At 72.0% G+C, this 57024-nt stretch carries 52 protein-coding genes and 1 pseudogene (2 of these 53 only partly in view); 33 read left to right on the top strand and 20 right to left on the bottom strand.

Annotated features, from left to right (window positions below; genetic code table 11):
- Positions 1-2057, bottom strand: partial view of a right-handed parallel beta-helix repeat-containing protein gene (locus IEX22_RS00545; RefSeq protein ID WP_188664723.1) — the 5' portion only. The gene continues 460 nt to the left of window position 1, outside the view; 2057 of the gene's 2517 nt are visible here — the first part of the coding sequence; the start codon lies at positions 2055-2057; the stop codon falls past the left edge of the window.
- Positions 2058-2286: 229 nt separating this feature from the next.
- Here IEX22_RS00545 and IEX22_RS00540 point away from each other — a divergent pair, with 229 nt between their 5' ends.
- The 3 genes from IEX22_RS00540 (at position 2287) to IEX22_RS00530 (ending at position 4474) form a co-directional block, all read left to right on the top strand.
- Positions 2287-2559 (top strand): hypothetical protein, encoded by a 273-nt coding sequence (locus IEX22_RS00540; protein WP_188666028.1) that lies wholly within the window; start codon positions 2287-2289, stop codon positions 2557-2559.
- A gap of 76 nt (positions 2560-2635) precedes the next feature.
- The gene (locus IEX22_RS00535; protein ID WP_188664720.1) at positions 2636-3916 is read left to right on the top strand and encodes an APC family permease; all 1281 of its coding nucleotides are present in this window, start codon (positions 2636-2638) and stop codon (positions 3914-3916) included.
- Between the two features lie 72 nt (positions 3917-3988).
- On the top strand, positions 3989-4474 hold the full coding sequence (locus IEX22_RS00530) for a DUF2231 domain-containing protein (RefSeq protein WP_188664719.1): 486 nt from the start codon (positions 3989-3991) through the stop codon (positions 4472-4474).
- A gap of 21 nt (positions 4475-4495) precedes the next feature.
- On the opposite strand, the gene IEX22_RS00525 is transcribed toward IEX22_RS00530, so the two are convergent.
- The 3 genes and pseudogenes from IEX22_RS00525 to IEX22_RS16090 all read right to left on the bottom strand — a co-directional run.
- Positions 4496-4816 (bottom strand): putative quinol monooxygenase, encoded by a 321-nt coding sequence (locus IEX22_RS00525; RefSeq protein WP_188664716.1) that lies wholly within the window; start codon positions 4814-4816, stop codon positions 4496-4498.
- A 163-nt stretch (positions 4817-4979) separates the two neighbouring features.
- On the bottom strand, positions 4980-5195 hold the full coding sequence (locus tag IEX22_RS15695) for an IS3 family transposase (RefSeq protein ID WP_438816571.1): 216 nt from the start codon (positions 5193-5195) through the stop codon (positions 4980-4982).
- Between the two features lie 1504 nt (positions 5196-6699).
- Positions 6700-7289 (bottom strand): annotated as a pseudogene (locus IEX22_RS16090) (8-oxoguanine DNA glycosylase OGG fold protein); the annotation flags it as partial.
- 175 nt (positions 7290-7464) lie between these two features.
- Here IEX22_RS16090 and IEX22_RS15980 point away from each other — a divergent pair.
- Both IEX22_RS15980 and fmdA read left to right on the top strand, forming a co-directional pair.
- Complete coding sequence (locus tag IEX22_RS15980; protein WP_306464413.1) at positions 7465-7893, top strand: FmdB family zinc ribbon protein; 429 nt, start codon at positions 7465-7467, stop codon at positions 7891-7893.
- A gap of 44 nt (positions 7894-7937) precedes the next feature.
- A complete protein-coding gene (gene fmdA, locus IEX22_RS00500; protein WP_188664710.1) occupies positions 7938-9188 on the top strand; it encodes a formamidase in 1251 nt (416 codons plus the stop codon).
- 21 nt (positions 9189-9209) lie between these two features.
- On the opposite strand, the gene IEX22_RS00495 is transcribed toward fmdA, so the two are convergent.
- Positions 9210-10052, bottom strand: coding sequence for a phosphotransferase enzyme family protein (locus IEX22_RS00495; protein ID WP_188664706.1), 843 nt, complete (start codon positions 10050-10052; stop codon positions 9210-9212).
- An 84-nt stretch (positions 10053-10136) separates the two neighbouring features.
- Between IEX22_RS00495 and IEX22_RS00490 the strand changes: the two genes are divergently transcribed.
- Positions 10137-10397 (top strand): toxin HicA, encoded by a 261-nt coding sequence (locus IEX22_RS00490; RefSeq protein WP_188664690.1) that lies wholly within the window; start codon positions 10137-10139, stop codon positions 10395-10397.
- 10 nt (positions 10398-10407) lie between these two features.
- The gene (locus tag IEX22_RS00485; RefSeq protein ID WP_229659657.1) at positions 10408-10725 is read left to right on the top strand and encodes a type II toxin-antitoxin system HicB family antitoxin; all 318 of its coding nucleotides are present in this window, start codon (positions 10408-10410) and stop codon (positions 10723-10725) included.
- A gap of 116 nt (positions 10726-10841) precedes the next feature.
- Here IEX22_RS00485 and IEX22_RS00480 read toward each other — a convergent pair whose 3' ends face one another.
- The 3 genes from IEX22_RS00480 to IEX22_RS00470 all read right to left on the bottom strand — a co-directional run bounded on the left by IEX22_RS00480 (position 10842) and on the right by IEX22_RS00470 (position 11848).
- Positions 10842-11057: a hypothetical protein gene (locus tag IEX22_RS00480; protein WP_188664686.1), complete on the bottom strand. Its 216-nt coding sequence runs from the start codon at positions 11055-11057 to the stop codon at positions 10842-10844.
- A gap of 35 nt (positions 11058-11092) precedes the next feature.
- Positions 11093-11311 (bottom strand): hypothetical protein, encoded by a 219-nt coding sequence (locus IEX22_RS00475; RefSeq protein WP_188664684.1) that lies wholly within the window; start codon positions 11309-11311, stop codon positions 11093-11095.
- Between the two features lie 105 nt (positions 11312-11416).
- Positions 11417-11848: an OsmC family peroxiredoxin gene (locus IEX22_RS00470; RefSeq protein WP_188664682.1), complete on the bottom strand. Its 432-nt coding sequence runs from the start codon at positions 11846-11848 to the stop codon at positions 11417-11419.
- A 144-nt stretch (positions 11849-11992) separates the two neighbouring features.
- Here IEX22_RS00470 and IEX22_RS00465 point away from each other — a divergent pair, with 144 nt between their 5' ends.
- The 10 genes from IEX22_RS00465 (at position 11993) to IEX22_RS00420 (ending at position 22821) form a co-directional block, all read left to right on the top strand.
- Complete coding sequence (locus tag IEX22_RS00465; RefSeq protein ID WP_188664680.1) at positions 11993-12673, top strand: HD domain-containing protein; 681 nt, start codon at positions 11993-11995, stop codon at positions 12671-12673.
- 70 nt (positions 12674-12743) lie between these two features.
- On the top strand, positions 12744-13556 hold the full coding sequence (locus IEX22_RS00460) for an IclR family transcriptional regulator (RefSeq protein WP_188664678.1): 813 nt from the start codon (positions 12744-12746) through the stop codon (positions 13554-13556).
- A 136-nt stretch (positions 13557-13692) separates the two neighbouring features.
- On the top strand, positions 13693-14976 hold the full coding sequence (locus tag IEX22_RS00455; RefSeq protein WP_188664676.1) for a cytochrome P450: 1284 nt from the start codon (positions 13693-13695) through the stop codon (positions 14974-14976).
- Between the two features lie 5 nt (positions 14977-14981).
- Positions 14982-16076, top strand: coding sequence for a PEP/pyruvate-binding domain-containing protein (locus IEX22_RS00450; protein ID WP_188664673.1), 1095 nt, complete (start codon positions 14982-14984; stop codon positions 16074-16076).
- A 92-nt stretch (positions 16077-16168) separates the two neighbouring features.
- Positions 16169-18064, top strand: a complete 1896-nt coding sequence (locus IEX22_RS00445; protein ID WP_188664670.1) for a PEP-utilizing enzyme — start codon at positions 16169-16171, stop codon at positions 18062-18064.
- A complete protein-coding gene (locus tag IEX22_RS00440; protein ID WP_188664668.1) occupies positions 18057-18878 on the top strand; it encodes an SDR family NAD(P)-dependent oxidoreductase in 822 nt (273 codons plus the stop codon). The genes IEX22_RS00445 and IEX22_RS00440 overlap by 8 nt, the downstream gene beginning before the upstream one ends.
- 41 nt (positions 18879-18919) lie before the next feature.
- Entirely contained in the window at positions 18920-19240 is a 321-nt protein-coding gene (locus IEX22_RS00435) for a 2Fe-2S iron-sulfur cluster-binding protein (protein WP_188664665.1), read from the top strand.
- A gap of 1 nt (position 19241) precedes the next feature.
- Positions 19242-20579 (top strand): NAD(P)/FAD-dependent oxidoreductase, encoded by a 1338-nt coding sequence (locus tag IEX22_RS00430; protein ID WP_188664663.1) that lies wholly within the window; start codon positions 19242-19244, stop codon positions 20577-20579.
- Positions 20576-21319: an HD domain-containing protein gene (locus tag IEX22_RS00425; RefSeq protein WP_188664661.1), complete on the top strand. Its 744-nt coding sequence runs from the start codon at positions 20576-20578 to the stop codon at positions 21317-21319. The genes IEX22_RS00430 and IEX22_RS00425 overlap by 4 nt, the downstream gene beginning before the upstream one ends.
- Positions 21316-22821, top strand: coding sequence for an aldehyde dehydrogenase family protein (locus IEX22_RS00420; protein ID WP_188664659.1), 1506 nt, complete (start codon positions 21316-21318; stop codon positions 22819-22821). Before IEX22_RS00425 ends, IEX22_RS00420 begins: the two co-directional genes overlap by 4 nt.
- Positions 22822-22843: 22 nt before the next feature.
- Here IEX22_RS00420 and IEX22_RS00415 read toward each other — a convergent pair whose 3' ends face one another.
- A complete protein-coding gene (locus tag IEX22_RS00415; protein ID WP_188664657.1) occupies positions 22844-23584 on the bottom strand; it encodes an MgtC/SapB family protein in 741 nt (246 codons plus the stop codon).
- Positions 23584-24330 carry a VOC family protein gene (locus IEX22_RS00410; RefSeq protein ID WP_188664655.1) on the bottom strand — a complete coding sequence of 249 codons (747 nt, stop codon included), beginning with the start codon at positions 24328-24330 and terminating at the stop codon, positions 23584-23586. Before IEX22_RS00410 ends, IEX22_RS00415 begins: the two co-directional genes overlap by 1 nt.
- Before the next feature lie 118 nt (positions 24331-24448).
- On the opposite strand from IEX22_RS00410, the gene IEX22_RS00405 reads away from it, so the two are divergent.
- The 5 genes from IEX22_RS00405 (at position 24449) to IEX22_RS00385 (ending at position 30628) form a co-directional block, all read left to right on the top strand.
- On the top strand, positions 24449-25585 hold the full coding sequence (locus tag IEX22_RS00405) for an excalibur calcium-binding domain-containing protein (protein ID WP_188664653.1): 1137 nt from the start codon (positions 24449-24451) through the stop codon (positions 25583-25585).
- A 307-nt stretch (positions 25586-25892) separates the two neighbouring features.
- Positions 25893-27338: a uridine transporter UriT gene (gene uriT / locus IEX22_RS00400; RefSeq protein WP_188664650.1), complete on the top strand. Its 1446-nt coding sequence runs from the start codon at positions 25893-25895 to the stop codon at positions 27336-27338.
- A 31-nt stretch (positions 27339-27369) separates the two neighbouring features.
- Complete coding sequence (gene uriH, locus IEX22_RS00395) at positions 27370-28344, top strand: uridine-preferring nucleoside hydrolase UriH (protein ID WP_188664646.1); 975 nt, start codon at positions 27370-27372, stop codon at positions 28342-28344.
- The gene (locus tag IEX22_RS00390; RefSeq protein WP_188664643.1) at positions 28341-29324 is read left to right on the top strand and encodes a ribokinase; all 984 of its coding nucleotides are present in this window, start codon (positions 28341-28343) and stop codon (positions 29322-29324) included. The genes uriH and IEX22_RS00390 overlap by 4 nt, the downstream gene beginning before the upstream one ends.
- A 56-nt stretch (positions 29325-29380) precedes the next feature.
- Positions 29381-30628: a M20 metallopeptidase family protein gene (locus IEX22_RS00385; RefSeq protein ID WP_188664640.1), complete on the top strand. Its 1248-nt coding sequence runs from the start codon at positions 29381-29383 to the stop codon at positions 30626-30628.
- Between the two features lie 82 nt (positions 30629-30710).
- Here the strand turns inward: IEX22_RS00385 and IEX22_RS00380 are convergent, their stop codons facing one another.
- Both IEX22_RS00380 and IEX22_RS00375 read right to left on the bottom strand, forming a co-directional pair.
- A complete protein-coding gene (locus IEX22_RS00380) occupies positions 30711-31196 on the bottom strand; it encodes a hypothetical protein (RefSeq protein ID WP_188664637.1) in 486 nt (161 codons plus the stop codon).
- Positions 31193-33139 carry a primary-amine oxidase gene (locus tag IEX22_RS00375; RefSeq protein WP_188664634.1) on the bottom strand — a complete coding sequence of 649 codons (1947 nt, stop codon included), beginning with the start codon at positions 33137-33139 and terminating at the stop codon, positions 31193-31195. The genes IEX22_RS00380 and IEX22_RS00375 overlap by 4 nt, the downstream gene beginning before the upstream one ends.
- Positions 33140-33285: 146 nt before the next feature.
- Between IEX22_RS00375 and IEX22_RS00370 the strand changes: the two genes are divergently transcribed.
- The 7 genes from IEX22_RS00370 (at position 33286) to IEX22_RS00340 (ending at position 41533) form a co-directional block, all read left to right on the top strand.
- Complete coding sequence (locus IEX22_RS00370; RefSeq protein ID WP_188664632.1) at positions 33286-33879, top strand: TetR/AcrR family transcriptional regulator; 594 nt, start codon at positions 33286-33288, stop codon at positions 33877-33879.
- Between the two features lie 40 nt (positions 33880-33919).
- Positions 33920-34531 carry an MBL fold metallo-hydrolase gene (locus IEX22_RS00365; protein WP_188664629.1) on the top strand — a complete coding sequence of 204 codons (612 nt, stop codon included), beginning with the start codon at positions 33920-33922 and terminating at the stop codon, positions 34529-34531.
- A 107-nt stretch (positions 34532-34638) separates the two neighbouring features.
- On the top strand, positions 34639-35646 hold the full coding sequence (locus tag IEX22_RS00360; protein WP_188666023.1) for an AraC-like ligand-binding domain-containing protein: 1008 nt from the start codon (positions 34639-34641) through the stop codon (positions 35644-35646).
- 135 nt (positions 35647-35781) lie between these two features.
- On the top strand, positions 35782-37299 hold the full coding sequence (locus tag IEX22_RS00355; protein ID WP_188664625.1) for an APC family permease: 1518 nt from the start codon (positions 35782-35784) through the stop codon (positions 37297-37299).
- 99 nt (positions 37300-37398) lie between these two features.
- Positions 37399-39006 carry a GMC family oxidoreductase gene (locus IEX22_RS00350; protein ID WP_188664622.1) on the top strand — a complete coding sequence of 536 codons (1608 nt, stop codon included), beginning with the start codon at positions 37399-37401 and terminating at the stop codon, positions 39004-39006.
- A 33-nt stretch (positions 39007-39039) separates the two neighbouring features.
- Positions 39040-40464 carry an aldehyde dehydrogenase family protein gene (locus IEX22_RS00345; protein ID WP_188664620.1) on the top strand — a complete coding sequence of 475 codons (1425 nt, stop codon included), beginning with the start codon at positions 39040-39042 and terminating at the stop codon, positions 40462-40464.
- A gap of 193 nt (positions 40465-40657) precedes the next feature.
- Positions 40658-41533, top strand: a complete 876-nt coding sequence (locus tag IEX22_RS00340; protein WP_188664617.1) for an SDR family oxidoreductase — start codon at positions 40658-40660, stop codon at positions 41531-41533.
- Positions 41534-41540: 7 nt separating this feature from the next.
- Here the strand turns inward: IEX22_RS00340 and IEX22_RS00335 are convergent, their stop codons facing one another.
- From IEX22_RS00335 to IEX22_RS00300, 8 genes are all read right to left on the bottom strand, one after another.
- Positions 41541-42998: an amino acid permease gene (locus tag IEX22_RS00335; RefSeq protein WP_188664613.1), complete on the bottom strand. Its 1458-nt coding sequence runs from the start codon at positions 42996-42998 to the stop codon at positions 41541-41543.
- Positions 42999-43056: 58 nt separating this feature from the next.
- Positions 43057-44268 carry an alcohol dehydrogenase catalytic domain-containing protein gene (locus IEX22_RS00330; protein WP_188664610.1) on the bottom strand — a complete coding sequence of 404 codons (1212 nt, stop codon included), beginning with the start codon at positions 44266-44268 and terminating at the stop codon, positions 43057-43059.
- Between the two features lie 85 nt (positions 44269-44353).
- Positions 44354-45697 carry a glycosyltransferase 87 family protein gene (locus tag IEX22_RS00325; protein ID WP_188664607.1) on the bottom strand — a complete coding sequence of 448 codons (1344 nt, stop codon included), beginning with the start codon at positions 45695-45697 and terminating at the stop codon, positions 44354-44356.
- A 55-nt stretch (positions 45698-45752) separates the two neighbouring features.
- Positions 45753-46949, bottom strand: a complete 1197-nt coding sequence (gene rlmN, locus IEX22_RS00320; RefSeq protein ID WP_229659715.1) for a dual-specificity RNA methyltransferase RlmN — start codon at positions 46947-46949, stop codon at positions 45753-45755.
- Between the two features lie 314 nt (positions 46950-47263).
- Positions 47264-47728, bottom strand: coding sequence for a hypothetical protein (locus tag IEX22_RS00315; RefSeq protein WP_188664604.1), 465 nt, complete (start codon positions 47726-47728; stop codon positions 47264-47266).
- Positions 47729-47860: 132 nt separating this feature from the next.
- Positions 47861-48697: a DUF2382 domain-containing protein gene (locus tag IEX22_RS00310; RefSeq protein WP_188664600.1), complete on the bottom strand. Its 837-nt coding sequence runs from the start codon at positions 48695-48697 to the stop codon at positions 47861-47863.
- 152 nt (positions 48698-48849) lie between these two features.
- Positions 48850-50568 (bottom strand): MDR family MFS transporter, encoded by a 1719-nt coding sequence (locus tag IEX22_RS00305; RefSeq protein WP_188664597.1) that lies wholly within the window; start codon positions 50566-50568, stop codon positions 48850-48852.
- Positions 50565-51224 carry a TetR/AcrR family transcriptional regulator gene (locus tag IEX22_RS00300; protein ID WP_188664594.1) on the bottom strand — a complete coding sequence of 220 codons (660 nt, stop codon included), beginning with the start codon at positions 51222-51224 and terminating at the stop codon, positions 50565-50567. Before IEX22_RS00300 ends, IEX22_RS00305 begins: the two co-directional genes overlap by 4 nt.
- A gap of 131 nt (positions 51225-51355) precedes the next feature.
- On the opposite strand from IEX22_RS00300, the gene IEX22_RS00295 reads away from it, so the two are divergent.
- The 4 genes from IEX22_RS00295 to IEX22_RS00280 all read left to right on the top strand — a co-directional run.
- Complete coding sequence (locus IEX22_RS00295; RefSeq protein ID WP_188664591.1) at positions 51356-54154, top strand: ATP-binding protein; 2799 nt, start codon at positions 51356-51358, stop codon at positions 54152-54154.
- The gene (locus tag IEX22_RS00290) at positions 54151-55038 is read left to right on the top strand and encodes a hypothetical protein (protein WP_229659656.1); all 888 of its coding nucleotides are present in this window, start codon (positions 54151-54153) and stop codon (positions 55036-55038) included. Before IEX22_RS00295 ends, IEX22_RS00290 begins: the two co-directional genes overlap by 4 nt.
- Positions 55039-55213: 175 nt before the next feature.
- The gene (locus IEX22_RS00285) at positions 55214-55855 is read left to right on the top strand and encodes an ABC transporter permease (RefSeq protein WP_188666017.1); all 642 of its coding nucleotides are present in this window, start codon (positions 55214-55216) and stop codon (positions 55853-55855) included.
- Positions 55848-57024, top strand: partial view of an ABC transporter ATP-binding protein gene (locus IEX22_RS00280; RefSeq protein WP_229659655.1) — the 5' portion only. The gene runs 170 nt beyond the window's last position; the window shows 1177 of its 1347 coding nt (coding positions 1-1177); its start codon is at positions 55848-55850; the stop codon falls past the right edge of the window. The genes IEX22_RS00285 and IEX22_RS00280 overlap by 8 nt, the downstream gene beginning before the upstream one ends.

Raw genomic sequence — 57024 nt, 5'->3', positions numbered from 1 at the left:
CCGACGTCGGTCATGCCGAACAGGCCCTGCGTGCGGGCGTCGTCGTAGACCCGGATCGGCACGTCCTCGCGGATGTGCAGGAGGGTGTTGTGGTAGACCTTCGTGTTCGCCGACGTCACCTGGATGCCTGCGGAGGCGCCGTCGATCACGTTGCCGGCGATCAGCCCGGTGTCCGACACCTCGTGGAAGATGCCGATGCCACCGATGTCGCGGATCGTGTTGTAGGTGTAGGTGCCGTTGCGGCACAGCGAGTCGCACCACAGCCCGATCGCGTTGCCGCCGCTGTTCTGCACGAGGTTGCCGGTGAGTGTGAACTTCTGCAGGTGGGCCAGCTTGACCGCCGCCTGCCCGCACGAGATCGTGCAGTCGACGCCGAGGTCCTCCCACACGTTCCGGTTGAACACGTTGTTCGCGACGGTGAAGTCCGAGTCTCGCCCGGCGCGGGAGTCGCCGTTCGCCCCCAGGGGGGTGTCCCCGTTCCACGCGAACACCGACCGGCTGACGCGGGTGGTCGGCTGCGGCGTGCTGAAGACCAGGCCGGCCGCGGCGTTGGCGGTGAACACGGAGTTCTCGACGGTGGTGCGGCCGTTGCCCACGTAGACGGCTCCGGCGCTAATGCCGTCGTTGGGGTTGCTCCCGTAGCGGCGGACGCCGATTCCCTTGAGCGCCCAGGAGACGCCGGAGCCCGACGTCGTGCCGAGGATCAGCGCCTTCGGCCGGGCGGTCAGCTCCACGCGTCGACCCGCCGGATCCGTGCCCAGCTGAAGCGTCCGGGCGGACCAGTCGTAGTAGAACGTGCCCGGGCGCAGGCTGCTCGCGTGGGCGACCTGGGTCTGGGGCACGCCGTCGATGAAGGCCTGCTGCGGGTCCGACGGGAGCGTGTCCCCCGCGCCGACGACGGCGAAGTCGCGGTGGGCACACGGCCCGGAGTTGTCGGACTTCTGCGCCAGTGGCTCGCGCTCGTAGTAGCGACCTGCGCAGAACGTCGGCGTCGACCACGGAGTGGCCCAGCCGGCGCCACGCTTGACGAAGCGATCGGCCGAGACCACGTCGGAGCCGTCCAGCCAGGGCTGCTCGTGGGGGTAGGCCTGGAGGGTCAGCGCCTTCGCGGTGATGCGAGCGGCGCCCCCGTCGGTGGCGGCATCGCGGTACGTGCCGCCCCGCAGCACGATCGTGCCCCCGGCCGGCACGAGGTCGATCGCCCGGTTCAGCGTCCGGACGGGTGCCGCCACCGTGGTGCCCCGGTTGCCGTCGTTACCCTGCGGTGACATGAACACCGCGCCCGCGGGAATCGGATACGCGGTGTCCGGGATGCGCGTCCCCTCCGGGTCGAGTCCGGCGGTCGTGGTGGTCGTGGTGACCGGGCCGGCCGCCCCCGGCGCGGGGGCCGGTGCCGGCGCGGGCCCGGGAGCCGGTGCGGGCGCGGGAGCCGGCGCCGACGTCGCGGGCGTCGTGGCCCGCGCGGTCCAGAACGGGGTTCCCACGCGGGACCACCGCTGGGTGACCAGCGAGGCGGCCAGCGCGCTGCCGCGGACGGCGACGCGATGGTTGCGGCCGGTGGCGTCCGCGTACTCGTCGACGGCCACCTGGCAGGTGTCGACCTGACCGGCCGTCGCGTAAAAGTTGACGCCCTGGTCGACGTAGCCCTGTGCCTTCAGCGTCGACCGCACCGCTGCGTCCAGGGACCAGCGGAAGTCGTTGACGCCGGACTTGTAGAGGCGGTGGACCGCCGTCGTGCCCGAGAGAGCCGCGCTGCCCGCCTGGAAGACGCGGCCGCGGTTCTGGGTGTATCCGTACCGCGTGGTCGACTGGAGCGACTCGTTCTCCCACCGGGTCAGCAGGGAACCGCCCGGTGCCGGCTTGTCGGTCTGGAAGATCGGCGTCGTCATCGCGCGACACACGGCGCCCGTACTGGCGACGGCGGCCTGCGCCGGCGCCGCGGCCGTGGGCGCGGTGAGCAGGCCGGCGAGCACGGCCAGGACGGACGCACCGCGCACCAGACGCCGCGCCGGCGGGCGCGGGCGGGGGGACGGGAGGACGGGAAGGGCGGATGTCATGGGGTCACCTCTGATACAGGACGCCGATGTCGCACCGACGCCAGGAACTTTCGACCGCTGAGACCGTTGGGAAAGTCTACCCCTGCATAACGTTCCGGTAACAGAAGTGTCGTCATCGTGACCTGCCGGCGTTCAGCCGCGCCGCGTAGGCTGCCCGAAGAATCCCTTGTGCGACCCGTATCCCACCCCGAAGGAGAGCGACCACGTGAACGTGCTCGTGCCCACCGCCATGACCGCCACCGGACTGTTCGGGGGGTACGCCGTCGCCCGGTTGAGCGGCATTCGCCCGCTCGGGGGCGTCGTCCTCGCCGCTGCCGGTGCCGCCGCGTTCGCCGGCTGGAAGCAGAACGTCGGCACCGGGCGTGCGGCGGCGCTCACGGCCGTCTACCTCGGCGCCTTCGGCGGCTCGCACCCCCTGGCGAAGAAGCTCGGCGCCTGGCCCTCCGTGGCCACAGTGGCGGGAGCGACCGCCCTCGCCTCCCTCACCGCCGGCCGCCGCTGACCTTCCGCGACGGTCGGCGGCCACGCCGGTCGGCAGCGTCGACGCCGCGCAGACGCGGCTGCATGAAGGAGCAGCGATGAGCGGAGACGATCGGCTCGCCCGCCGGCTCGGCCTGCGCGACGCCGTCGTGATCGGCGTCGGGTCGATGATCGGAGCGGGCGTCTTCGCGGCCTTCGGCCCCGCGGCACGCGCTGCCGGCAGCTGGCTGTTGCTCGGCCTGGCCGTCGCCGCGGTCATCGCCTACGCCAACGCGGTGGCCTCCGCGCAGCTCGCCGCCGCCTACCCGACCTCCGGCGGAACGTACGTCTACGGCCGAGAACGGCTCGGACCCTGGTGGGGCTTCACGGCCGGCTGGGGCTTCGTCGTCGGCAAGACGGCGTCGTGCGCCGCCATGGCGCTGACCTTCGCCGCCTACGTGGTGCCGGGACCCGAGATCGCCCAGCGGGGCGTCGCCGTCGTCGCCGTCCTGGCGCTCGCCGCACTGAATCTGCGCGGGGTCACCCGGACGGCCGCGTTGACGCGGATCCTGGTGGCGATCACGCTGCTGTGTCTCGCGGTCCTGGTGATCGGCCTCTGGACGGCGCGCGACGGCGGGATGGCTCGCCTGGCCGGAGCTCCCGATCCCGGGGGCGCTCTCGGCGTCCTGCAGGCGGCCGGCCTGCTGTTCTTCGCCTTCGCCGGGTACGCCCGGATCGCGACGATGGGGGAGGAGGTGGTCCGCCCCCGCACGACGATCCCGCGGGCCATCCCCCTGGCGTTGGGTGTGGCGGTCGTCGTCTACGCGGTGGTGGGCGTCTCGGCGCTCGCCGCCGTGGGGCCGGCGACCCTGGCCGCGTCGACGGCGCCGCTGGTGGACGCGGTCGAGCAGAGCGGGGCCGGGGCGCTGGCCCCCGTGGTGCGGATCGGGGCGGCCGTCGCGAGCCTCGGCGCTCTGCTCGCGCTGATCGCCGGAATCGGGCGGACCGGTCTGGCGATGGCCCGGAACCGGGACCTGCCCGGTTGGCTCGCCGCCGTGCATCCGACCCGGCGGGTGCCGCATCATGCGGAGCTGGCGCTCGCCGTCGTCGTCAGTCTGCTCGTGCTGACCACCGACCTGCGGGGCGTGATCGGATTCTCGTCCTTCGGCGTGCTGCTGTACTACGCGATCGCGAACGCCGCCGCCTTCACGCAGCCGGCCTCGGACCGGCGGTGGCCACGTGCCCTCAACGCGCTCGGGCTGCTCGGCTGCGTGACGCTCGTGGTGACGCTGCCCGGGATCTCCGTGCTGACCGGCATCGCCATGTTCGCGGTCGGCCTGGCCGGTCGGGCACTGGTGCTGTGGCGGCGCTCGGCGACCGGCGGCGGTTCGGACGCCTGACGTCGGGCTGCCGCCGTAGAGTACGCATGCGTCGGCCCCACCAGAGGGGCCCACGTCACGAGGAGCGGTCCTGTGCTCGAGTTCGTCGGCCTGCCCACCCACATCCTGTTGCTGCACGCCGTCGTGGTGCTCTCCCCGCTGGCGGCGGTCGGCGGCATCCTCTACGCCGTCGTGCCGCGGTGGCGACGGGCGACGGAGCTCACGGTGGCGGTCCTCGGTATCGTGTCCGCGGGCTTCGCCGTCCTGACCGCCAGCGCCGGTGAGCGGCTCGAGGAGGCGCTGCCGGCCGAGCCACTGATCCGGGCGCACGCCGAGCAGGGCGACCTGCTCAAGGCCGTGGCTGTCGTCTTCGCAGGCCTGCTGGTCCTGCTGGTCCTCGCCACGGGTCCGTGGCTGACGCGCCGGCTGCCCCGGTTGGACCGGGTCAGGACCCTGCTGTGGCTGCGCGTGGTCCTGCAGGTGCTCACCGTGCTCGCCGGCGTGTTCCTCGTCTACCAGACCGTCGTCACCGGGCACTCGGGCGCCGCGGCCACCTGGTCGGACTGGCGGAAGGACTGACGACGCGCCGGGCGCGCGTCGTCAGCGGACCTGCAGCTCGCCCATCTCGTCCCAGCCGTCGCCGTCGACCCGCCGGGAGACGATCTTCGGCGTCGCGGTGAGGTACTGCGGGAACTCGTCCTTCATGGCCGCGAAGTGCGGGGAGGACACGTGCGCCTCGGCGGCGTCGTCGTCGAACGCCTCGACGAGCACGTACTCGTTCGGGTCGTCGACGCTGCGGGACCAGTCGAACCACTTGTTGCCCGGCTCGGCGCGGGTGGCCTCGGTGAACGCGCGGCTCAGCTCCGGCCACTGGTCGGCGTACTCGGGCTTCACGGGGAACTTGACGCAGATGAAGATCATGGTCGCCAGCCTAGGCCTGCGGCTGGAGCTGGCGCACACCCAGCAGGCCCCGGTGATGAGTTCGTTCGTGAGATTCCCCGGTATGAGCCGATAGGATCAACTCGGCCCGCGGTGGGCCAGTGACCAAATCTGGGGGTTGGCTGAATCGGCCTGACTTTCGTTCCTATCGGGAGCTTTGTCCGGCAAGTGCCGGCTGGGCTGATTCCAGGTCAGCGTAATACGCCTGCTCGACCTCGATCGGGGTGCGCATGTCGAGCTCGCCGTGGAGGCGCTGGTTGTTCCACCACCACACGTACTCGAGGGTCGCGCGTTCCACCTGCTCGACGGTCCGCCAAGGGCCGCGCTGACGGATCAGCTCGGTCTTGTAGAGGCCGTTCACGGCTCTTCAGAGTTGAGGTGGGGGTGGGCGGCGCGCCGGGGTAGGCCGGTTGCGGGGAGAAGTGGGTCGAGGCCTCCAGTATCGGTGGCGACCAAGCACACCGCCCCGGAAGGCCTCGACGTTGTCCGAGCTTACGGCGCCTCCTGCTGCGCGCTGCCATCACGACACTGCTTACTGCGCCAACTGTGATCTCCTCCTCGGTCTGGACCGGCTGCATGTGACCGCCGTCGACCGCGACGAGGCTCCGCTCGATGCCCTGGATAGCGGTGATCTGAGCCGGTCGGAGAGGGCCGGTGTCCAGCGGTGGCAGGTGCCGGACCTTGGCACGCCAGGTCGGTGCGTCGGCGTCGTCGTCGGCCTCCCGAAGAATGCGAGCGAGGCTACCGGGTTGCGGGAAGGCAAAGACGCGGCGCGCGCGCGGATCGGGATCGTAACCGTTGGTGAAGTGCGTCTCCGAGCCGCTGGCCTCGAAGACGAACGGCAGACGTCCGTCGACCGTCCGAGCCGCCAAACGTACGTCGGCGGGCAGGCCGCTGGCGTACATCGCCGACTGCCACTCCACGCCGGAGAGCGGGTGGCCCTGCGGTTTGGCCTCGATGACGCCCACAACTCGCTGGTCGACATACAGCAGGTAGTCCGCACGGCCGTGGCCCGGTTTCATCACGGACTCGCGGCGGGCGACACCCGGGCCGGCGAAGAGGTTGAGGTTCTTCTTGTCCTGTACCGACCAGCCGGCGGCCTCCAGCTGCGCGTCGATGAGGACACGAGCTCGCGCTTCGGCGGCGAGACGGTTCTCGGCGCTGCCGGTCACGAGAGTGCCAGTTCGGTTGCCTGGTAGCGCGTCAAGCGCATTTCTCTTCGGTTTCCGGGTCGGTGTCCCGTGCACGCTCGTACAGCCAGACGGCGTGATCGAGGTGGGTGTCGGTGGCACCGAAGTCTCCGCGAGTGCGAGCCTCGCGCAGCACGGCCTTTGGGTCATCCGTCCGGGCAATGCCGGCTTCGTCCGCGACGCGGTCGATGAAGCGGCGGATCCACGTGTCGACCTTGAAGTCGGGAGTGCCCAGAAGCACGCCGAAGTAGTCGCGGTAACCGGTCCGAGTCCGTGCACCGCTGTGTAGGCGTCGCGGTGCTTAGCATTTGTGGCGTCGTAGTCGCGCGCCTTTATCACGCCGACCGCCTTGCGGTTAAGCGCCGCTTCGAGAACGGCCGACGCCTTGGTCCGCCCATTCGTCTTCCCGTGTCCCAACACCGCAGTGAGCTGGCCTTCTGTGAGAGAAGTCAGCACGGCGAGAGACACGGAGGCGTCCGGGTACTTCTCGTTGAAGTCCCTCAGCCGGGGCAGGAGACCCTTACCGTTCTTCGTCTCGTAGACCATCTGCTTCGAATACACCGCGTCCACTAAGGCGGTACCGATGCGGTCGCCCCAGCCGCCGTCGAACTCAGTGAACTCGATCACGTGGGTCGGCTCCTCCGGGCGCCACAGGGCCTGCAGTTTCTCGCAGAAGTCCAGGTAGTAGAGGTATTCGTCGACGGACCACATCCACCGGCGGTACCCGATCGCCGCGGCCACCCGCTGGTCGAGGATCAGCGGGGCCGGTCCCCAGGAGGCGTCCCACGCGTCGTAGGCGCTGAAGTACAGCCAACGGCTGAAGAACGACGCGCCGAACCCCTGGACGTGGTGGTCGCCGCCGCGCTGCATCTGGGTGAAGGCCTCCGCGGTCCGGCCCGTCCGCACCAGTCGGTGGGCCTCGAGCAGCCGTTCCCCACGCCGGTGGGCTGGAGCGCCCGTACCGCGCGCCACGTCGCGTACTGCCTGGTCTCGCAGCCCCAGCCGGACATGCGCATGTACAACTCGATCGCCTCGGCCGGCGTCGTCAGCCCCACCGATCCCTGGTACAGGTCGGCGCGCCGGATCGACCGCCGGGCATCCGTCGCGGACACCGCCTCCGGCTGGTCGAGCGTGGCCGGCCACCAGCGTCGCCACTGGGCCGGACTGTACGTGAACGCCTCGGCCCGCACGGTCGCGTCACTGGGCGGGGTGTGGCGCCCTAGCCACCCGTCCAGGTCGCGGCCGATCTCCTCCGCCGTCTTCATCGTTGACCCCCCATGGATGCTTCCCCCGAAGCATGTAGATGCATCTGAATACTACTGACGGGTAGCTGTGCAGAACAGAGTGGTCGACGGGAATGGAGTAGTGGTGCAGCCGTGATATGCGTCACCAGCCGGGTGCATCGTTGCCCGGTGATGCGCATGTCGGCGCCCCGGTGGGATGCCCATGGCGGCGGCCCCGGCGCGACGAGATCCGCTGCCGCCCGGAATGGTTGACGCGTGCCGGCCCGGTCGATTGAATGACGGCAGGCGTCGATCGAGCTCGCTCGGTCGACCGGGGCGTCCTCCATCGAACGGGGTGAGTGTGCCGAGCTACGACTTCCGATGTGACGAGCACGGTGTCAGTACCGAGCGCCACTCGATGAGCACGGTGCCGACGACGTCGGTGTGCCCCGTGTGCGCCCTCCCCACGCGGCGCGTCTTCACCGCTCCCGCGCTCGGCCATGGCGGCAGCGCCGCCATGCGCGCCATCGACGCGACGAAGCAGACGGCCGACTCGCCGAGCGTCGTCTCCGCCGTCCCGCGGGACCGGAAGCCTCCGCGCCCGGTGTCCCGCGATCCCCGTCATTCCCGGTTGCCCCGCCCGTAGTTCGTCAGGAGTACCCAGTCCGTCCGGATCAGAAGGAGTGCACCATGCCCGACGTCATCTTCCCCCTCGACTCCACGAAGCCGTTCACCGAGCAGGAGATCCTCGGCCACAACCGGTGGCATCCCGACATCCCGGCCGCCGTGTCGGTCAAGCCCGGCCAGAGCGCCCGCATCGAGTGCCGCGAGTGGTTCGACGGCGCCATCAAGAACGACGACTCGGCCGACGACATCCGCGATGCTCCGCTGAACACGGTGCACCGTCTCTCGGGTCCCGTGCGGGTCGAGGGGGCGAAGCCCGGGGATCTGCTCGTCGTCGACATCCTCGACGTCGGCCCGATCCCGCAGGAGGAGGGTCCCCTCGCCGGGCAGGGCTGGGGCTACACGGGCATCTTCGCCAGGCGCAACGGCGGCAGTTTCCTGGTCGACCAGTTCCCCGACGCGTACAAGGCGATCTGGGACTTCGCCGGCGGGAAGGCCACGAGTCGCCACGTGCCGGGTGTCGAGTTCACCGGGCTGATCCATCCCGGCCTGATGGGGACGGCGCCCTCGCGGGAGCTCCTGAGCACCTGGAACACCCGTGAGGCGACGCTCATCGCCACCGATCCCGACCGCGTCCCGCCGCTCGCGCTTCCGCCGGAGCCCGACGGCGCCATCCTCGGCTCGCTCACCGGGGCTGACTTCGAGCGGGTGGCGTCCGAGGGGGCCCGCACCGCGCCGCCGCGCGAGAACGGCGGCAATCAGGACATCAAGAACCTCTCGAAAGGCACCCGCGTCTTCTACCCGGTGTTCGTCGACGGCGCCAACTTCTCCGTGGGGGACCTGCACTTCTCGCAGGGCGACGGCGAGATCACCTTCTGCGGGGGCATCGAGATGGGGGGCTACCTCGACCTGCGCTTCGACATCATCTCCGGCGGCATGGACACGTACGGGGTGGCCGAGAACGCCATCTTCCTGCCGGGCAACAGCGACCCGCAGTATTCCGAGTGGATCTCGTTCTCCGGCACCTCGGTCACCCTGGACGGGGAGCAGCGCTACCTCGACTCGCAGCTCGCCTATCAGCGTGCCTGCCTGCACGCGATCGACTACCTGACCAGGTTCGGGTACTCGCCCGAACAGGCGTACCTGCTGCTCGGCGCCGCACCGGTCGAGGGCCGCTTCTCCGGCGTCGTCGACATCCCGAACTCGTGCGCGACGATCTACGTCCCGACGGCGATCTTCGACGTCGACGTCCGGCCCAGCGCGAGTGGGCCGGCTCGCATCGACGCGGGTGTGGGGGCGCCGCACTCGGCGTTCTGAGAGTCGCTCGGCCGGTGGAGCTCAGGAGCCCCACCGGTCGAGGACACGGGCCACCATCGCCCGGCCCTCGGCCTCGAACACGGGATCGCCGACGTCGTGCGCCCACACCACGGTGCCGACCGACTGCAGCAGGTTGTCCAGCAACCAGGCGCCCGGCTCGTCCGCCGGGTCCCGCCCGTAGCCCGCGAGCAGCGCCTCCCACAGCACCGTGCTGCCGGTGAGCTGATGGGCCAGCCGGATGAGGTCGGAGACCCACGGCCGGTAGCCGGCGCGTCCCCAGTCGATGACGGAGACGACGCCGTCATGAATCAGCCAGTTCCGCGGCTGGTAGTCGCCGTGTGTCGCCGTGACCGGGCGCGGCTCGAGGCGGTGTCGTGCGGCGCGGGACCGGATTGCGGCGAGCTGGTCGGCGTCGACGAGGCCCTCCGCCCGCCGGATCAGGTCGCCGATCTTGTCCAGGGCAGCGCCGTCATACCCGGCGTTGACGTGGTCCGAGCCTGCGCCGTGCAGCCGAGCCAGCAACTGGCCGGCCTGCCGGTAGGTCTCCGGATCGCGCTCGGCGTCCGTGCCCTGTACGAGCTCGCCCGGCAGATATCGGGTGACGAGGATGCGGTGCTCCCTGTCGGCGTGCAGCAGGCGCGGGGTCCGGCCGGCGAGCGAACCCACCATGCGCCGGTGGGCGCGGATCTCGCGGGCGATGTGATGGGTCGTCGGACTGGCCTTGATGACGACGTCGTCGGTGGCCGTGCAACCGTGCAGCACGGTGATGTCCTGCAGCGGCCAGGACAGGTCGGCCACCTGCTCCCAGTCGCCGAGCCAGGACGAGAGCAGGCGGCGCTGCTCGGCGGTCAGGGCGTCGGACATGACGCGAATGTACGTGCTCGACGTCCTCCTGTCTCTTGCAACCGGGAATGATCCGTGTTGTCCTATGGTTCCAATAGTGGTTCCATGGGAGTGCTGGATCGAATCGAAGCGGCGGTTCGAGAATCACCGTCGTCCGTTCGCTTCAGCGACCTGGAGGCGCTGTGCCGTCACTACTTCGGTGCGCCACGACAGCGCGGGGGAAGTCACCTCGTATTCGCCACCCCTTGGGCTGGCGACCCGAGGGTCAATATCCAGAACAAGGGTGGCATGGCCAAGGTCTATCAGGTCAAACAGGTCGTCCTCGCCATCGATCGTCTCAAGGAGCAGAACAGTGAACCCGTGTGAGCCGTCCATCGTGGCCCACTACCGCTATGCGGTGACGTGGTCCCCGGAGGACGAGGGGTTCGTCGCTACCGTTGCGGAATTCCCATCGTTGTCCTGGCTGGACGCCGACAGGTTTGCCGCCCTCGAAGGGCTGGACCGACTCCTGCGTGATGTTGTCGCCGACATGTGCGCTCGGAACGAAGTAGTGCCGTTGCCCTTCGCTGAGCGTCAGTACAGCGGCAACCTCAAGGTTCGAGTGCCACCGGAGCGACACCGGCAGCTTGTCATCGAGGCGCAGGAAGCCGGGGTCTCGCTCAATCGCTATGTCAATGACCTGATCGCCCACTGAGCCGCCGGCTGGTGGCCGTGACGGTGAACCGATCACAGCAGAAGGGGCGGTGCCGACCGGCACCGCCCGTTCTGCTGGTATGGAGGTCGCCTCGACGGTCACTCCGTCGAGCGACCTCAGTCCTTCGACGACGCCCGCGGCTGCTCGGACTGCTCACCGAGCACGTCGTCGAGCGCCTCGCGAACCGCCTGACGGGTGGCCAGGCGAACGCTCGCGGCGCTCTGCTCCTCGGCCGTCCCGCCACCGGCGATCCGGTCGAGTTCTTCCTGTTCCTGCGTCAGGGCGTGGTCGCGGGCGCGGCGGATGCCTTCCCGCAGGTCGTCCTCAGCCATGTCGCTCTTCTCCGTTCCCGGGCTCGCCGCCGTGCTCAGTCGTCGATCTCCTCGAGCTTGAGCGCGACGCCGAGGGCGAAGAAGCTCGGCGCCCAGTGGCCGACGAAGATGCCCCAGCGGTCCGACTGGTCCTTCGAGTCACCCGGCTTCGCACGGCTGATGCCCCACGCGACGAACGACAGGGCGATGGAGGCGAAGCCTCCCGCGTAGGCCCACTCGCTGCGAACCCCGGCCTCGTGCAGTTTCTCGATCATGCTGGCCTCCGTCTCGACATCCGGACGGAATCACGCAGGCGCGTGGTCCGGTGTCACCAATCTACCTCGCAGATCGAGATATCAGTAGGGTGACAAACCGCCCGATCAGCCCAGCGTCGCCGTGATGCTGATGTCGACCGCCTTCAGCGCCTGGGACACCGGGCAGTGCTGTTTCGCCGAGTCCGCCACCCGGGAGAAGTCCTCGGCGGAGATGCCCGGCACCTCGCCGTCGACCGTCAGCACGATGCCCGTGATGCCCTTGCCCACTTCGAAGGTCACCTCGGCGCTGGTCCGCAGCGTCGTCGGCGGGGTGCCGTTCTCCTTCAGCTCGTTGGAGAACTGCATGGTGAAGCAGGTGGCGTGCGCGGCACCGATCAGCTCCTCCGGCGTCGTCGCCGAGCCGGACTCCTCCGCGCGGGCCTTCCAGTTGACGGCGAGGTTCGCCGCCCCGGAGGTGTCCAGGTTGACGGTGCCGGAACCGGTGAACAGGTCGCCGTTCCAGGTGGTGGTCGCCTTGTTCACGATTGGCTTGGGCATGACGGATCCTCTCGATCGATGGCGATGGTCCCGGAGCCGGGACGTCCACCGTCATCGTAGACAGCGGGCGCCGATCCGTCAGGGGCTTCCGGTCAGCAGAAGCCGGCCATCTCGACCCTCCCGGTGGCGCGGTTGACTGGGGTCATGACGAAGCTGCGCGCCGAGACGAACCACTTCGGGCACGACGTGTCCGCCGCCGTGCCGGACGCCGTCGACGGGGTGCTGGACCTCGCTGAGCCGCTGCAGCGGATCTGGGAGCGGGCGGCCGTGCACCTCGCCGTGCGCAGCAACGACGCCCACACCCTCTACGCGGTGGGCCTGGCGCAGGCGTTCCTCGCCGCCTACCCCGAGGCCGACGCCGACGTCGTGCTGCCGGCCATCATGCTGCACGACGTCGGCTGGTCCGCCGTGCCGCCGGACGAGGTGCTGGCGGCGATCGCCCCCGGTGGCGGCCGCCCCGACCTGGTGCTGCTGCACGAGCGGGAGGGGGCACGCCTCGCGGCCGGGATCCTGGCCGACGTCGGCTGGGACGAGGACCGCAGCGATCGGATCCTCGCCATCATCGATGGCCACGACAGCCGCCGCGAGGCCTTGTCCCTCGAGGACGCGATCGTCAAGGACGCCGACAAGACGTGGCGGCTGAGCCCCCACGGTCTGGACACCGTGATGGACTGGTTCGGCCTCGATCGCGCCGCGGCCCTGCGCCTCTGCGCGTCCCGGGTGCACGACCACCTGTTCACCGATGCCGCCCGGCATGTCGCCCGCGCCTTCAGTGCCCTCGAATCCGTCACGATGTGGCCCGAGCGGTCCCGGCTGCAGGCCTGACCTGCCGCGCTGGCTAGACTCCGCTCGAGCGCACCACGACGAGCCGGCGCGCACCCGAGGGAGGGACGCGATGTCCGGAGGCAGCCGAGAACCCGGGCGCACCGTCACCTCCCGCGTCCTGGCGGTGCTCGAGGCCTTCGAGACCGAGCGGCGTTCCCTCACCCTGACCGAGATCGCCGACCACGCCCAGCTGCCGCTGAGCACGGCGCACCGGCTGGTCGGCGAGCTGACGGACTGGGGCATGCTCAGCCGGAACGCCGCCGGCCGGTACCAGGTGGGGATCCGCCTGTGGGAACTCGCGCAGAACGCAGGCCGTGCCCTGCGGGAGACGGCGCGTCCCTTCCTGCAGGACCTCTACTCCCTGACGGGGGAGACCGCCCACCTGGCGGTGCGCCAGGGTGGTGAGGCGCTCTACATCGACCGCGTCTACGGCACCAAACGGGTCCCCCGCGCCGCTCGCGTGGGCGGCCGACTGCCCCTGCACGCCACCGCCGTCGGCAAGGTGCTGCTCGCCTTCGAGGAGGACTGGGTGCGCGAGGCCTACCTCGCCGGCGACCTCGAGCAGCGGACGGCCCACACGCACGTGCACCCCGGCCGGCTCGCCGACGAACTGGTGCGGATTCGCGCCCAGGGCTACGCGACCACCGCCGGCGAGGTCCGGGAGGGATCGTGCTCCATCGCCGTGCCGGTCTTCCACACCGGCCGGCTCGGCGCCGCGATCGGCGTGGTGATGCCCTCCAACCAGGCGGACACCATGCACCGCTACCTGCCGACACTGCGTGGTGTCTCCGGCCGGCTCGAGCGGGCCACCGCGCACATCCCCCTCGAGACCCTCCTCACGGCCGTGACGCCGGGTGCCGATCGGCCCCGCCGGAGCCGGTGACGAGGCACAGGTGACCTTCCGCTGAGCAGAAGGACGCATGACGGCGGGCGGGGTGATCCGGAGCACACTGGTGGCAGATCCCCGGTCGGCGACGACGCCGCACCCGTTCGCAACACCGCCGCGAAGGAGCAGCACCATGTCAGTGCCCACCCCGAACGCCACCGGGTGCCCGGTGGCCCACGGCGCCGTCGGCCCCGCGCCCGGCGACCACCACGGCTACCAGCCCTTCGCCATGACCGACCCGTTCCCCTCCTATGCCCGGCTGCGCGAGGAGGAGCCGGTGATGTTCGACGAGCGCGTCGGCTACTGGGTGGTCTCCCGCTACGACGACATCAAGGCCGTCTTCGACGACTGGCAGACGTTCTCCAGCGAGAACGCCCAGGCGCCCGTCCGCGAACGCGGCCCCGAGGCGAGCCGGATCATGAAGGAGGGCGGCTTCACCGCCTACTCCGGACTCTCCGCCCGCGTGCCACCGGATCACACCCGCATCCGCGCCATCGTCCAGAAGGCCTTCACCCCGCGGCGCTACAAGGCCCTCGAACCGGCCATCCGTGCCAACGTCGACCGGCTGATCGACCGGATGCTCGCCGATCCGGACCGCCGTGGCGACGTGTTCCGGGACATCGCCTACGAGGTGCCGACCATCACGATCCTCACGTTGATCGGCGAGGACACCGACCGGATCGACGACTACAAGCGCTGGTCCGACTCCCGTGGCGCGATGACCTGGGGCGACCTCACCGACGAGGAGCAGGTGCCGCACGCCCGCAACCTCGTCGAGTACTGGCAGGCCTGCCTCGCCCTGGTGGAGAAGGCGCATCGGGAGGGCGGCGACAACCTCGTCGCCGACCTCGTGCGGGACCAGGACGCCGGGGCCGAGATCACCGACCACGAGATCGCCTCGGTCTGCTACAGCCTGCTGTTCGCGGGCCACGAGACCACCACCACGCTGATCTCCAACACCCTCCGGCTGCTGCTGGCCGACCGGGAGCAGTGGCAGCGCCTGGTGGAGGAGCCCAAGCGGATCCCCGCGGCGATCGACGAGGTGCTCCGGTTCTCCGGCTCGATCGTCGCCTGGCGCCGCAAGGCCCTCGCGGACGCCACCGTGGGCGGCGTCGCGATCCCGGAGGGCGCCGAGCTGCTGCTGCTGATGGGGTCCGCCAACCGCGACGAGTCCCGCTTCGAGGAGCCCGAGCGATTCGACATCGCCCGGCCCAACGCGCGCGAACACCTGTCCTTCGGCTTCGGGATCCACTACTGCCTGGGGAACATGCTCGCCAAACTGCAGGCGAGGATCGTCGTCGAGGAGGTCGCGGCCCACGCGCCGACCCTGACCACCGTCGACGCCGACGCCATCCGTTTCGGGGACAACCTGTCCTTCCGAGCCCCGACGGCCGTGCCCGTCACCTGGGAGAAGTGACCACCATGCGCAGCACCGACTACGTCCAGTTCTTCGACGGCGGCATCGAGCCCCAGTTGTCCCTGCTCGGCGGCAAGGGCGCCTCGCTCGTCACCATGACCGCCGCCGGCATGCCCGTCCCGCCCGGCTTCGTCGTCACCACCGCCCAGTACGACGCGTTCCTCACCGCGGCCGGCATCGCGGCGGAGATCGAGTCGCTCCTGGCCGGGCTCGACGCCGACGACATCGCCCAGGTGGACGCCGTGTCCGCCCGGATCCGGGACCACATCACGTCTCGCCCCGTCCCCGAGCACATCCGCGACCAGACCCGGGACGCCTACACGGATCTGATGGCCCGGTTCGACGCGCCGGTCCCCGTCGCCGTCCGGTCCTCCGCCACCGCCGAGGACCTGCCCGACGCCTCCTTCGCCGGCCAGCAGGACACCTACCTGTGGCTGTCGGGCTTCGACGCCGTCGCGGAGCACATCCGCGCCTGCTGGTCGTCGCTGTACACGAGCCGGGCCATCCTCTACCGGCTCAAGAACGGCATCCCGGACGAGGGACTGTCGATGGCCGTCGTCGTCCAGAAGATGGTCAACTCCCGCGTCTCCGGCGTCGCCATCACCATGGACCCCGCCAACGGCGACCGGTCCAAGATCACCATCGACGCCTCCTGGGGGGTCGGCGAGATGGTGGTGTCCGGGCAGGTCACCCCCGACAACGTCGTCGTCGACAAGGTCACCCTCGCCCTGGTGCGCGAGCACCTCGGCGACAAGCACGCCGAGCTGGTGCCCGACGCCGACGCCGGCGCCCTGGTGGAACGCGACGTGGAGCCGGAGCGGCGCGAGCGCCGCTGCCTGACCGACGCCGAACTCGCCGCCGTCGCGACCCTCGCCAAGCGGGCCGAGAAGCACTACCGCTGCCCGCAGGACGTCGAGTGGGCGCTGGACGCCGACCTGCCCGCGGGGGAGGATCTGCTGCTGCTGCAGGCCCGCCCGGAGACGGTGCACTCGTCGCGCCCCAGGGAGGCGGCGCCCGCGACCGCGAAGCCGGCCACCGGGGGCTTCGACCTCGGGTCCATCACCGCCTCGCTGACCACGGTGCCGCGGCCCCCGGCCTGAGCCCACCGCACTACCCGTTCCCGCTCGTCCCGTTCACCCGTCAGAACCCGCGCGCTCCGGCCGTTCCGGAACGCCGGCAGAGAGGACCCCCGATGGCCATGAAGTCCTTCCCCAAGCCGTCCGAGCTCCCGGTGCCCGCCGGGGCCGAGGGCTGGGAGCGCATCTACCCCTACTATTTGACGTTCCAGCCTCAGCTGCAGGAGGTGGAGGACGCCAAGTTCTGGTTCTGCGACAGCCAGCACTGGCCCACCGTGTTCAAGCCGTTCGAGACGATCGGCGGCGAGTTCGCCGTGAAGTGCCTCGGTCAGTACAACGCCCGGCACCTGATGATCCCCAACGCCAACGGCATCGAGTTCCGCATCCACCTCGGCTACCTCTACATGTCGCCGATCCCGGTGCCCGAGGAGCAGATCGCCGGCCGGGTGCCGCTGTTCACCGAGCGGATCGGCCACTACTTCGCCAACTGGGACTCCCTGCTGACCCAGTGGAAGACGAAGGTCCGCGGCACCATCGACGAGATGGAGGCGCTGACGTTCGAGCCGCTGCCCGACGTCGTGCCGATGGACGACATCGTCTCCGGCAAGGCGATGGACGGCTCCGAGGTGCTGCTGGAGAACTACGACCGGCTGATCCAGCTGGCCTACCAGAACTGGCAGTACCACTTCGAGTTCCTCAACCTCGGGTACATCGCCTACCTGGACTTCTTCAACTTCTGCAAGGAGGTGTTCCCCGACATCCCCGACCAGTCGATCGCCACCATGGTGCAGGGCGTCGACATGGAGCTGTTCAAGCCCGACGACGAGCTCAAGCACCTGGCCACCCTGGCCGTCGAGCTCGGCCTGCAGGACCGGTTCGGCGCGACCGACGACGTCGACGGCACGCTCGCGGGCATCGAGGCGGCGCCGCGTGGCGCGGAGTGGATCGAGCGCTACCGGCAGGCGCAGGACCCGTGGTTCAACTTCACCGTCGGCAACGGCTTCTACGGGCACGACAAGTACTGGAAGGACCACCAGGAGATCCCGCTCGGCTACATCGCCGACTACATCCGCCGTCTCGACGAGGGACAGACGATCGTGCGGCCCACGGAGGAGCTGATCGCCGAGAAGGAGCGGATCGTCGAGGAGTACCGGGAGCTGCTCGACGACGACGTCCGGGACATGTTCGACGCCAAGCGCGGCCTCGCCGCCACCGCCTACCCGTACGTCGAGAACCACAACTTCTACATCGAGCACTGGACGATGGGCGTGTTCTGGCGCAAGGTGCGGGAGCTGTCCCGGATGCTGCAGGCGCAGGGGTTCTGGGACCAGCCGGACGACCTGCTCTACCTGAACCGCAACGAGGTCCGCGACGCGCTGTTCGACCTGGCCACCGGGTGGGGCGTCGGCGCCCCGGGCGGCCCGGTCGGTGGCCTGCACTGGCGGCCGGTCATCGAGGAGCGTCGCTGCATCGTCGACGCCCTCAAGACCGCCCGCCCGGCACCGGCACTGAACACGCCGCCCGCCTCCATCACCGAGCCGTTCACCCGCATGCTGTGGGGCATCACCACGGAGCAGGTGCAGCAGTGGCTCGGCGACGGCGACGACACCGAGGGCGGGCTGCGCGGCATGGCCGCCTCGCCGGGCGTCGTCGAGGGCGTGGCCCGCGTCATCACGGACGCGGACCAGCTCGCCGACGTGCAGCAGGACGAGATCCTCGTCGCCACGGTCACCGCCCCCTCGTGGGGGCCGATCTTCGGGAAGATCAAGGCCACCGTCACCGACATCGGCGGCATGATGAGCCACGCCGCGATCGTCTGCCGCGAGTACGGCCTGCCCGCCGTCACCGGCACCGGCAGCGCCTCGACCACCATCCGCACCGGCCAGCGGCTGCGGGTGGACGGCACCAAGGGCGTCGTCACCGTGCTCGACGCCCCGGAGGTCACCGGCCCCGGCGCGCACTCCCACCATCACGACGCCGCTCCCGACGCCGGAGCGCCGGCCCATGCCTGAGCCGACGACGCCGGCCGGCGACGCCGAGAACGCCGCCACCCCGGCGGCGACCGTCACCGGCGGCACCGAGGGGCGGGGCCGCACGGTCCTGATCACCGGCGCCGCCGGGGGCCTCGGCCGCGCCTTCGCCGCCGGATTCGCCGCTCGCGGGTACCGGGTGGCGGTGGCCGACGTCGACGGCGTCGGCGCCGAACGCACCGCGCAGGCGCTGCGGGAGGGTGGGGCCGACGCCGCCGCGCTGACCGTGGACGTCACCGACGTCGCCTCGACCGAGGCGATGGCCGCCGCGGCCGCGGAATTCGGCGGCGGGACGATCGACGTCCTCGTCAACAACGCGGCGATCTACGCGGCGGTGACCCGCAGCCCCTTCGAGGACGTCGACCCGGCCGAGTGGGACCGAGTCATGGCGGTCAACCTCAAGGGCCCGTGGCTGGTCACCCGCGCCGCCAGCCCGCACCTGCCCGCCGGGGGCCGTGTGGTCAACCTCGCCAGCGCCACCGTCTACAGCGGGTCCGAGCAGTGGGCCCACTACGTGGCCTCCAAGGGCGGCGTCATCTCCCTCACTCGGGTCCTCGCCAAGGAGCTGGGCCGGCGGGAGATCACCGTCAACACCATCGCCCCCGGCTTCACCCTCACCGAGGCCAGCCAGGGCCTGATGGCGGACGCGCAGACCTACGGGGTGGACCGCGGGGCCCTGCGCCGCGCCAGCCAGCCGGAGGACATCGTCGGTGCCGCCCTCTTCCTCGCCGGCCCCGACAGCGCGTTCATCAGCGGGCAGACGCTCGTCGTCGACGGCGGCCGCCAGTTCATCTGACCGATCCTCCGCACCCGATCCTCACGCAAGGAGCAGATCTCATGCCCACCGTTCACTACACCGATGCCGACGGCGCCGTGCGCGACGTGGAAGGCAACGTCGGGGACTCCGTGATGGAGACCGCGGTCCGCAACGGCGTCCCCGGGATCGTCGCCGAGTGCGGCGGCTCCCTCTCCTGCGCCACCTGCCACGTGTTCGTCCGGGAGGACCAGCTCGACGAGCTGCCCGAGATGAGCGACATGGAGGACGAGATGCTCTACGGCACCGCCGTGGACCGCGAGGACAACTCGCGGCTCTCCTGCCAGCTCAAGCTCACCGACGACATGGACCTGTCCGTGACCACACCCGAGACGCAGATCTGACATGGCTGCCGACCCCACCTCCGGGCCCCGTCCCGAGACCGGGATGCTGATCATCGGCGCCAGTCAGGCCGGCGTCCAGCTGGCCGTCTCCCTGCGCGGTGTCGGCTTCGCCGAGCCGATCACCCTGCTCGGCGAGGAGGACCACCGCCCCTACCAGCGGCCCGCCCTGTCCAAGGAGTGGTTGCAGGGCAAGATCGAGAACGAGTCGCTGATCTTCCGGTCCAACGACTACTGGGCCGAGCACGACATCACCCTCGTCAAGGGGGAGCGCATCGACCACGTGGAGCGGGAGGCGGGATCCGGAACCGGCGGCGACGGCGCCGGCGTCGCGGTCGCCGCCTCCGGCGCACGATTCCCGTTCCGCCGGGTCGCCCTGACCGTCGGGGCGAGGGCCCGCCGCCTGGACCTGCCCGGCCACGACCTGTCCGGGGTGCTGTACCTGCGCAATGCCGACGACGCCCTCGCGCTGAAGGCCGCCGCCGGTGACGCGCGCGACGTCGTCGTGATCGGCGGCGGGTTCATCGGCCTGGAGGCCGCGTCCAGCCTGCAGACCATGGGCAAGAACGTCGTCGTGCTCGAGCACGGGCCGCGGCTGGTGGGACGGGCCGTCGGCGAGGAGACCGCCCAGTACTTCCTCGACGCGCACCGGGCGCGGGGCCTCGACATCCGCCTGAACGCCCGCATCACCCGATTCCTCCCGGCGGAGGGCGGCGCGGTTGACGACGCCGGCGCTCCCGTCGGCGGCGTCGAACTGGAGGACGGAACCGTCCTGCCGGCCGACATCGTGCTCCTGGGCGTCGGCGTCGTCCCCAACACCGAGCTCGCCGAGCGGATGGGCCTGGCCGTGGACAACGGCATCGTCGTCGACCGCTTCGCGCGCGCCTCGGACGGGACGACCCTGGCCGTGGGGGACTGCGCGAACCTGCCCAACCCGGTGCCGGGCGCCGAACCCGGGTCCCGGATCCGGCTGGAGAGCGTGAACAACGCGATCGAGCACGCCAAGGTCGCCGCGTACGCGGTGGTCGGCCGCCGGGAGGACTACGCCGGCGTGCCGTGGTTCTGGTCCAACCAGGCCGACCTCAAGCTGCAGATCGCCGGCCTGTCCGTCGGACACGACGCCACCGTGATCCGCCGGGACGACGACAAGGGCCGCTTCACCGTCCTCTACTACCGGGGCGAACAGATCATCGCCGCGGACTGTGTCAACGCGCCCCTGGACTTCATGGCGGTCAAGAACGCGCTCGGCAGGGGCCAGAACATCCCGGCCGGACCCGCCGCCGACCCCGCGGTGCCGCTGAAGACGCTCGCGGTGGACGCCGTGACCGAAGGAGCATCATGACCGACCCGACCACGGCCACCGCCACCACCACGGCGGACGCCTCCACGGCCCCCGACGCCCGCGCCGCGGCCTTCGACCGGGATCACCCGGTCCGGCCCATCCCGGCCGCGGGGCCCGTTGACACGTCGCCGATCACACTCACCCCCGCCGCCGGCGAGGACCTCGACCCCCTGTGGGCCGCCGTCGAACCCCTCACCCGGTCCCGCAGCAACGACGTCCACCTGCCGATCTCGCTGGCCTTCGCCGAGCGGCTGTGCGACGCCTACCCGGCCGCGGACCGCGAGCTCGTGCGCGTCACGATCCTCCTGCACGACGTCGGGTGGGCCCGCGTCGACGAGTCCCGCATCCTCAGCGAGGGGTTCACCGGGGACTGGCGGCGCGCGGGGATCCGCTACGAGCACGAGCGGCAGGGCTGCGAGGTGGCCCGCGAGGTGCTGCCGGGCCTCGGCCACGACGCCGCCTTCGTCGAACGGGTGACCGCCATCATCGACGGGCACGACACGCGGCCCGTCGCCTACTCGCTGGAGGACGCCCTGGTGCGGGACGCGGATCGGCTGTGGCGCTTCGACCACGCCGGCATCGCGCTGGCGTCCGGGTGGTTCTCCCTCGACCCGGCCCGGTACACGGACCGGCTCGCCGAGGAGATCATGCCCGAGCTCATCACCGACGCCGCCCGCCGGATGGCCGAGGCCGACCTGGAGCGCTCCCGGGCGCTGCTGAAGACCGGAGTGCTGCGATGACCGCCACCGTCCCGAGCCGTGCGGGACTCGCCCTGCCCTGGACCCACGTTGACGACGTCTTCGTCGACGGCCGGTTCGTGCCCGCCCACGGCACCCGCCGCAACCCGGTGACGGACCCGGCCACCGGCGAGGAATGGGGCTCGGTGCCCGAGAGTGACGACGTCGACCTGGAGTCGGCGATCACCGCGGCCCGGCGCGCCTTCACGTTCGGGCCGTGGCCCCGGCTCACCGCCGCCGAGCGGGCCCAACACCTGCTGCGCGTCGCGGACGAGATCGAGGCGCGTGCGGAGCTGTTGGCGGCGACCAACACCCGGGAGAACGGGTCGCCGATCACCGAGACCCGAGGGGCGGCCGCCAACGCCGCCGGAATCTTCCGGTACACCGCGTCGCTGGCCCCGTACCTGGACGAACCGGACGTGCGGCCGTTCCCGTACGCACCGGAACGCGAGTCGGTCGTCGACCGGGACCCGGTGGGCGTGTGCGCCCTGATCGCCCCCTGGAACTTCCCGATCAACCTGATGGTGATCAAGCTGGCGCCCGCGCTGCTGGCCGGCTGCACCATGGTGATCAAGCCGGCGTCGCCCACGCCGCTCTCGATCCGATTCGTCGTCGAGGCGATCGCCGCGGCCGGGGTGCCGGCCGGCGTCGTGAACCTGCTGACGGGCTCGGGCCGGTTCGGGGACGCCCTGGTCCGCCACCCCGGCGTGGACAAGGTGGCCTTCACGGGCTCCACGCCGGTGGGCCGGACGATCGCCGGGGCGTGCGGGGAGCTGCTGCGCCCGGTCACCCTCGAGCTGGGCGGCAAGTCCAGCGCGATCGTCCTGGAGGACGCCGACCTCGACGTCTTCGCGGCGGGACTGATCCGCTCCTGCCTGCGCAACACCGGGCAGACCTGCTACATCTCCACCCGCATCCTCGCGCCCGTCTCCCGGTACGAGGAGGTCGTCGAGAGGGCGGCGGCCACGGTCGGCGCCGCCGTCCAGGGCGACCCCCTGGACGAGCGCACCGTCTTCGGGCCGATGGCCACCGCGAGCCAGTACGAGACGGTGCTGGGGTTCGTCCGCGACGGCCTGGCGGAGGGCGCCCGGGCCGTCACCGGCGGGCGCACCGCCGCCGGCCTGCCGGCACCCCTGGACGGCGGCCTGTTCGTCGAGCCGACGATCTTCGCCGACGTCACCCCCGACATGCGGATCGCCCGCGAGGAGATCTTCGGCCCGGTGCTCTCGGTGTTGTCGTACCGGGACGTGGACGAGGCGGTCGCCCTGGCCAACAACACGACGTTCGGGCTCGGCGGGATCGTCTTCGGGCAGGACGAGGACGCCGCCCTCGCCGTGGCGCGACGGATGGACACCGGGTCCGTCGGCGTCAACTTCTTCGCCTCCAACCACGCCGCGCCCTTCGGCGGCCGGCACGACTCGGGCCTCGGCACCGAGTACGGGATCGAGGGACTGAACGCCTACCTGACCTACAAGTCGATCCACCGGCGCCGGGCCACGGGCTGACCGACGTCCCGGCGGGGCGGGTTCAGGCGTCGCCGTCGTCCTCGTCCTCGTCCGTCTCCTCGCTCGTGGTGCCCTTCACGCGGACGCGTTCGACGCCGGCCAGCTCCAGCAGCGGGGGGACGAGGACGGGTACCGGGGCCCGCCCGATGAAGCGGATGTCCATGGAGATCAGCGACCGGTCGCCGGCGTTGCTGCGGGCGCTGCGCTGGATCGAGGAGGCGAAGCCCAGGTCGGTGGCCAGTCCGAGGATGCCGCGCAGCACGCCCTGACCGTCCACGTAGGTGATGCTCAGGACCCGCCGCCGGTCCTCGGTCGGCAGGAGCCGGACCAGCGGCGCGACGACGAACAGCGTGGCCAGGTGCAGCAGGGTGAGCAGGGCCGCGAGCGAGAGCATCCCGGCGCCGCAGGCCATGCCGACGGCCGCCGCGACCCAGATCGACGCCGCCGTCGTCAGACCGCGCACCACGTTGCGGCCCTTGAAGATGACGCCCGCCCCGAGGAAGCCGATGCCGCTGACGATCTGGGCGGCGATGCGCGAGGGGTCCAGGTTGACGTCGCTGCCCAGGACGGCGGTGAACCCCCAGCCGGAGACGAGCGTGAAGGCGCAGGACCCGAGCCCGACGAGCACGTGCGTGCGGTAGCCGGCGGCCTTCTGGTGCACCTGGCGCTCGATCCCGATGAGCGAGGTCAGCACGAAGGTGGCGAGCATCAGCTCCACCTCCAGCAGGCTGGTGCCGGTGATCAGACCGATGGGGCCCTGCATCAGACCGGCTCCTCGTCGGGGTCGTTACCGGTCGTGCAGAACGCCAGCCCCGCCGGGTCGCGCAGGGTCACCCACCCGTCGTCGTCCCGCACGCGCACCGCCCCGAGCCGCTCCAGCCGGGACGCGTCGCGTTCGACGTCGGTGGTGCCGACGTCCAGGTGCGCGCGCACCGGGCCGGTCTCCTCGCCCAGCCGCTGGAACAGCAGCTTGAGTGTCGAGCCGACACCGGGGTGCAGCTTGCCGATCAGGCCCTCGCCGGTCGACGCGGCCCAGCGGCCGGGGATCGCGGCCCGCCAGAACGCGACCTCCGCGTCCGCCGCGTCACGGGGCGCGTCGATGCACAGCTGCACGAGGCGGTCCCGCACGCCGTCGCCGACATCGACGCCGTCGGGCCGGCGACGGGCGTCCGTCCCCGGCACCACGCAGAAGGGCAGGCCGCCGGGGGAGGCCATCACCTGCCAGTCGCCGGCGGGATCCGTGCGGCCGCGGGTGGCCCCGAGGTCGACGAGCCGAGCCACGTCCGCGGACACCTCGGGCGACTCGATGTCCAGGTGCACGCGCGGGCCGCCCTCGTCGATCCGCTGCACGTGCACGTAGGCGTCGCCGGCCGCCGGGACGAGGCTGCGGAACTCGGGATGCCCCGGCCACGGCTCACCCAGGGGCCAGCCGAGCGCGGCCGCCCAGAAGGCGCCTGCGGCGTCGAGCCGGTCCGCGGGGACGTCGAGGAAACAATGCAGCCAGACCATGGCGGCAGCGTACCGCCGGGATCATCGGCCCGCGGCCGAACCGGCGCGGCCCGTCCGGCCACCGCCCACGTCAGCCGTAGGATCGGCACGTCTCTTTCCACCGCTGGGGGTCCTCGTCATGCACGTCCCGTCCGGGCTCGGCCGCGCCCGCCGTGGCGTCGGCTCAGCGACCGTGGCGCTGTCGCCGTCGTCGGGGCCGCCGCGACCCCGCCCGGTCAGGATCCGTCCCTTCGGCGTCGTCGTCACGCTCCTGCTGGCGGGTGCCGTCGCCGGGTGCGCCGATGGCGCGTCGCCGGGACTCGCCCCGCTCGACACCACGTCCACGTCGGCGTCGTCCGCCGCCCGGTCGTCCAGTGCCCCGGCCGGTCACGGCACGGCGACGCTCGGCGGCACCGCGACGCCGGTGACGCCCCGCCCGTCCACGGCGCCCGTGGTCCCCCCACCCGCGACGCCCGCCCCATCCGCCGCCCCGACGACGGCGAAGCCCGCGGCCGGTTCCGCCCGCGCGCTGCTCGCCACCCTGCCGGTCAAGGGCCGCGCTCCGAAGACGGGATACCGCCGGGACCGGTTCGGTCCGGCCTGGTCCGATACCGACCGCAACGGCTGTGACACCCGCAACGACATCCTCGCCGCGCAGCTGACCGGCGTGGCCTACGCGAATGCGGGCCGATGCCGCGTGTCCTCCGGCACGCTCGCCGACCCCTACACCGGTGCCACCGTCGGCTTCGTCCGCGGGCAGGGCACGAGCGAGCTCGTCCAGATCGACCACGTCGTGGCGCTCTCAGACGCCTGGCAGAAGGGTGGGCAGCAGCTCACCGACGCACGGCGGCTCGAGTTCGCCAACGACCCGCTCAACCTGCAGGCCACCACCCGCGCCGCCAACACGCAGAAGGGCGACGGCGACGCGGCGACCTGGCTGCCGGCCGCCAGGGGCTACCGGTGCGCCTACGTGGCCCGGCAGATCACGGTCAAGTCCGTCTATCGGCTCTGGATCACGGCCGCCGAACGAGACGCCGTGGCCCGCGTGCTCGCGGCGTGCCCCGACCAGCCGACGGCGGCGCGGGCGACGGCGGCGCCGTCCGCCCCGGCCCCGGCACCGGCAACTGCACCTCCACCCGCACCGGCGGACCCGGGCTCGGTGTACTACCCCAACTGCTCGGCCGCCCGCGCCGCCGGGGTCGCGCCGCTGCACCGGGGCGAGCCGGGCTACCGGTCCGCCATGGACGGCGACGACGACGGCATCGCCTGCGAGTGAGGCGCTGCCGGTCACTCGGCGTGGTGGGGTCGTCGAGTGGGCGGGTGATGTGGTGGTGCGGGTGGGTGATGTGGTGGTGCGGGTCGGGTGGTGACGTCGTCCGTCCACTCGGCGTGGTGGGGTCGTCGAGTGGGCGGGTGATGTGGTGGTGCGGGTCGGATGGTGACGTCGTCCGTCCACTCGGCGTGATCCGGGCCCGCGACGTGCTCGCCGGCCGGCGACTCGAGGGCGCCGCCCGACCCATCCGTCGCCGTTGTCGGTGCCCGGACGTAGGCTGGTTCCGCGGGACGACCCCGGGAGGTGCAGTATGTCCGACCCGTCGACCACCGCCGTCGAGCGCACCAACGTCACCGGGCTCGTCGTCGCCCTCCTCGTCGCCGTCTTCGCCTTCCAGCTCAACGCGTCGATGCTCTCACCCGCCCTCGCGACCATGGAACGGGAGCTCGACGCCACCACGGCGCAGATCGGGCTGAGCCAGACGGCGTTCTTCACCGCCGCGGCCCTCTTCTCCCTCTTCCTGCCCCGCTGGGGCGACCTGATCGGCCGCCGCCGGGTGCTGTCCCTCATGCTGCTGGTCACAGGCATCGGCTGCGTGGTCTCCGCCCTGGCGCCCAGCGTCGGCGTCCTCTTCGTCGGCCGCATCATCCAGGGCGTGGCGGGGCCGGTGGTGCCGATCTGCCTCATCATGCTGCGCGTGCAGGTACCGGATCAGAAGCGCTACGCCACCCTGCTCGGCGTCCTGACGGCCGTCAACGGCGGCATCGCCGGGGTGGACGCCCTCGCCGGCGGCTGGCTCGCGGGCACCTTCGGGTTCCGGTCGATCTTCTGGGTGATGGCGGTGATCTGCGCGATCGCGGTCGTCGCCGTCCGCGGCGCGACCGTCGAGTCCACCGCCGTCGAGACCCCGCCGATGGACTGGAAGGGCGTGGCGCCGCTCGTCGTCGCGATCGGGTGCGCCCTGGTCGCGTTCAACCAGGCGGGGGACCTCGCGACGGCGAACTGGCTCCTCGTGATCGTGCTGCTCCTCGTCGCGGCCGCCGCGTTCGCCGTGTTCTGGCGCATCGAGGATCGGGCGGAGCACCCCCTGGTCAGCACCCGGTACCTGAAGCAGCGCCGCACGTGGGCCCTGCTCTCGACCACCCTGCTCACGATGACCGGGGTCTTCGCCATCATGAACGGGCTGATCCCCAACCTCGCACAGGATCCCTCGGCCGGCCCCGGCATCCCCGCCGACGTGGTCTCCTGGGTGACCCTGACGCCGTATGCCCTCGCCGGGCTCGTCATCGGGCCGGTCGCCGGCCGCCTGGCCGGCTCCTTCGGCTACAAGCGGGTGCTGCAGATCGGGCTGATCGGCACCGTCGTCGGGGTGGGCGTCGCCGTCGTCACGGCCGCGGCCCCGTCGCCCGGCCTGCTGCTGTTCGTCTCGATCTTCATCGGCATCACCTATGCCGGTGTGTCGAACATCATGCTCAACGGCCTGGGCATCGTCCTCAGCCCGGAGGACAACCCCGGGTACCTGCCCGGTCTGAACGCCGGTGCCTTCAACCTCGGCGCGGGCATCAGCTTCGCCGTCCTGTTCGCCGTCGACACCCTCGTGGCCACCGGTTCGGGGGCCGGGGCCGGCTACACCGCCGGTATCGTGACCGGCGGGATCCTGGTCCTGCTCGCCCTGGCCGTCTCCGTCCTCATCCCCCGCCCGGACCCGTCCGCCGTCGCTGCGCGGATCGAGGGCGCCGGTCCCACTGCCCACTGAGCCGTTCACCCGCGACGAGAGGACACGCCGTATGGCCCGCACGATCATCCTGGACTGCGACCCCGGGCACGACGACGCCGTGGCCATGATCCTCGCGCTCGGTGACCCGCGCATCGACCTGCTCGGCATCACCACCATCGGCGGCAACCAGACCCTCGCGAAGGTCACCCGCAACGCCCAGAGCATGTTGGCCGTCTGCGGACGCGAGGACGTGCCGGTGTACGCCGGTTGCGTGCGCCCCCTGGTCCGGGCGCTCGAGGTCGCCCCGGGCATCCACGGGGAGTCCGGGCTCGACGGCGTCGAGCTGCCCGTGCCGACCGTCGCCGTGCAGGAGCAGCACGCGGTCGACTTCATCATCGAGACCGTGATGTCCCGCGATCCCGGCACGGTCACGCTCGTCCCCACGGGGCCCCTGACCAACATCGCGATGGCGGTGCGGAAGGAGCCCCGCATCGCCGAGCGGGTCCAGGAGGTCGTGCTGATGGGCGGCGGGTACCACACCGGGAACTGGAGCGCCGTCGCCGAGTTCAACATCATCGTCGACCCCGAGGCCGCCCACATCGTGGTCAACGAGCCGTGGCCGCTCACGATGGTCGGCCTCGACCTGACCCACCAGGCGCTCGTCACCGCCGACGTCGAGGAGCGGATCCGCGCGATCGGTTCGGACTGCGCCGACGTGGTGCTCGGCCTGATGGCGTTCTTCCGGCAGGCCTACCGCGACAACCAGGGCTTCGACGACCCGCCCGTGCACGACCCGTGCACCGTCGCCTACCTCATCGACCCCGACGTGATGACGACCCGGAAGGTGCCGCTGGACGTCGAGCTGCGCGGTGAACTCACCGTGGGCATGACCGTGGCCGACTTCCGTGCCCCCGCGCCGGCCGACTGCACCACGCAGGTGGCCGTGGACCTGGACCGGGAGCGGTTCTGGACCCTGGTCGTCGACGCCATCGCGGCCGTCTCCCGGCCGACCCCCACCCCCTCCACCCTGGGAGCAACCCGATGAATGCCACCCCGAGTCCTGCCGGAACGCCCGCCGATGCCGCCGCCGACGATCGCGCCGTGATCGCCGTGGTCGGCTCCATCAACGCCGACCTGTTCGTCCGCGTCGACCGCCACCCGAACCCCGGGGAGACCGTCCTCGGGACCGGCGGATCCGTCTCCTCCGGCGGCAAGGGCGCGAACCAGGCCGTGGCCGCGGCCCGGCTCGGCGCCGCCGTCCGCCTCGTCGGCGCCGTCGGGCGTGACAGCCTCGCGGAGCAGGCGCTCGCCCTGCTCGACGACGCCGGCGTCGACCTGAGCACGGTCGCCGCGGTGGAGGGGCCCACCGGCCTGGCCGTCGTCGAGGTCGACCGCGCCGGGGAGAACAGCATCGTCGTCGTTCCCGGCGCCAACGCGGCGGTCGACGCCGCGATGGTCGACGCCGCCGCCGACGTCGTCCGGTCCGCCGCGATCGTCGTGATTCAGGGCGAGATCCCCCTGGACGGCATCGAACGCGCCGCCCGGCTGTGCACCGGCCGGCTGATCTTCAACACCGCGCCGGTGCCTGAGGACGTCGACCTCGACATCGTGCGCGCGGCCGATCCGCTCGTCGTCAACGAGCACGAGGGTGTGCAGCTGCTGGACCAGCTCGACCCGCCCAGCGGTGCGCCCGGCGACCGCGGCCACCGGGACCTCGAGGCGGCGCAGGTCGTGCAGCGGCTCCGGGACACCGGGGTGCGGTCCGTGGTGATGACGCTCGGCGGCGCCGGCGCCCTGGTGACCCAGGCGGACACCATCGTCCCCGTGCTGGCACCGACGATCGACGCGGTCGACACCACCGGGGCGGGCGACGCGTTCGTCGGCGCCCTGGCCATGGGGCTGGCTCGCGGGGACGACCTGCTCGACGCCGCCCGGGTGGCGGCCCGCGTCGGGGCGTTCGCCTGCCGGGCGGCCGGAGCCCAGCCCTCCTACCCGTGGGCCGCGGACACGCTCCCGGACGTCTGACCCGCGGATCGCAGTAGGGTCGGGACACCGACCGTTCCCGGATCCGAAAGGGCACCATGAACCCCTCCTCCGCCGATCTGACCGCGTCCCTGCTCGACGACGCACGGGCGCTGCATCCCGACATCACCGACCTGCGCCACCGCCTGCACCGGGAACCGGAGGTCGGGCTGGAGCTGCCACGCACGCAGGAGAAGGTGCTCGGCTGGCTGGACGGTCTGGGCTACGAGGTCAGCACCGGCACCGACACCACCTCGGTCACGGCGGTGCTGCGCGGTCAGGGCTCCGCCGACGCCGGCTCGTCGAACCGGCCGGTGGTGCTGTTGCGCGGCGACATGGACGCCCTGCCCGTGCAGGAGGAGACCGGCCAGCCCTTCACCTCCGCGGCCGCAGGCGTGATGCACGCCTGCGGCCACGACCTGCACACCGCGATGCTCGCCGGCGCCGCGACCCTGCTCGCCGCCCGCCGCGACCGCCTCGCCGGCGACGTCGTGCTCATGTTCCAGCCGGGGGAGGAGGGGTTCGACGGGGCCGGCGTGATGCTGCGCGAGGGCGTGCTCGACGCCGCCGGCCGCCGGCCCGATGCCGCGTTCGGGATGCACGTGGCCAGCGCACTCGCCCCGACCGGCGTCGTGTTCTCCCGGCCCGGCACCATGATGAGCGGGTCCGCCGGGCTGGACGTCACCGTGCACGGCGTCGGTGGCCACGGCTCGATGCCGTTCAAGGCGAAGGATCCCGTGACGGCGGCCGCGGAGATCGTCACCGCACTGCAGACCCTGGTGACGCGCCGGTTCGACGTGTTCGACCCCGTGGTGATCACCGTCGGCTCGCTGCACGCCGGCACGAAGCGGAACATCATCCCGGACGACGCGCGGATCGAGGCGACGCTGCGGTCCTTCTCCGACGACGCCCGAGCCCGGCTCGCCGAGATCGTGCCGCGCCTCGTGCGCGGCATCGCCGAGGCGCACGGACTGTCCGCGACCGTCGAGTACCACGACGAGTACCCGGTGACGGTCAACGACCCCGCCGAGGCCGACTTCGCGCGCGGCGTCGTCACGGAACTGCTCGGCGACCGCCGCTATGCCGCCATGCCGCACCCGCTCGCCGGCTCCGAGGACTTCTCTCGTGTCCTCGCCGCGGTCCCCGGGGCGTTCCTGTTCCTCTCGGCGGTGCCCGAGGGCGTCGATCACGAGACGGCCGCGTTCAACCACTCGCCACGGGCCACCTTCGACGACGCCGTGCTCGCCGACGGGGCGGCGCTCTACGCACGGTTGGCCATCGACCGGATCGCCGCCGGCACCCGCTGAGGCCTCAGCGCACGCGTGAGTCAGCGGGTTGTGCCCGAACACGCTGCTCGAAGAGCCCGTCCTTCGGGCGAGACCCGCTGACTCAGCGGGAGACGCGCTGGGCGAGGGCGGCGACCCAGGCAGCGCCGATGTCCAGGGCGGCGACCGCGAGCATCGCGGCGGGGCGGTGGGTGCCGACGCCGTGACCGTGGAGCTCGGCGACGCCGGCCCCCGCACCGGCATGGTGGCCGGCGAGGGGGCCCAGCGCCAGGGCGACGTGGAGGACCGCCATCGCCAGGCTCATTCCGATCACGGCGCCGAGCGCTCGGCGGTCCGGCCTGCGCCACACCTTCACGGCGCACTCGGCACACGCGGCGGTCATCACGGCGAGGACCACGCCGACGCCGACGTCGTGCCCGTGCGTCGCCAGCAGCGCGACGTGGGCGGGGACGCCGAGCGCCACCAGCGCAGCGGCACCACGCCGGACGACGACGGCCCGGAGGACCTCCACACGCCGCGCGGGCGTGACGGACGCCGCCGAGCTCACCGCCAGGACCCGCCGCCGGGCCGGGAAGAGCGAGAGCGTCACCGGTGGCAGTGGCCGTCGGACGACGGCGCCGGCACGTCCAGCACCGGCGACCGGTCGAAGAACCCCTCGGGCCGGAGCGTGAACCCGACGGTGTCCACCGGCATGATCGGCCAGTCCTCGACCCGCGGGAAGTGGGTCAGCCCGAACGTGTGCCAGACGACGACGTCCTGGGTGTCGATGTCCCGGTCGGCCTCGATCCACGTCGGGATGCCGCCCCCGCCGGCGTGCTGGTTGACGAAGTCGCCCGTGGGGTAGTGCTCGTCCTCGTCGTACCGGGTCACCCACAGCGCTTTCGTCGTGAAGGCGGCACGCTTGCTGATGGAGGACCCGTCGTCGGCCAGCAGCGTCGGGTTGCCCTCGGCGTGCAGCTTGTAGCCGACCGGCTCGCCGAGCCGGTTGCGGGACTGCGGGTTGGTGATCACCCAGGACCGGCCGACGCCGGGCGCCGCGTCCCGGCCGGCCTCGGACTCGCGAGCCAGCACGGTGCGCTTCCGGGTGAAGGCGTTGCCGCGCAGGTTGTCCGGCCCGGTGGGCACGCGGACGGCATCCTCCTCGAGCACCTGGCTCGGCCCGTCGTCGAGCGCGAAGTCCAGCCGCGCCCCGAACAGGTGCTGGTGGAACGGCGCGCCCAGGCCCGGCGCCAGCTCGGACGCGTAGGGGTAGCCCTCACCCGGGTAGGCGCTGGTGAAGACGACACCGGTGGCCTTCGCCTCGAACTCGATGGTGCCGTCCAGGTAGAGGTACCAGTAGAAGCCGTAGTCGTAGTTGCCGACCGTGGTGAAGAAGGAGATGACGAGCCGCCGGTTGCGCCGCGTGTAGGCGATGCCGCTCCACAGGTCGGTGTGCTTGGCGAGGATCGAGGCGTCCTCCTCGTGCAGGCAGATGCCGTTGCGGATCTCGCGGGGCTGCCCGTCGGCGCCGGCGACCACCGGGGAGAGGTAGTGGATCTCGCCGAGGCAGTCGCAGCCGAGCTCGAGCGAGTTGGCGAACTGTCCGACGAGGTACTCGCCGGTGTCGAAGTAGTTCTGCCACGAGCGGGTGGGCGCCGGGTCGCCGTAGGGGACCACCATCTCGGCGATGGACGCCCGCCGCAGGATCGACCGGACCCGGTCCCCGTCCTGGAAGCCGATGTTGTGCAGGACGATGCCCTCGCGCACGTCGAACCCGATGTCCAGGCTCCACTTCTCCCACTCGACGTGGTTGCCGTCGGTGACCGTGAAGCTCGGCCCCTCGGGCTGGGTGATCTCGATGGGCTTCTGCGTGGTGCGCACGGGACCGGTCAGCTCCGGGTCGGTGTAGTTGCCGTGCTCGGCGGGGATCGGCACGGCGCCGAAGTCGAGCACCGCGTCGACGGTCTTCGCGGCGACGTCGACGTAGGCGACGAGGCCGTCGACCGGGTGCGCCCAGGCGGAGTCCTGCTCGTGCTCCTGGACGAACGCGAGGCCGCGCAGGATGCGCCGGCCCTTCTCCTCCGGGTACTCGAAGACGCCGGCCGAGAGGGGCGCGACCCGGACCTGCGCGACGTCGAGGTCCCGCTTCGCCAGGGCGGCCAGCCAGTCCGGGTGGGTGGCGAGGATCTGTTCGACCACCTCGAACTCCTCCTCGAGCACGGGCAGCTCGCCGGTGACGGCGGTGTCCAGCTCGACGACGTCGTCGATGGTCCCGCGGGTGGTCGAGAGGCGCACGTCCTTCGGTCGGGCCCCGGCGGTATCGAGCAGGAACACGCGGAACCGGCGGTCGGGAGTCGTTGCCGCGGTGCCGCGTGCGGGGTCGATGAGGCCGAGGTAGGCGACGCGTGCGGTGTCGGGCAGGTGGCCGGCGTCGGCGAGGATCTCGCGGGCGCGCGCGATCTCCTCGGCGCTGATCAGCCGGTACTGCCCGCCGGTGGCAGGTGCGGTGTCCGGTCGGCGCGGGGCGGTGGCGTGCTGGCGGGTCTCGGTCATGGGAGGGCCTTCGTCGGGAGGGAGCGGTGGGTGTGATCCACGCCGCATCTTTTTTCTATGGTTGTAGAGAATAAGCGGGTGTCCCGGGGTGCGCAAGGGGTCGCGTAGATTCGACGGGACCGGCGAACAGCACGGAGGAGGGGCCGATGCCCAAGGTCGTCGACCACGACGCCCGGCGCACGCACCTGGTCGAGGCGACCTGGCGGATCATCGCCCGGCGCGGCCTCGAGGGCGCCACGCTGCGCGAGGTCGCCACCGCGGCCGGCTTCGCGAACGGCGCTCTCAAGCCGTACTTCCCGACCAAGTCCCACCTCATCGAGGCCACCTATCGGTACGTGTTCGCCCGCACGAATGAGCGGGTGGCTGCCGCCACCGCGGGACTGGACGGGCTCGCGGCCCTGCGCGCGTTCGCCCTCGAGGTCCTGCCGCTGGACGACGAGCGGCTCGACGAGGCGCGCGTCGTCATCCCGTTCTGGCAGAGCGCCGTGCACGATCCGGCGCAGGCCCGGCTCAACGCCGAGGCCATGGAACAGTGGCGGGACTGGATCGCCGCCTGGCTGACCACGGCCCGTGCCGGCAGCCACGACGCCGTGCGCGACGGGGCCACGCAAGCGGAAGCCCTGCTCAACTTCCTCCTCGGCGCCCAGATCAGCGCCGTCCTGGGCAGTGGCCACAATGCGCCGACCGAGCTGAGCGCCCAGCTGGACGCTCTCCTGGACGCGGTGGTCGACGCCGGCTGACCCTCTGGCACCTCGGCATCGCGAGGAGGAGGATGAGCCGGTGACCGCCATCCACGCCGTCATCATGGACCTCCTGCTCCCCTCGGGTGTCCTCGGGCCGGAGCCGATGTCGCTGGACGTGCGCGCCTTCCTGGTGCCGCACGCGACGGGCGTCGTGCTCGTCGACACCGGCATCGACGCCGCGGGCGTGGCGCTCGACGACGCGCTCCGCGCGATCGACGCCGACTGGTCCGACGTCTCGGATGTCGCGATCACCCACGCGCACCCGGACCACGTCGGCGCCCTGGACCACGTGCGCTCGGCCGCTTCCCATGCCACCGTCCGGGCCCACCCGGCCGAGGGTCTCGCGGGCGTCATCCCGTTGACGGACCAGCAGACCGTCGGTCCCCTGCGCGTGGTGGCGACCCCGGGCCACACGTTCGGCCACGTCAGCTATCTGCACGAGGAGGAGAACGCCCTCCTGGTGGGAGACGCACTTGCCGGTGTCGGGGGACGGCTGGGGCGTTCACCGCGTCCCTTCACCACCCACCCGGAGCGCGCGGAGCAGACGCTGCACGAGTTGCGACGCCTCCGGGGGAGCCGGCTGCTCTTCGCGCACGGCCCCGAGCTGAGCGATCCCTGGGCCGAGCTGGACGCCCTGCTCGGCACCTGAAAGCGGGATTCTTCGACGACCGGAGAAAATCCGTGACAGGCGTCACGGCGACGGCGTACCGTGGGCGCAGCGCCGCCACCGGCGCACCGACCGTTCCGGAAGTGACCATGTACGAGATCCAGCACGCCGACTCCTTCGCCGCCTGGCGCTCCCTCATCTCCTCCTCGTTCGTCCCGCTGGAGACCGAACGCGTGCAGCCCGGTCCCTTCTCCGGGCGGCTCGGGGGACGGGTGCTGCGCGACGTCGGGCTCACGCGTGTCGAGGCCGGACCCCACACCGTGCGGCGCACGCCGGCGCTCGCGGCCGCCGCCCCGTCGAGCAGCTACAAGCTCAACCTGCAGCTGAACGGCCACGGCCTGCTGCTGCAGGACGGGCGGGAGACCGTGCTCCGGCCCGGCGACCTGGCCATCTACGACACCCGGCGGCCCTACACGCTCACGTTCGACGGTGACTTCGAGACCCTGGTGCTGATGTTCCCGCACCGGCTGCTCGGTCTCGCCGCCGAGGACGTCCGGCAGGTCACGGCGGTGCGCATGGACGCCGGGCAGCGGCTCGGCCGGGCCGTCGCCCCGTTCCTCAACCAGATCGCCGCGATGCTGCCCGAGCTCGAGGGGCCGGTGGGAGAACGTCTGGCTCTCAACGTCGTCGACCTCGTCGGCACCGTGCTCACCGACGAGTTCTACTCCCGAGCCGGTCAGGGGATGGACGAGAACGCCCGCGCGGTCCGCCGCGTCCAGCAGTACATCGACGTCCACCTGCCCGACCCCGCGCTCGACCCCGGCGCCGTCGCGGCCGCCCACTTCATGTCCATCCGCACGCTGCACAAGCTCTTCGCCACCACCGGCCACACCGTCGCCGGATGGATCCGCGAACGCCGGCTCGAGCACTGCCGTCGCGACCTGGCCGACCCCCTGCACGCCGACGTCCCGGTCGGCGCGATCGGCGCGCGCTGGGGGCTGCCCGACGCCTCCCACTTCAGCCGGCTGTTCCGGGCCGCGTACGGCGTCTCCCCGGCGCAGTACCGCCGCCACGGCGAGGACCCCGCGCACGACGGCGTCGCCGCGGAGGGGGCCACCGCGCGGATCTCCGTTCCGGTCACCGCGCTCGCCGGCTGAGCCGTTCCGGACAGGCGCGGGTCGTCAACACCCGTGCCCGAAACGTCAAGACCCGCACCCGCCCGACGGACGAGAGTGAGACGCATCACGATCTCACCGCGCCCGGCCGTTCCCGGACGCAGAAAGCGGGTCACCATGACGGACGTCCGCATCGCGGCCCCGGTCCACGAAGCCCACCTGGGTACCCGGCGCCTCGGGGTGCCGGCCCTGGTCTTCATGATCATCGCGGCCTCGGCGCCGCTCACCGTCGTCGCCGGCGGCGTCACCAGCAACTTCGCGGTGACCTCGGTGCTCGGCGTGCCCCTGTCCTTCCTCGTGCTCGGCGCGGTCCTCATCGTCTTCTCGGTCGGGTACTCGGCCATGAGCCAGCACATCCACAACGCCGGGGCCTTCTACGCCTACGTGGCCCGGGGACTCGGCAAGCCGGCCGGCGTCGGCTCGGCCTGGGTGGCGCTGGTCTCCTACAACTCGATGCAGGTCGGCATCTACGGACTGTTCGGTTACGCGCTCGCGTCCCTGCTGCAGTCCCTCACCGGTGCCGACCTGCCCTGGTGGGGCTGCGCGCTGGCCGGCTGGGTCGTCGTCGGGCTGCTCGGCATCACCAAGGTCGACCTCTCCGCGCGGGTGCTCGGCATCCTGGTGGCCCTCGAGTTCGTCGTCGTCACCGTCTACGACCTGATCGCCGTCGGTGCCGCCCCCGAGGGCGTGAGCCTGCAGTCGTTCGAGCCGGGTTCCCTCTTCACCACCGGGGTCGGGGCCGTGCTGTCCTTCAGCATCGCCGCCTTCATGGGCTTCGAGTCAGGGGCGATCTACAACGAGGAGGTCAAGGACCCGCGGCACACCGCCCGGCGCGCCACGACCATCGCCATCGTCGTCATCGCCCTCTTCTACGCCGTCTCGGCGTGGGCGATGACGGTCGGGGAGGGTCCGAGCGCGGTGGTCGCCCGCTCCGCCGAGCAGGGGCCGGGCCTCGTGTTCGCCTTCCTCGGCACCTACCTGCCGGTGTGGGCCGTCGACATCGCGAACGTCCTTTTCGTCACCAGCCTGTTCGCCGCGCTGGTCGCGTTCCACAACGTCGTCGCCCGCTACTTCTTCTCGATGGCGCGCGAGGGCGTGCTGCCGGGCCGGCTCGCGCGGACCAACCCGCGCACGCAGGCCCCCGTCGCCGGCTCGGTGGCCCAGTCCGCGCTCGCCCTCGTGGTGCTGGTCGTGTTCGCCGTCGCCGGATCCGGCAGCGAGCTGGGCCCGCTCTACCCGGTGCTGACGCTATTCACCTGGCTGACCAACATGGGCGCGTTCGGGCTGGTGCTGCTGATGGCGGTCACCTCGGTCGCGGTCGTCGGCTACTTCCGCCGGCACCGGACCTGGTACGGGGTGTGGACCCGCACGGTGGCCCCGGTCATCGGTGCCGTGTGCCTGACCATCGTGTTCGCCCTGATCGTCGCCAACTTCACCGTGCTGATCGGCGCGCAGGGGGACACCGTGCTCGGCTGGCTGCTGCCCGCCATCGTCGTGGTGCCCGGCGTCGTCGGCGTGCTGTGGGCGTGGCGGCTGCGTTCCGCCGACCCGGCGGTCTACGCCGGGATCGGCCGCGGCGGCACGCTGGACGACGACACGTCCGCCCTCGGCGTCGTCCCGGCCGAGCGTCACTGATGGCGCTGTGGTACCGGTCACGGCGATCGTGCACGGAGCGTCAAGTCACCGGCACCCAGGTGCTCGGAGACGTCGGCCGCGGTCCGCGACAGTGATGTCATGACCGGAGCGAAGAAGCACTACGTCGTCGTCGGCGCGGGCACGGCCGGCTGCATCGTCGCTCGGCGCCTCGTCGACGCCGGGCACCGGGTGACCCTGCTCGAGGCCGGAGATCACGACACGAACCCGGCGATCCGGCTGATCAGCCGGCTCGGGGAGCTGTGGCACTCGAAGGACGACTGGGACTACTACACGGTTCCCCAGCAACACGCCGACGGGCGAGTGATGCACTGGCCCCGCGGCAAGGTCCTCGGCGGATCGCACGCCCTCAACGCGACCATCTGGGTGCGTGGCAACCCCTCGGACTACGACGGATGGGCCGCCGACGGCTGTCCCGGCTGGTCCTGGGCCGAGGTCGCGCCGGTCTTCGCGCGCATCGAGGCGTACGACGGCGGCCGGGCCCACACCCGCGATGCCGTGCGAGGCACCGACGGCCCGCTGCCCGTGGTCGGTGACTACCCGTTGAACCCCATCTTCACCAGCATCATCGAGGCGGCCGGGCAGGTCGGCGTGGAGTTCAACCCCGACTACAACGGGGAGCGCCAGGACGGGGTCAGCCAGGAACAGATCACCGTCAAGGACGGGGAGCGGTTCAACACCTGGATGGCGTACGTGCGGCCGATCGCCGACCATCCCGACCTGACCGTCCGGGTCGGCGCCGAGGTGGAGCGGCTGACCGTCGTGCCGGGCGAGGGCGGCCCGCGCGTCACCGGCGTCGAGCTGGCCGCGTACCACCCGCGGGACGGGGAGGACTCCGAGGGTGCCGCCGACGCCGACCGGGTCGGTGCCGCGGACGGCGAACGGATCGACGCCGACGAGGTGATCCTGTGCGCCGGCGCCATCGACTCGCCCAAGCTGCTGATGCGCTCGGGCATCGGCCCCGCGGAGCACCTGCGCGACGTCGGCGTCGAGCCGGTCCACGACCTGCCCGGCGTGGGCGCCAACCTGCACGACCACCTGCTCGCGCCCGTCATCGCCGAGACCACGACCCGGGAGATCGAGCACCCGGACACGGACTGGTCGGTCAGCCAGACCCACCTGTTCTGGCGGTCGCGGGAGGACCTGCCGGCGCCGGACACCCAGCCGATCCACTTCAGCGTGCCCATGTACGACGACGGGATGGAGGGGCCGGCCAGCGCGTTCACCCTGCATTCCGGGCTCGTCCGGCCCTGGTCCCGGGGTCGGATCCGGCTCACCGGCCCGTCGTCGGCCGACCCCGCCGAACTGGACCCGAACATCTTCGCCGACCCCCGGGACCGGGAAGCCTTGCTCGCCTCGTTCCGCCAGGCCCGGCAGATGGTCGCGGCCCCGGCGCTTGCCGAGGACTGGGGCGCCCGCGAGGTGTACCCGGGCGAGGACGTGCAGGGCGAGGAGGCCGAGATCGCCTACGTCAACAGGGCGGTCGTCACCTACCACCACCAGGTCGGCACCTGCCGGATGGGCACCGGGGAGGACGCCGTCGTCGACCCCGCCACCCTGGCGGTGCACGGCCTGGCCGGCGTCCGCGTGGTCGACGCGTCGATCATGCCGACGGTCACCACCGGCAACACCAACGCGCCGTCGGCCATGATCGGCGAACGCGGCGCCGCCTTCATCCTCTCCACCTGATCCCGTTCACGACCATCCACCCAGGAGTAACCCATGACCAGCACCACCACCGCCTTCGGCACCGCCGCCGACCTGCTCGCCGCGATCGGCGACGACGCCGGCCGGGCGATCACCGACCCCGCGACCGGGCAGGAGGTCGGCAAGGCGCCCGAGCGCACCGCCGCCGACCTCGACGCCGCCGTCACCGCCGCCCGCGCCGCCCAGCCGGCCTGGGCCGCGCTGTCCCACACCGAGCGCAGCGACTACCTGAACCGGGCGGCCGACGCCATCGAGGCGTCCGCGGAGGCGCTCGCCGAGCTGCTCTCCCGCGAACAGGGCAAGCCGCTCAACGGTCCGAACGCCCGCTTCGAGGTCGGCGCGTGCGCGGCCTGGCTGCGCACCACCGCGTCGCTCGAGCTGGCGCCGGAGGTGCTCGTGCAGGACGGCGAGACCCGGGCCGAGCTGCACTACCGCCCGCTCGGCGTCGTCGGCGCGATCGGCCCGTGGAACTGGCCGATGATGATCACCGTCTGGCAGGTCGCCCCGGCGCTGCGGATGGGCAACACGGTCGTCGTCAAGCCCAGCGAGTACACGCCGCTGAGCGTGCTCGCCCTCGGCGCCGTGATCAACGAGGTGCTGCCGGCCGACGTGCTCACCGTCGTCTCGGGCGGCCGCGAGGTCGGCGAGGCGCTCTCCGGCCACCCCGGCATCGACAAGGTGATGTTCACCGGCTCGACCGCCACCGGCAAGGCCATCATCCGGTCCTCCGCGGACACGGTGAAGCGGCTGACGCTCGAGCTCGGCGGCAACGACGCGGGCATCGTCCTGCCGGACGCGGACCCGAAGGCGATCGCCGAGGGCCTGTTCTGGGGCGCCTTCATCAACACCGGCCAGACCTGCGCGGCACTCAAGCGGCTCTACGTGCACGAGGACATCTACGACGACGTGTGCACCGCGCTCACCGAGGTGGCGCAGCAGATGCCGATGGGCAACGGGCTGGAGGAGCAGAACGTGCTCGGGCCGCTGCAGAACAAGGCGCAGTACGACATCGTCGCCTCCCTCGTGCAGGCCGCGAAGGACGCCGGCGGCCGGGTGCTCGTCGGCGGTGAGCCGGCGGCGGAGCAGGCGGGCTACTTCTACCCGACCACGCTCGTCGCCGACCTGGACAACGACAACCCGCTGGTGACCACCGAGCAGTTCGGCCCGGCGCTGCCGATCGTCAAGTACGCCGACGTGGACGACGCCGTGGCCATGGCCAACGGACTCGACGTCGGGCTCGGCGCCTCGGTGTGGTCCGCCGACGCCGCCGCCGCGCGCGAGGTGGCCGGCCGGATCGAGGCCGGGACGGTGTGGATCAACAAGCACGGCGAGGTCAACCCGCTCGTCCCCTTCGGCGGCGCCAAGCAGTCCGGCTACGGGCTGGAGTTCGGCGTCGAGGGTCTCAAGGCGCTCGGCAACCCGCAGGTGATCAGCGGCTGAGCCCGTCGCCGGGCCGTCGCGGTCGGGGCCTACCTCGTGTGGACGGACTCGCCCTCGGGCAGGTCCGGGCCGGCGAACGGGCATTCAGGAAACGGTCGGTACCGGCCCGTAGGCTGACCCGCAGCGCTGCCCTGACCGGGTGCGCACCGACCTCCGGGCCGCATCGCCCGGCACGCACGACGAGGGAGCGGTCATGAGCGAGTCACCGACGGCCAGCACACCGGGCAGCGGGGCGAGCCCCGGGCCGGACGGCCGGCGGACGGTCGTCATCACCGGGGCCAGCGACGGCATCGGTGCCGCGATGGCTCGCAGTCTGGCTGCCGCCGGGGACCGGGTGGTCGTCGTCGGCCGCTCCCCCGAGAAGACCCGGGCGGTGGCCGCGGAGATCGACGCGCCCTTCCTGCTCGCCGACTTCGCCGACCTCGCGCAGGTGGACCAGCTGGCCACCCGGCTGGCCGACGAGTACCCCCGGATCGACGTGCTGGTCAACAACGCCGGCGCCGTCTTCGGGCGCCGGCAGACCACCGGTGACGGGCACGAGATGACCTTCCAGGTGGATCACCTCGCGCCGTTCCTGCTGACCACGCGGCTGCTCCCCGTGCTGACCGCCGGCCGGGCCCGGGTGATCACGACGTCGTCGGGGGCGAACCTGTGGGGCCACATCGACATCGAGGACCTGGACAAGGAGCGGGGCAGGTACCGGTCCCAGCGCACCTACGGCTCCGCCAAGCTGGCCAACATCCTCTTCACCCGCGAGCTGCACCGCCGCCACCACGGTGACGGCATCGCCGCGACGGCGTTCCATCCGGGCGGGGTGGCCACCAACTTCTCCGTCGAGTCCGGCAGCTGGTTCCGGTTCGTGTACGGCCCGCTGTTCAACCGGGTGCTGCTCACTCCCGCGCAGGGCGCGGACACCGGCGTGTGGTTGGCGACCGAGCCGGAGGGCGACTGGGCGCCGGGCGGCTACTACGCCAGGCGCAAGCCGGCGCGGGTCAACCCGCAGGCCAACGACGTCGTGCTCGCCCAGCAGCTGTGGAACCGCAGCGCGACCCTGGTGGCGCGCGTCTGAGCCCGGCTCAGCGCCGGTGGCCGGTGAGCTCGGGCAGGCCGTGGCGCTGCACGTGCCGGCGCGAGAGTTCGTAACCGACGTTCGTCGCCACCAGGATGACGACGCCGGCGATCAGGCTGTAGTACCAGTGCGGGTTCGCCTGGTCGAACATGACGTAGAGCGCGACGCCGACCAGGAACGCCAGGGCCACCCAGGTCGTGACCGGTGCGCCCGGGAGCCGGAAATGCACGGCGTGTGCGCGCCCGGCGGCCACCGCGCGACGGTAGCCCAGGTGCGAGACGAGGATCGAGATCCACCCGAAGAGGATGAACACCGCGCACGCGCTGAGGATGACCTCGAACGCGGCGGACGCCCCCAGCGCATAGATCAGCACGATGCCGAGCAGGTACACGCCGAGCACACTCAACAGCGCCCCGGCGGGCACGCCGCGCGAGGAGACGCGCACGGTGACCCGCGGCGCCTGCCCGTGCGCGGCCAGGTTCCGCAGCACACGCACGCTCGAGTACAGCGTGGCGTTGACGCCGGAGATGGCCGCCGTGAGCACCACGAAGTTCATGATCCCGGCGATACCCGGGATGTGCAGCGAGGCCAGCGCCGTGACGAACGGCGACTCGTCGCCCGAGTACTGGTCGGTGGGCAGCAGCACCGAGAGGGCGATCAGCGAGCCGATGTAGAACAGCCCGATGCGCAGCACCACCGAGTTGATCGCCCGCGGCATCGAACGCTCCGGGTCGGCGGCCTCGCCGGCGGAGACGCCGACCGTCTCGATCGCCGAGAACGAGAACACGACGCCGCCGAGGACGACGAGCAGCGGCAGCAGGCCGTTCGGCGCGAACCCGCCGTTCGCCCACAGGTGGGAGACGGACGCCGTGGTCGGTGCGTGGAACACGTCGCCGGCCACCACGAGGACGATGCCGGCGGCCAGGAACAGCAGGATGGCGATCACCTTCACGGACGACGCCGTGGTCTCGATGGCCCCGAACCAGCGCACCGAGAGCAGGTTGCAGCCCACGATGGCCAGCGCCGCCACCAGGGACGGGATCCAACCGGGAAGCTCGGGCCACCAGAACTGCACGTACACCGCGAGGGCGGCGATCTCGGCCACGCCGGCGACGGCGGCGAGGGTCACGTGGATCCACCCGGTCATGAACGCCAGCCGGTCCGAGACGAATTCGCGGGCGTAGGAGACCCAGGCGCCGGTGGTCGGCCGGTACACCACCATCTCGCCCAGCGCGCGCATCATCAGGTAGACGACGACGCCGACCACGAGGTAGGCGAGGATCAGCGCCGGGCCGGCGGCGGCCAGGCGCGCCCCGACGCCGAGGAACAGTCCCACCCCGATCGCCCCGCCGATGGCGATCATCTGGATCTGCAGGCTGCCGAGGGACCGGTGGTAGCCGGCGTCGCCGCGGTCCTCGTAGGTGGGCATCGGGCCGGTGGCCGGTGCCTGGGGATCGAAGCGCATGGTCCTCCTCGGTGGTGGCATGCGTTCCATGCCCGGGTGCGGTCGTCGTGCGGGTTGGTCAGCCTACCGTCAGTTCGGTCTTCAGCCAGCCCTCCTCGCGCCGGTCGAACGACTCGTAGGCCTCGACGGCGCTGGTCAGCGGCTCCTGCTGGGTGATCAGCGCGGTCGGGTCGACCAGGCCGGTCGCGACGATGTCCAGCAGCGGCGGGGTCACCGTGTGGTGGTTGCAGTTGCCCAGCTTCACGATGAGGTTCTTGTTCATCGCCTCGCCGATCGGGAACGACGTCATGGCCGGCGGGTAGACGCCGATGACGCCGAGCCGGCCGCCCTTGGCCACCGCGGAGACGGCCCACTGCAGCGCTTGCGACGGCGCGTTCCCGGGGACCCAGTTCTCGCCCTGCACGTTCGTCTGTGGCGCCACCTGGGACCGCTCGGCGTCGAACTGTTCGGCCTGCTCATCGCCCGCCCGCTTCGCCGGTCCGGCCCACGGCCGCTGCGCGTCGACCCCGACGGCGTCGATCACGGCGTCCACCCCGATGCCCTGCGTCGACTCGAGGATGGCCGGCACCGGGTCCTCGGCGTTGAAGTCGATCACCTCGGCATGCTGCCCGAGGGCGATGTCCAGGCGTGAGCGGAGGCCGTCGACCGCGATGACCCGGCCCGCGCCCTGCCGGAACGCCGAGGCGATGGCGAACTGGCCGACGACGCCGGCGCCGAGCACGGCGACCGTGTCGCCGCGGTTCACGCCGGCGAGCTCCGCGCCGAACCAGGCCGTCGGGAAGATGTCCGAGAGCAGGATCGCCGCGTCGTCCGAGACGTTCTCCGGCAGCGGGATCAGCGTGTTGACCGCCCACGGCACGCGCACGTACTCGGCCTGCAGCCCGTCGACGGGGCCGGTGGGCTGCGGGCCGCCGAAGAAGCACGTGCCCGCGAGCGGGCCGTTGGGGTTGGCGACGTCGCACTGGGCGGTCAGCCCGCGACGGCAGTTCCGGCACGCGCCGCAGGACATCGTCGAGCAGATCAGCACCCGGTCGCCGGGAGAGAAGCGGCGCACGGCCGAGCCGACCTCGGTGACGACGCCGACGGCCTCGTGCCCGAGGATCGTGCCCTCGGCCATGCCGCTCATCGTGCCGCGGATGAAGTGCAGGTCGGTGCCGCAGATGGCGCTGCGGGTGATCTGCACGATCGCGTCGGTCGGTTGCTGGATCGTCGGGTCGTCGACCGTGTCCAGTCGGATGTCGCCCTCGCCGTGCCACACGACTGCCTTCATGGTCCGTCCCTCCTGGAGCGTCGCCGCGGATCGACCGATCGCGGTATCGTTCCCACGCTACACAGTCAGCATGCTGATGGTAAGGCTATCGAGAGGACTCCGTGGTGAGGGCAGCGGCCGGTGCGGCGGTGCGTGGCCGAGCGGCGATGGCCCAGCACACCAGGAGCACCACTCCGCTGACGGCGCCCAGGGAGGCGAGGACGGCGGAGAGGCGGCTGGTGCTGACGTCGACGTCGGAACCGGTCCACAGGGCCAGCACCTTGGGGGAGATCAGGAAGAACACGGTGAACACGGTCAGGGCCGCCGCGTGCACGCGCACCCACGAGGCCGACGGCGCGGTCACGGGGGTGGGGACGGCGTCGTCCCCCCGGAGCCGGCGGTGCAGCAGGAGGCCCGCCGCCGCGATCAGCGGCCACCACACCCAGTGATGCGACCAGGAGATGGGGGAGACGAGGAGCATCACCAGGGCGGCCGCGGCGATCCCGAGCCAGGGAGCGGCCAGGCGCTCGCCGGCCCGGATCACGATCCAGCCGGCCACCACCACGGCCACGACCAGGGGGATCCAGACGATCCCGGCGACCGCGGTGCTCAGCCCGAGCTGCTCGAGAGCGCCGCGCACCGCGACGTTGTCCGCGTACTCGAAGCCGCCGATCCGGCCGGTCTCCCGGACGGTCTCGGACCAGAACTGCACGCTGGGGCCGGGGAAGGCGAGGAACGCGACCGCGACCGTGGCCACGAACCCGCCCACGAGCCAGGCCGCCCCGCGCAGGTCGCGGCGGGCGACGAAGTAGAGGCCGAAGGCGAGCGGGGTGAGCTTGATGCCCGCGGCCACGCCGATCAGCACGCCGCGGGCCCGCCCGGTGACCCCCACGAGGTCGAGCAGGCAGAGCAGTGCCAGGGCCGCGTTGATCTGGCCGAAGAACACCGTGTCCCGCCAGGGGCCGGAGACGAGGATGCCGACCGTCAGCCAGGCCACCGGGACCACCGCCCGGGCGGCGGGCCGGGGCGCCCCCGTGCCGGTCTCCCCGTCCCACCAGCGCACGATCACGATCGCCACGACGACGGCGGCGGCCATCGTCACCGCCATCATCAGGTGCAGTCCGGCGTCGAACGAGAGCAGGGCCGCGGGCCCCAGGACCATCGCCGCGAACGGCGGGTAGGTGAACGGCATGCCGCGCGGACCGTGCAGACCCTCCGCGGGCCAGTACAGGTCGCCCCCCATCCCGAGCAGGTGGTAGAGGGTGGCCGCGCCGCTGCGGTAGACCCCGTAGTCCAGACCCTCCGGCGGGCGGACGGCCGTGAACCACCACACGAGCACCGCCACGGCGGCCACGAGGTGCAGGCCGAGGACCAGGGGAGAGCGTCCGGGGGCGCCGAGCCGCCGGGCGGCGTCCGGCGCGGGCCGCCGGCGGGCCGATGAGGTGGTCACGGGTGGTACCTGCCCGATCGGGCCGCTCGGCGTCCGTCGGTCATGCGCGCGTCGATCATTCGCTCGCGGCGAGTTGGCCGCACGCGCCGTCGATCTCCTTGCCGCGGGTGTCCCGCAGCGTGGTGGGGATCCCGGCGGCCTCGAGCCGGTCGACGAAGGTGGCGGTGACGTCCGGGTCGGACGACGTCCAGATCGAGCCCGGCGTCGGGTTGAGCGGGATCGGGTTGACGTGCACCCAGCCCCGGCCGCGGGCGTTCAGCTTCTTGGCCAGCAGGTCCGCGCGCCACGCATGGTCGTTCATGTCCTTGATCAGCGCGTACTCGATGGACACCCGCCGCCCGGTCGTGACGTAGTACCGGTGCGCGGCGTCGATGGCCTCGTCGACCTTCCACCGGGAGTTGACCGGGATGAGGTCGTCGCGCAGCTCGTCGTCGGGGGCGTGCAGGGACAGGGCGAAGGTGACGGGCAGGTCCTCCGCGGCCAGCTTGTCGATGCCCGGCACCAGGCCGACGGTGGAGATCGTGATGCCGCGGGCGCTCATGCCCAGGCCCTCGGGCGCGGGGGCGACCATCCGCCGCACCGCCGTCATCAGCCGCTTGTAGTTGGCCAGCGGCTCACCCATCCCCATGAACACGATGTTGTGGACCCGCTCGTCGGGGTGGCGCTGACCGCCCAGGCCTCCCTCGGCGATCACCCGGTTGGCCTGGACCACCTGGTCGAGGATCTCGGCGGCGGACATGTTGCGGGTCAGCCCCGCCTGCCCGGTGGCGCAGAACGGGCAGTTCATGCCGCAGCCGCACTGGGAGCTCACGCACAGGGTGATCCGGCCGGGGTAGCGCATCAGCACCGACTCGACGAGGGACCCGTCGAAGAGACGCCAGAGGAACTTGATGGTGCGGCCGTCGTCGGTGGTCAGCCGCTTGACCTCGGTCAGCAGGGGCGGCATCAGCGTCTCCGTGAGCTGGGTCCGCAGCGCCGCCGGCAGGTCGCTCATCTGCTCCGGGTCGGTGGTGTAGTGCGTGAAGTAGTGGGTGGAGAGCTGTTTGGCGCGGAACGCGGGCTGGCCGAGCGCGACGAGCTTCTCCTGCCGCTCGGCCAGGCTCAGATCGGCCAGGTGGACGGGCGGCTGCGAGACGCGTGGAGAGCGGAACTGCAGCAGCGGCCGCCCCTCCGCCGTGGTCTGCTGCTCCCAGCCCTCGGTGGCGGGCCGGACCTGCCGACGCTCGGCCTCCTCCCGGTCCGCGCGGAGCACCCGCTCGCGCTCCGCCGGGGTGGTGGCCGTCAGCGGAACACCCGGTCGGGTGCCGGCGATGCCGGCCGGGGGCGCGTCCGCAGCGGGCCGGGTGCCTTCGGCGCCGCTGACGCCGCGCAGCGGGCCGGCCGCGGGCGACTCCGGGCGCCGGGCGTGGGCGCGGGAGGTCCCGGTGCGGTGGTGGCGGGAGGAATCCTGGGACGACACCCTCCCGATTCTCCCATGCCCGCCGGCGGCGCGGTGGAGGACGGGCCGCACACGCAGGTGGGGCCGGGGCTGATGCGCCCCGGCCCCACCCGCGTGGAGTGCGCTCCTCATCCCTCCAGGGCGGCGCGGTCGATCCGGCGGTGGTATCGCATGCCGGACAGGCCGCCGAGCACGGCACCGATCAGCGCGACGACCAGGACGACGATGCCGGAGATGATGCCGGCAGTGGTCAGCTGGCCGGAATTCACCGGCAGGGCGGGCAGGCCGCTGATGTTCGCGCCGACGTTCTGGCCGACGATCGCGCCGACGATCGCCAGGACGACCGCGACGATGATGGCCCAGAGCCAGACGGCGACCCCCTGCCGAGCGCCGTTGAAGCGGGCCATCCGACCCGCGACGTAGCCGCCGATGAAGTAGGCGACGAACCAGATGATCAGCAGCACGATGGCACTGACGATGCCGGCCGACTGCAGATCACCGCTGCTCATGGCAGTGACGCGGTTCACCGCGGCCTCGGCTCCGCCGCTGACGGCCCCGACCAGGGCCGTGATCGCGGCGCTGATGCCGATCAACAGGATGAGGGCGCCGGTGGCCGCCTCCCGGGGGGTCGAATGCCCGCCCGGGGTGGGTCCGGGTGCCTCATGGGCACCCGGACCCACCGGAGGGGATCCGGGAATCAGCGTCGGTGGATCAGGCTCCGCGGATCAGCGCCCGCGACGGGAGTCGTCGAGACCGTCGGTGTCGGTCTCGATCTCTTCCTTGCGGACCTGCTCGGTGACCGTGGTGTCGTCCTGGACGACCTGCTTGCCCAGGCGGACGCGCTCGACGGCCTCCACGTCCTTCTCGACCACGGGCCGCTCGGCGTGCAGGACGACCTCGTGCTCCTCCTCGGAGAGCTCGGGCCCGGCCTCGGCCGCGGACCGGTTGGCGTCGGTGATCGGCTCGCGCTCGATGGTGACCTCCTCGTGGGAGACGGGCACCTGGACGGTCTGCTGCTCGGTGACGATGTGCTTGCGCAGCCGGGCGCGGCCGGTCTCGACCGATTCCTTGCCCACCCGCAGGCGCTCCTCGGAACGAGTCATCGCCTCGTCCGTGGTCGGGCCGGAGGTGTCGTGCCCGACCGTACCGGCAGCGTCCCCGTCCCCGACGACACCGGTGGCGAGGTGGCGGTCGTCGTCGCGGTCGTGATCCCGGCCGACCGCGTCGACCCGGTCCACGGAGCCGTCCTCGAGCCCGTAGTACCGGAACAGCTCGGTCTCCTCCTCCGGGGAGAGGTGACCCTGCTCGGCATCCACGCGGGGTGCGCCGGTGACGACGTCCTTCTCCCACGGCACACGCAGGACCCGGTCGTCGAGGTCGGCGTTGCGGATCGGCACGAAGGTCTCCTTGGTGCCGAACAGGCCGGTGCGGACGGTGACCCACTCGGGGGCGCCCGACCGGTCGTCCAGGTAGACCTGCTCGACGCTGCCGAGGCGGCTGTCGTCCGCGGTGCGGACGTCGGCGCCGAACAGGGTATCGATCGCGTTCTTGTCGATGGGCATCAGCTGTGCTCCTTGAGGTCGTTCGTCTCGGGCGGATGGTGATCTGAGGTCGATCTGCAAGCAGATCCACGCTCGTGCCCTCGACCGTACAACGTAAGGCGCCCGATGTGAAGCATGCTGATGAATTCTGCCGAGAGCGATCCCGGCCCCCGTCAGGACGAGGTGTTCGCCCGGTGCCGGGGACCGGTCGAGGCGGCCGGCTCCGCCGGACGGGACGTCGCCGGGGCCACCGCGTCGGGCGTGCGCCCCGCCTCGGCCTCGGCGGCGTCGGGCTGCCCGTGGACCCCGTCGATCGCCTCGCCCCGGGCCACCATGCCGGCCACGTCGGAGAGGGGGATCTGCTTGAGGAACAGGGCGAGCACGAAGGCGAGCAGCAGGAACGGGATCAGGTACCAGAACACCGGGGCCAGCGAGTCCGCGTACGCCCCGACGATGCCGTCGCGCACCGGCCCCGGCAGGCTGTTCAGGGTCTGCGGGTCCAGGGACGCCGTGGCCTGGCCGGCCTGGGCGGCGCTCGCGCCGGAGGCGGCGAACACGTCGGTGAGGTTGGTGGTCAGGTTGTTGGTGAAGATCGCCCCGAAGACCGCCACGCCCAGGGACGCGCCCACCTCGCGGAAGTAGTTGTTGGTGCTGGTGGCGGTCCCGACGTCGGCCGGATCGACGGCGTTCTGCACGACCAGCACGATCACCTGCATGATGCAGCCGAGCCCCACGCCGAACACGAACAGGTAGACGCAGATCAGCCAGAGGGGGGTGTCGGCGGCGAGCGTCGTCATCGCCAGCATGGCCGCGGCCGTGATCAGCGTCCCGGCGATCGGGTAGCTCCGGTAGTGGCCGGTGCGGCTGATCAGGATGCCGGACCCGATGGCGGTGAGCATCAGCCCGGCCATCATCGGCAGCATCAGCAGCCCGGACTGGGCGGCGGAGGTGCCCGAGGACATCTGCAGGAACGTCGGCACGAAGGCGATGGCGGCGAACATGCCCAGGCCCAGGGTCAGCCCGATCGCGGTGGCGTTGACGAACACGGGGTTGCGGAAGAGGGACAGCGGGATGATCGGGTCCTCGGCACGCCGTTCGACGGCGATGAAGCCGAGGACCGCGATCGCCATGCCGGCGAACCACGCCCAGGTCTCGAGGGCGTCCCAGCCGTGGTCCTTGTTGCCGCCGAACTCGGTGAAGAAGATCAGGCAGGTCGTCGCCGCAGAGAGCAGGACGACGCCGAGCACGTCGATGCGCTTGGTCGCCTTCTTGCTCGGCAGCGTCAGGGCGAACCAGGCGATGGCGAACGCGATGACGCCCACCGGGATGTTGATGTAGAACGCCCACTGCCACGTCAGGTGATCGACGAAGAAGCCGCCCAGCAGCGGCCCGGCGACGGCGGAGAGGCCGAAGATGGCGCCGAGCGGGCCCATGTACTTGCCGCGCTCGGACGCGGGGACGATGTCGGCGATGATCGCCTGGGAGAGGATCATCAGGCCGCCGCCGCCGAGGCCCTGGATCGCCCGGAACACGACGAACACCCAGAAGCTGTCGGCCAGGGCGGCGCCCAGGGACGCGACGGTGAACAGGCCGATCGCGATCAGGAACAGGTTGCGCCGGCCCAGCACGTCGCCGAACTTGCCGTAGATCGGCATCACGATCGTCGTGGCGAGCAGGTAGGCGGTGGTGATCCAGGCCTGGTGCTCGACGCCGCCGAGCTGGCCGACGATGGTCGGCATCGCCGTCGAGACGATGGTCTGATCGAGGCTGGAGAGCAGCATCCCGGCGATCAGGGCGCCGAAGATGATCCAGATCCGCCGGTGGGTGAGGACGAGCGGGCCGGTGTCGCGGCCGGGTCGGCCGGTGCGCGGCGATTCCGCGGTGATGCTCATGAGGGGTCCTTCGTGGTGGTCTCGGAACGGGGAACGGGGGAGCAGGCGGGTGCGGCGAAGAGTCGCCGGGCGAGGTCGAGGTGCTCGTCGAGCAGGCTCGCGAATGCGGCGGCCAGCGCGCGGTCGCGGGTGCCGGCCGGGGGGTTGAGTTCGAGGAACCGGTGCATGGTGTGCCCGGCGAGGTGCCCGACGACGGATGCGGCCAGCCCGGGGAACGGATCGTCGGCTCCGGCGCCGGTGTGCCGGCGGATCAGCTCGGTCAGCTCCTGCCGGCGGCGTTCCATCGTGCTGAACGCCCGCTCGGCCAGGGCCGGCTCGCGGCGCAGCAGCTCCATCAGCCGGCGGGGGTCGGCCGTGTCGGCGTCGTCGAACGTGTGCAGGATCAGCTCGCGCAGGTCCTCGAGCAGCTTCCCCCCGGCCCGCCCGCGGGCGACGAACTCCTCGCCCAGGGCTTCGAACGGGTCCTTCGCGGAGGTGCCGATGACGGCGTCGTCCTTGGAGGCGAAGTAGTTGAAGAAGGTGCGGCGGGAGATGCCGACCGCCTCGCACAGCTGATCCACGGTGAATCCGTGCAGACCGTGGGCGAGGGCGAGTTCGCGGGCCTGGACGATGAGATCGGTCCGGGTCCGTCGCATGCGGTCGTCGCGTCGGGTCACGAACAGCAATGTTTGCACCCTGAGCTTGATAGTGCAATCTTGCGGAGCGTGCCGTCCGTCACGTCGTTCCCTCGTTTCCGCGACGGTTCGGATGGTGGACACCGTGCCGTGACCCCGGTCACACTGCTGTCATGACAGCGCGTGCGGAGCGGATCCGTACACCCGATCAGCGGCTGCGCATCTTCGTCAGCTCGACGCTTCAGGAGCTCGCCCCGGAGCGGAAGGCCGCCCGTGCCGCCATCGAACGCCTCCACCTCGCGCCGGTGATGTTCGAACTCGGCTCCCGCCCGCACCCGCCGCGTGAGCTCTACCGGGCCTACCTGGCGCAGAGCGACGTGTTCGTCGGCCTGTACTGGGACCGCTACGGCTGGGTGGCGCCCGGCGAGCAGGTCTCCGGCCTCGAGGACGAGTACCAGCTCGCTCCGGCGGACATGCCCAAGCTGATCTACCTGAAGGAGAGCGGGGGTGAGCGTGAGCCGCGGCTGGTCGAGCTGATCGACCGGATCCGCCAGGACGACACCGCGTCCTACTCCACGTTCGCCACCCCGGAGCAGCTGGCCGAGGCGATCACCGGTGACCTGGCGACGCTGCTCGCCGAGCGCTTCGACCTCAGCCGGGTGCCGGACGCCGCCGCGCTCCCCCCGGTGGTGGCTCCCGACACGGTCACCCCGCTCCAGCCACTGCCGGTCTCGCTCACCCGGTTCATCGACCGGCAGGACGAGCTCGCCCGGATCGCGGGGCTGCTCGCCGGGGGCGTCCGGTTGATCACCGTGCTGGGACCGGGCGGCATCGGCAAGAGCCGGATCGCCATCGAGGCCGCCCGACAGGCCGCGCCCACCCTGCCCGGTGGCGTGGCGTTCGTCGACCTGGCGCCCGTCCGCAGCGTCGAGGCGGCCGTGGGCGTCATCGCGCTGGCCGTCGGAATCCGCAACACCGGTGACGCCCCGGTGGCGGACAAGCTCGTCACCGCGCTGCGGACCGCCCCGCCGCTGCTCCTGCTGGACAACGCGGAGCAGCTGGCCGACAACGCGGCGGAGCTGGGCCGGTTGCTGGCCAACGCCCCCGAGGTGCGGGCGATCGTGACCAGCCGGGCCCGACTGCGGGTCTCGGGCGAGCAGGTCGTGCCCATCGGCCCGCTCCGGCTGCCCGCGGCGGACGAGCCCCTGGCGCGGATCGCGGAGGCTCCCGCCGTCGCCCTGTTCGTCGAACGCTGCCGCGCCGTGCGCCCGGACTTCGAGCTGACCGACGAGAACCGGGGCGCGATCACGAGTATCTGCGCGATGCTCGACGGGGTTCCGTTGGCCATCGAGCTCGCTGCGGCCCGGATCCGGGTGCTGCCCCCCGAGGCGATGCTCGAACGGCTGGACCGGCAGTTGAGCCTGCTCAGCGGCGGCAGCCGTGACCTCCCGGAGCGGCAGCGCGCACTGCGCTCCACCATCGAGTGGAGCACGGACCTGCTCGCGCCGGCGGAGCGGCGCCTGCTCGAGGTGCTGGGCGTCTTCGCCGGCCGGTTCTCCTTCGAGGCGGCCGAGGCGGTGGCCGAGGCCGTGGACGGGACCGAGGACGCGCTCACCCTGCTCGACGCCCTGATCGACAGCAGCCTGGTCCGGGAGCACGACCACGAGGGCCGCCCCTACTTCTCCCTGCTCGCGACCGTGCGTGAATTCGCGTGGGAGTCCCTCGACGCTCGCGGCGCGCAGCGGGCCGCCCGCGACGCGCACGCCCGGCACTACCGGGCGGTGGCCGCCGCGGCCGCACGGCACCTGCAGGGGCCGCAGCAGCCGGACTGGCTGGGCCGGCTGCTCCAGGAACGCACCGAACTGCGGCAGGTGATGCGGTACCTGCTCTCCACCGAACCGGCCGCGGCCGCCGAGTACGCCTGGGACCTGTACGTCTACTGGTGGATCGTCGGCAACCTCGGTCAGGTGCGGGACTGGATGTCGTCGCTGCTGGACCTGCCCCGCCCGCTGCCCGAGCACGCCCGCGCCGTCGCGCTCTACTTCGCGTGGGCCATCTCGTTCTGGCAGGACCGGTTGCCGCAGCTGGTGCCCGGACTGGAGGAGTGCGTCGACCTGTTCCGGGGCACCGGCGATCGGACCGGCACGGCGATGGCGATGGTCTCCCTCGCGATGGCCCGGATCACGGTCCCCGGCGGCGGCGACGCGCCGGGTGCCCCCACCGGCTTCGCCCCCGGTTCGCCCGCCGGGGTCGCGGCCGCGTCGGCCGCCGGCTCGGCCGGCGCCTCCCTCGCCCCGGGCGCCGATCCCGTGCCCGGGGCGGACCCCGCACCGGGGGCGGTGGGCGCCGTGCCGGCGGAGGCCGGGCCGCAGGAGGTGCATGCGCCGGCGGCGGTGCTGACCGACACGCTGGAGTCCAGCCTCGGCCTGTTCCGGCAGGCCGGGGACCGATGGGGGGAGGCGATGGCCCTCGTGGTCCTCGGCCGGGTCTTCTTCGCCACCGGACAGACCGATGCGGCGGCCGCCCGCTTCGGGGACAGTGTCGACCTCGCCCGCACCGTCGGCGACTCCCTCGGCCGCGCCATCGCACTGCACCACCGCGGCTGGACCGACCTGATCCGCGGCGACGCCGTCACGGCCGCCGCGGCGTTCTGCGAGGCGCTGGGGCTCTCGGTCGGGCTGAGTCACCAGCAGGGCATCGCCTACGGGCTGGAGGGCGCCGTCGGGGTGGCCGCCGCCCGGGGCGACGTTGAGGCCGCCGGCCGGCTGCAGGGGGCGGCCGAACAGCTGCGGGACCGGACCGGCCTCTACGGCACGCCCACCTTCATGCCGCACGTCTTCTTCACGGCGCCGCTGACCACCGGCGAGCACGCGGAGGAGTTCGAGGCGGCCCGCAGCTCCGGGCACCGGATGTCCCCGCAGGACGCGGTGGCCGAGGCGCTGCGGGTGCTCGGTCCCGTCGACGGCGGGTGAGTGCGACGACGCGCCGCGCTCCGTCCGCCGGTCCCGCCGACGGGCCCGGGCCCCCCGACCGGGACCGGATCCTGCCCTACAGCAGGGTGGTGGCCGCGGTGGTCGTGCCGTTCCTCGCGGTCGCCGTCGTGCTGCTCTACGGGCTGCCCACGCGCACCGCGGAGCTCTTCGCCTGGACCATCGAGCCTCCGCTGACCGCGATGCTGTTGGGCGCCACCTATCTCGGCGGCATCGCGTTCTTCGCCGCGGTGCTGCGCCGCCGGCCGTGGCACCGGGTGCGGCACGGCATGCCCGCGGTGATCGTCTTCGCCACCGCGCTGGGCATCGCGACGCTGCTGCACCTGGACCGCTTCCACCCGTGGCACGTCTCCTTCATGGCCTGGGCCGCGCTCTACGCCACCGCCCCGGTCCTCGTCCTCGTCCTGCTGCTGCGCAACGGGCCCGAGGACCCGGGCACGCCGGAGCCGCGCGACACGGCGATCCCGGCCGCCGCCCGCGGGGCGCTCGCGGCGCTGGGGGCGGTGGCCGGCGTGGCCGGCGTCGCCCTGTTCCTCGCACCCGCGTTGGGGTCGCTGTGGCCGTGGGACCTGACCCCGCTGACCGCGCGGGTGGTCGGCGCCATCCTCACCCTGCCGGCGCTGATCAACGTGCCGCTGCTGTGGGAACGCCGCTGGTCCGCGTACCGGCTGCTGGTGCGGGCGGAGCTGGTGGGCCTGGCCGCCACCCTGCTGGCCCTGGTTCTGCGCGCCGGTGACCTGCGGCTCGACCGTCCCGCCACGCCCGTCGTCGCGGCCGTCCTGGTGGCCGCCTTCGTGGCGTTCGCCGTGCTCAGCCGGGTGCTGGACCGCCGGCGGGAGCGGCCACCCGCGTCGCCGGCCACGTGACCGAGCCGCAGGTCACGAATGGGTCACGGATCGGGAGATCCGGCCCGGACGGTGCGGGCGCCACGAGGGAGCCTGTTAGCGTGACACGTGGTCCGCGCCCGTGGGCCCCGGCCGGGAGCGACGGTGCTGACCAGCCTCGACGCCCGATCCGGCAGCTCGATGGAGAGGCCTCGCCCTGATCGACTACGTCACCGAGCGGCTGCCGCAGATCCTCTTCGCCGCGTGGCAGCACTTCTCCCTCGTCGTCCAGTGCCTCGCCCTGGCCACGCTCATCGCGGTGGCCATCGCCGCGCTCAGCTACCGAAGCCGGTCGCTCACCGCGGCCGCCAACGCCGTCTCCGCCGTCGGGCTGACCATCCCGTCCTTCGCGCTCATCGGCCTGCTCATCGCCCCCTTCGGCTTCGGGGTGCTGCCCGCCGTCATCGTGGTCACCTTCTTCGCCGCGCTGCCGATCCTCCGCAACGCCGTGGTCGGCCTGGCCGGCATCGACCGCAGCCTCGTCGAGGCCTCCCGCGGCATCGGCATGAGCCGCGCCCGCACTCTGCTGCGCGTGGAGCTGCCGCTCGCGTGGCCGGTGATCCTCAGCGGCATCCGGGTGTCGGCGCAGATGGTGATGGGCATCGCCGCCGTCGCGGCCTACTCCCTGGGCCCCGGACTCGGCGGCTTCATCTTCTCGGGACTGTCCCGCCTCGGCGGCGCGAACGCGCTGCCCTCGGTCGTCGTCGGCGTCGTGGGCGTCGTCGTCCTCGCCCTCGTCCTCGACCTGCTCCTCGTCGGCCTCGGCCGCCTGACCACCTCAAGGGGAATCCGTGCCTGACTCCCAGTCCACGTCGGCGACCGCCGGCGACGCCGAGCGCACCGTCACCGGCGCCGAGATCCTCCTGCAGAACGTCACCAAGCGCTACCCCGGCCAGGCCAGACCGGCCGTCGACGGGCTGACCATGCAGATCCCCGCCGGACAGGTGGTGATGCTCGTGGGTCCGTCCGGGTGCGGCAAGACCACGACCCTGAAGATGATCAACCGGCTGATCGAGCCGACCGAGGGCTCGATCGTCCTCGACGGCGACGACGTCACCCGCATGAACGGCGACCGGCTGCGCCGCCGGATGGGTTATGTGATCCAGGCCGGCGGGCTGTTCCCCCATCTGAGCGTCGCGGCCAACATCGCCGTCGTGCCGAAGATGCTCGGCTGGGACAAGGACCGCATCGCGGCCCGCGTGGACGAGCTGCTCGAGCTCGTCTCCCTGGACCCGGAGGTCTACCGCGACCGCTACCCCAAGGAGCTCTCCGGGGGCCAGCAGCAGCGCGTGGGCGTGGCCCGCGCGCTCGCGGCCGACCCGCCCGTGCTGCTGATGGACGAGCCGTTCGGCGCCGTCGACCCCATCACCCGGCAGCGGCTCCAGGACGAGTTGATCAACATCCAGGCCGAGGTGCAGAAGACCATCGTCTGCGTGACCCACGACTTCGACGAGGCGGTCAAGCTCGGCGACTGGATCGCCGTCTTCACCGAGGGCGCCCACCTGGTCCAGTACGACACCCCGGAACGCATCCTCGCGGAGCCCGCCAACGCCTTCGTCGAGAACTTCATCGGCTCCGGCGCCGGGCTGAAGCAACTCACGCTCACCCGCGTGGCGGACGTCCCGATCGCCGAGGCCGAGCAGGCGCGTCCGGGGGAGGACGCCGCCGCGGTGCTGGCCCGGATGAAGGCGTCCGGCCGCCACCACGTCGTCGTGCTCGACGAGCGGGACCGGCCGCGGCAGTGGCTCTCCCGCAAACAGGTGGGCCGGGAGGGCACCATCACGGGCCGACTCGATCCGCACCTGCCGGTGGTGAGCGACCGGTCCACGCTGAACGACGCGCTGGACACCATGCTGGTCTCCAGCGCCGGGGCCGCGCTGGTCACCGGGCGGCGGGACGCCTTACTCGGTGTCATCGACGTCGACTCGGTGATGGCGGCCATCGCCGCCGCCCGGGAGGCCACCCGGT

The organism is Tersicoccus solisilvae, assembly GCF_014643255.1.
Lineage (GTDB): Bacteria > Actinomycetota > Actinomycetes > Actinomycetales > Micrococcaceae > Tersicoccus > Tersicoccus solisilvae.
The sequence above is the reverse complement of the archived record's forward strand: the minus strand, read 5'-3'. Positions and strand labels throughout refer to the sequence as shown.

Excerpts from the sequence above, each read along its gene's own strand:
- IEX22_RS00540 (WP_188666028.1), top strand. The coding sequence starts at position 2,287 with ATGACCGCCACCGGACTGTTCGGGGGGTACGCCGTCGCCCGGTTGAGC.
- IEX22_RS00535 (WP_188664720.1), top strand. The coding sequence starts at position 2,636 with ATGAGCGGAGACGATCGGCTCGCCCGCCGGCTCGGCCTGCGCGACGCC.
- IEX22_RS00525 (WP_188664716.1), bottom strand. The coding sequence starts at position 4,816 with ATGATCTTCATCTGCGTCAAGTTCCCCGTGAAGCCCGAGTACGCCGAC.
- IEX22_RS15980 (WP_306464413.1), top strand. The coding sequence starts at position 7,465 with ATGCCCATGGCGGCGGCCCCGGCGCGACGAGATCCGCTGCCGCCCGGA.
- fmdA (WP_188664710.1), top strand. The coding sequence starts at position 7,938 with ATGCCCGACGTCATCTTCCCCCTCGACTCCACGAAGCCGTTCACCGAG.
- IEX22_RS00495 (WP_188664706.1), bottom strand. The coding sequence starts at position 10,052 with ATGTCCGACGCCCTGACCGCCGAGCAGCGCCGCCTGCTCTCGTCCTGG.
- IEX22_RS00490 (WP_188664690.1), top strand. The coding sequence starts at position 10,137 with ATGGGAGTGCTGGATCGAATCGAAGCGGCGGTTCGAGAATCACCGTCG.
- IEX22_RS00480 (WP_188664686.1), bottom strand. The coding sequence starts at position 11,057 with ATGGCTGAGGACGACCTGCGGGAAGGCATCCGCCGCGCCCGCGACCAC.
- IEX22_RS00475 (WP_188664684.1), bottom strand. The coding sequence starts at position 11,311 with ATGATCGAGAAACTGCACGAGGCCGGGGTTCGCAGCGAGTGGGCCTAC.
- IEX22_RS00470 (WP_188664682.1), bottom strand. The coding sequence starts at position 11,848 with ATGCCCAAGCCAATCGTGAACAAGGCGACCACCACCTGGAACGGCGAC.
- IEX22_RS00465 (WP_188664680.1), top strand. The coding sequence starts at position 11,993 with ATGACGAAGCTGCGCGCCGAGACGAACCACTTCGGGCACGACGTGTCC.
- IEX22_RS00460 (WP_188664678.1), top strand. The coding sequence starts at position 12,744 with ATGTCCGGAGGCAGCCGAGAACCCGGGCGCACCGTCACCTCCCGCGTC.
- IEX22_RS00455 (WP_188664676.1), top strand. The coding sequence starts at position 13,693 with ATGTCAGTGCCCACCCCGAACGCCACCGGGTGCCCGGTGGCCCACGGC.
- IEX22_RS00450 (WP_188664673.1), top strand. The coding sequence starts at position 14,982 with ATGCGCAGCACCGACTACGTCCAGTTCTTCGACGGCGGCATCGAGCCC.
- IEX22_RS00445 (WP_188664670.1), top strand. The coding sequence starts at position 16,169 with ATGGCCATGAAGTCCTTCCCCAAGCCGTCCGAGCTCCCGGTGCCCGCC.
- IEX22_RS00440 (WP_188664668.1), top strand. The coding sequence starts at position 18,057 with ATGCCTGAGCCGACGACGCCGGCCGGCGACGCCGAGAACGCCGCCACC.
- IEX22_RS00435 (WP_188664665.1), top strand. The coding sequence starts at position 18,920 with ATGCCCACCGTTCACTACACCGATGCCGACGGCGCCGTGCGCGACGTG.
- IEX22_RS00430 (WP_188664663.1), top strand. The coding sequence starts at position 19,242 with ATGGCTGCCGACCCCACCTCCGGGCCCCGTCCCGAGACCGGGATGCTG.
- IEX22_RS00425 (WP_188664661.1), top strand. The coding sequence starts at position 20,576 with ATGACCGACCCGACCACGGCCACCGCCACCACCACGGCGGACGCCTCC.
- IEX22_RS00420 (WP_188664659.1), top strand. The coding sequence starts at position 21,316 with ATGACCGCCACCGTCCCGAGCCGTGCGGGACTCGCCCTGCCCTGGACC.
- IEX22_RS00415 (WP_188664657.1), bottom strand. The coding sequence starts at position 23,584 with ATGCAGGGCCCCATCGGTCTGATCACCGGCACCAGCCTGCTGGAGGTG.
- IEX22_RS00410 (WP_188664655.1), bottom strand. The coding sequence starts at position 24,330 with ATGGTCTGGCTGCATTGTTTCCTCGACGTCCCCGCGGACCGGCTCGAC.
- IEX22_RS00405 (WP_188664653.1), top strand. The coding sequence starts at position 24,449 with ATGCACGTCCCGTCCGGGCTCGGCCGCGCCCGCCGTGGCGTCGGCTCA.
- uriT (WP_188664650.1), top strand. The coding sequence starts at position 25,893 with ATGTCCGACCCGTCGACCACCGCCGTCGAGCGCACCAACGTCACCGGG.
- uriH (WP_188664646.1), top strand. The coding sequence starts at position 27,370 with ATGGCCCGCACGATCATCCTGGACTGCGACCCCGGGCACGACGACGCC.
- IEX22_RS00390 (WP_188664643.1), top strand. The coding sequence starts at position 28,341 with ATGAATGCCACCCCGAGTCCTGCCGGAACGCCCGCCGATGCCGCCGCC.
- IEX22_RS00385 (WP_188664640.1), top strand. The coding sequence starts at position 29,381 with ATGAACCCCTCCTCCGCCGATCTGACCGCGTCCCTGCTCGACGACGCA.
- IEX22_RS00375 (WP_188664634.1), bottom strand. The coding sequence starts at position 33,139 with ATGACCGAGACCCGCCAGCACGCCACCGCCCCGCGCCGACCGGACACC.
- IEX22_RS00370 (WP_188664632.1), top strand. The coding sequence starts at position 33,286 with ATGCCCAAGGTCGTCGACCACGACGCCCGGCGCACGCACCTGGTCGAG.
- IEX22_RS00360 (WP_188666023.1), top strand. The coding sequence starts at position 34,639 with ATGTACGAGATCCAGCACGCCGACTCCTTCGCCGCCTGGCGCTCCCTC.
- IEX22_RS00355 (WP_188664625.1), top strand. The coding sequence starts at position 35,782 with ATGACGGACGTCCGCATCGCGGCCCCGGTCCACGAAGCCCACCTGGGT.
- IEX22_RS00350 (WP_188664622.1), top strand. The coding sequence starts at position 37,399 with ATGACCGGAGCGAAGAAGCACTACGTCGTCGTCGGCGCGGGCACGGCC.
- IEX22_RS00345 (WP_188664620.1), top strand. The coding sequence starts at position 39,040 with ATGACCAGCACCACCACCGCCTTCGGCACCGCCGCCGACCTGCTCGCC.
- IEX22_RS00340 (WP_188664617.1), top strand. The coding sequence starts at position 40,658 with ATGAGCGAGTCACCGACGGCCAGCACACCGGGCAGCGGGGCGAGCCCC.
- IEX22_RS00335 (WP_188664613.1), bottom strand. The coding sequence starts at position 42,998 with ATGCGCTTCGATCCCCAGGCACCGGCCACCGGCCCGATGCCCACCTAC.
- IEX22_RS00330 (WP_188664610.1), bottom strand. The coding sequence starts at position 44,268 with ATGAAGGCAGTCGTGTGGCACGGCGAGGGCGACATCCGACTGGACACG.
- IEX22_RS00310 (WP_188664600.1), bottom strand. The coding sequence starts at position 48,697 with ATGCCCATCGACAAGAACGCGATCGATACCCTGTTCGGCGCCGACGTC.
- IEX22_RS00305 (WP_188664597.1), bottom strand. The coding sequence starts at position 50,568 with ATGAGCATCACCGCGGAATCGCCGCGCACCGGCCGACCCGGCCGCGAC.
- IEX22_RS00295 (WP_188664591.1), top strand. The coding sequence starts at position 51,356 with ATGACAGCGCGTGCGGAGCGGATCCGTACACCCGATCAGCGGCTGCGC.